The following is a 57671-nucleotide window of genomic DNA, read 5'->3' on the forward strand; positions in this document are numbered from 1 at the left end:
ATTTGAGATCCTTGTTTTTTGTTTTCTATTGTGTGGCAACAACAGAAATACTAAATTACAAGGATCTCTTCAAGTAAAAATTCAATCATTTCAGTACGTTTATTTTGCTTTGAAAAGCAAGAGCAACCCCGAAAGTCGAGTGATTAATATCCCAAACGATATTCGAAACAGCTATGAAAAATGCTGGACCATGAGTCAATCTCTGGGGGGGTGAGGCCCTTCTACTGTAAATAGCTGAGGTGTTATTTTGATTTTTGTCATAAATATCAGCATGACCTATCAGACCGGACAAGTTTGAAACGTTTTACGGAAAAGCTTGCCGCGAAACATTAACCAGTCAATTTGATACGGCAGGCGTCTCATGCCGTTTCGATTTTTTATAAACGTTGCCAAGTCGCTCGGGTGACAGAAAATCGGTCTGATTTGTCGGCATCCTCGTTTTCTTTACAAACAGGTCGCTCACCAAGATCAACCAGATCTGTTGGTATTCCCCATTCCTTCTTGTCCGAAGTTTCCAACGATCCCAATTTTCATGCTGTTGCCTCATCTGAAAAGGATAATATTGCTGAAGACCAGGTTGCCAATGCTGATTGGACACCGATTTTCAATGGTTTGAAGCATGAGACCTCAATCCGCTACTATTCTCCCAAAACATTGCGGTCTTACTTCAATTGGCTCGCCAGCTGCCCCCTGTGTCAGGGACGCTGTCTGCCCATTCTGAAATCCACCTGAGGGGCCAGAAGGAGACGGCAGTGGATATTCTACATAAATCCAGACAAAAGCCTCTTGGTTTTTAGAAGTCATCTTTTGCCTCGGCGTCATGTTTGTCTATCCGTTTGGGAAGCAGGGCCAGTTTGTCTTCCACCCGTTCCGTAAGCAGTCCCATGGGGATGGGGTCAACTTCAAAGAGTTTGACGCCCACAAGAACTGCGGCTTCAAAGACGAGTCCGATCTCGCATTTCAGGTCTCCTTGTTCGATCTTGCGAAGGGTGCCCACGGAGATGCCGGCGCGTTGGGCAAGTTCGGCCTGGGTCATCCTGCGTTCCTTGCGCCCGAGACGAATGAGGTTGCCCAGGAGCTGTCCTGCTTCACGAGTAGACCGCGAATAGGTTCGGCTGATTTGTTTTCGCATGCGTTGATCCGTAAGCTGAATTGTCCGTTGAAAGGAACTAAAAAAACATTATAATGAGTTTTATTGCGGACTAAAACCATTATAATAAGCTTTTTGACGGAAGTCGAGGTGGATTGTTCATTTTTCCGGTGAGATTTTCGTCCTCGCGGGGTTCGTTTTTCCGGGAAAGAACACCATGATCTGTTTGCTCTTCCCGAATTTGATTCGGGATCTTGCCGCGCTTGATTTTTTGCATCAAGAAACGACCGGTAACAGGGCCGGGAGTTCAGCCAAGGGCTGCGCCGGTTTGCGTGTTTCGCGTCATGGTATGATGATGGAAAGGGAAGAGGAATGGAGGGAGAAAACTGACTGTTCCCATTTGTCTTTTTGAAATGGATGATCCTGCAACAGTTTCGTGGAGACCCAGTCAGGCCAGGGTTGAATATGGAGAGTGCTTTTGGCTCCCTGGTCCTGGATATCAATCATGGGCTGACTGAGCTCTGATTGCAGTCCAGGTGGGATGGGGTGGATTATCATCCCAGGATGGTGGGGTTGAGTTGCCACAGGGCGTAATTGAGGAAGGCGGCAAACCCGACCCACAGCAGATAGGGAATGAGTAACGCTCCGGCAAGGGGACGCACGCGCCAGAACAGGACAAGGGTGACGGCGATGAGCAACCAGAGCAACACGATATCGGCAAAGGCCAGCAAACCGAGATGCCAGGTAAAAAAGATCCAGCTCCACAGTGCATTGGGCAGGAGTTGTCCCAGAAAAAACCAGAGGGCAACGCCCTGGACGCTAAATCCTCCGGAGCACCAGACCATCCATGCAGCAAGGGCCATCAATGCGTACAAAACAGTCCAGACCGGCCCGAAAAGCCATGAAGGCGGTGCCCACGCCGGTTGGATGAGTGGCGTGTAAAACGATCCGGCCTGCATGGTTGCCCATGCGCCGATTGCCGAAGCGGCAAAGCATACAGCGAGCCAGCCCACAAGTCCTATGAGTTGTTTTGTCCTGGAGGCTGGCTTCATGATGTATCTCCTTTTATGGGTTTGAAATATTGATCAATTTCATTGGCTGCCAGGTGTCATATATCGTATTGATGGCTGTTGTCTTGCCCTGTGCGGTTTTCTTGGCAGGCAACACCTTTGCCGGTCACAACATACTGTTTTATGAGCCAAATGGCGGTTGCTGGTAGATCCGGGCATTGAGCAGGGTGAGTTGGCGGTACAGGGTTTGGGTGCGCACAAGGTGAACCCCGTTACGCATGGCCGTGCGCACGGGTTCCCCATAGATGGATTCCACTTCCATGGCCCTGTTGTGACGCGCGTCAAGCATCATGCTGGGCATGTAGGAGACCATGGCGTCGGTAAAGGTCATCATCTCGTCAATATATTCGTCTGAAATATCCCTGCCCTGGGAGGCGGCTCCGGCCTGGACTTCCTGCATCAGATCAAAGGCCAGTTGTCTGGATTGGGGGCAGCCCATGATCTTGTCCGTGGGCGCATCCAGCAGGGCACAGGTGCCATTGAAGGGGATGTTCCACATCAGCTTTTTCCATCTGGCCAGAACCAGGTCTGGGGAAAGCTCAATGGGAATACCTGCCTTTTGCAAGGGGGCGGCAATGGCATGCATGGTCGGGGTGATGCCTGCCGGCTGGTCGTTCCTGTCATATTCGGCCAAAAGGATCTTGCCGTATTCCAGGTGGGTGATGTGGCCAGGGCCCAGCTTGTTGCAGCATACCAGGCACAGTCCGCCCAGGATGTGTTCGGCCCGGGTCTGTTCGGCCAGGAGACGTTCGCCGCCAAGACCGTTTTGCAGGAGAACAATGGCGGTATGGGGACCGACAACCGGATCAAGAAGGCTGGGCAACACGTGGTTCTGGGTGCTTTTGAGGGCTACCAGTACCACATCGCAGACGGGCATGTCCCGGGCCTGCCCATAGGCATTGACCTTTGGAAAAAACATATCTCCGTCCACGGAATCAACGCGCAGACCGTTTTTTTGTACGTGTTCGAAATCGCTGTGGAACAGAAAATGAACGTCATTTCCGGCCTGGATGAGTTTGGCTCCATAAAAGCATCCAATGGCACCGGATCCAATAATCCCGTATCGTATTCCCATGGTTTTTTTCTCCTTGTTTCGTATATGCAAAAGCATATACGAAACTGGCGGATAAGGGCAAGGGAGCGGAAATCCGGGGACTGGCACGTATTCCGGCTGGTTGGGACGTTTGCAGCAGCAGGAAGAATGTTTCTTGCTTTTTCTTGCTCGTGCGGCGGGTTTTCGAGCTGAGACAGTGGGCCGCAGTTGCACAGGTCCCATAAAGGAACCTGCCGGGAGCAGGCAGGGCATGATGCTGTTGCAGGCAGGAGACGCCAATATCCGGAGCAGGAGCCCGAGGCAGTGACCGAGGAGTTACACCGCAATTCCCCAGAACGAGCAGGCATTCTCCCGGATGAGTCTGGCATGTATGTCTGCGCTAATGCCGGGAAGAAAGGACATGGCAGTTTGATACAAGGGATCTGTTTTCAGTGCGGCATCGCTGTTGAGCATGATCCGGTGGGCAAGTTGCGGGTAGCGGTCAAGGATGTCTGCAAGTTTTTCGGGCGTCATCTTGCCTTGCTGCATGGTCATACCCATCATAAGACCTGTTTCCATGACCATTTCCAGATTTTCTTCATTCACGTGATCAATGACGATGCGTGGTTGAAGGGTCGGCACCTCTGCCACCAGTTTCAGAATCTGTCGGGTCATCCGAGCCTTGTCCTTGCGGGGGGTGTGGATACCGATCCTCTTGTCCTGGGGCAGCAAGGAGCTGGCCCAGCTGAGTTGTTCCTTCAACACGGCAACCTCGCCATCACTCCCTGTTTCAAGACCCAATTCCCCGAGCCCGAGACAGGAAGGACCAAGCACATGGGATTCAAGGCTCGACCAGAATGCATTGTCCATCCATCCTCTGGTTGGTGAGGGCAGTGAACGGGGATGCACTCCCACCAGGTAGTAGAGGCAGAATCCCTTGATTCCCGGGTTGCTGCACAGTTTTTCCAGAGAGTCAAAATACGGGGGAAAGCTCTCCCAGCCATCGGGTTCATACACAAATGACCAGGATATCCCGGCACCTGTCCCGGCATACGCGGCAAAATCCTTCGGACACACGTGATGCAGAATATCCGCATGTAGATGGGCGTCTACCAGGCTGACGTGCGCAGGGTTGATCTGTGAAGTTTGCATGGGTTTCATGTAGCAATGCATTCACGTGCCCGCAACCCAAACTCCTGGTGCGGGATGGATTGCAGGTGTTGTACCTTGATCAAGTCATGAGTCCATCGGCACTGTTTGTTCCTGATTTTTTTGTTGGACCCGGTGTGGCGAGGCTGCGAATCCGTTGAAGCCTGGTACGCACCGCATTTTTGAACCGACTGGAAAGAGATTGCCCTTGCCAGAGCCGGGGAAGTTTGAATAGGTATTACAGCCGTGGTCTTGCGTCGTTCTGCAATCCCTGGCTTGCGGTTGAGAACAGGGGGGATTGACAGGAGCTGTATCCCGGCAGGAAAGGACAGATCTTTCTGGTTTGTTTTTTCCGAAATATCAGAGTGTTATCCGTTTGATTTTGTATCGGATCGTCCAGGGTGCAGAGAGTTCGAGCCATGGGAACATTTGGACCACCAATGGTCAGGGAGTCCGTAGATTCTGCACAACAGCAAGGGGTGGGTGGTGAAAAACCTGAGTATTCGCTGGAAAATTATTGTGTTGGTTGTTCTGGGCATGTTTGCCATGGCCATCATTATGGGTGGCCTGCGTGTCAGTGACATCAAAAAAGGCGCGGTTGAGGGCATGGTCCGCAAAAGTCAGGCCATTGTGCTCATGGCCGAGGCCGGTCGCAATCAAATGGCCCATAAGCTTCAGGAGGGGGTTATCCGCCCCCTGGACGAGATTCCGACGGACAAGCTGCTGGAAGCCGTTCCCGTGGTTACGGCCATGCAGATGGCAGCTGAAAACGCGGCCAAGGCCGGATACCGGTTCAAGGCTCCCAAGATCAGCCCCCGTAATCCCGCCAACAAACCCACTGCTTTTGAGCGTACTGTTCTTGAAGAGCTGAAATCCGGAAAAATAAAGGAAAAGATCGTTGTTGAGGATGACAGGGTCCGCTATTTCAAACCGGTTCAGCTGACCCAGGACTGTCTGTTCTGTCATGGAGATCCCAAGGGAGGCAAAGACCCCCTGGGCGGTACCAAGGAAGGCTGGAAGGCCGGAGAGATCCACGGAGCCTTTGAAATCATCACCTCCCTGGAGCAGACCAACAAGGAGGTTTTTAACGCGGCCATAGGAGTCGGTCTGTGGTCGCTTCTGCTTTTTGTCGTGGTTATCGGGATTATTTATCTGTTCATGAATCAGGCCCTTTTCACTCCCCTTGCCCGGATCAAGGAGTATGCTCTGGCTGTTGCCGGCGGGGATCTGCAGGCAAGGCCTGACGGGGCATTTCATGCCGAACTGGCAGACGTTGAGCATTCCATCTCCACCATGGTGGGCAATCTCAAGGGCAAGATGCTGGAGGCCGAGGAAAAGAGCCAGGAGGCTGAAGCCCAGAAGCAAAGGGCCCAGGAGGCCCTTGAAGAGGCCAAGGTTCAGGAGGCCAAGGTTGTTCAGCTGCTGGACAAGATGACCCATGTGGCCACAGAGGCTGCGGATATTTCCGAACAGCTGGCCTCTGCTTCCGGCGAACTGGCCGCTCAAGTGGATGAAGTCAGTTCCGGAGCTGAAGTTCAGGATCAGCGCAGCACTGAAACGGCCACGGCCATGGAAGAAATGAACGCTGCGGTACTCGAAGTGGCCCGCAATTCCGGTTCGGCTGCCAACAGCGCCGACAACACCAGGGAAAAGGCCGCCATAGGGGCCGATATTGTGCAGCGTTCCGTGCAGGCCAATGACAGGGTCATGGCCCAGGCCCGGTCCCTCAAGAACAAGATGTCCACCCTTGGGGAAGAGGCCAGGGATATCGGGCGTATTCTGGATGTTATCAGTGATATTGCCGATCAGACCAATCTTCTTGCCCTGAATGCGGCCATAGAGGCCGCACGGGCCGGGGAGGCCGGCCGCGGGTTTGCCGTGGTGGCCGATGAGGTGCGCAAGCTGGCGGAAAAGACCATGCAGGCCACCAAGGAAGTCGGGGGGGCCATTAACGAGATCCAGACCGGCGCCAGTGAAAATATCCAGGTCGTTGATGGGGCTGTTGCAGCCGTACAGGAGGCCAATACCCTGGCCAAGGAATCCGGGGATGCCCTGAAACGGATTGTCCAGATGGCTGTTGAGACCTCGGATGAGGTGCGTTCCATTGCCACGGCAGCCGAGGAACAGAGCACGGTGAGTGAAGAGATCAACCGGGCCGTGGAGGAGATCAGTCGGATCACGGCCGAGACATCCTCCGGGATGCAACAGGCCGCCCAGGCGGTTAACGAACTGGCGCAGCTGGCCGAAAAGTTGCGCAGCCTGATCAACATGATGACGGAAAGCAAGTAGTCTTATTGAAGGGATTCACGCCCAAAAGCCCGGCTGGATTTTCCAGCCGGGCTTTTGGGAAGCCATTGTCTTACTCGTATGCCTTGTGAGTCCAATGTTGTATAACAAAACATTTCATGTCCCAATCGTTTATGTCAACTTAAGATGCACCACGATACGAGGTCGCAGAAACTTTTGGAAGATACGGAAGGCGTGGTTCTGAAGCGTTTTTCGGGGCAAACGTATCACCTGTTTTTCGTATAAAAAAGATTGACGGCGCTAATAATATTTATAATCATTACTAATAAGGGTCGCTAAGATTGATCGTCAGACAACGTGGGCGGTGTGCTATCCGAGATAATTCCTGATGGAACTGGAGTGATGAAATGGTTTGTCGCTCAAGATGTCGGTCCCGGAGGAATCAGAGCGATCCGAAACATTCGGGTCAGCACATTTCACCTCCAAAGGAAAGGAAAAGATATGATATGAGGACATTGCAAAAACTCGTCGTCTCCATCAAGGGGCGGATAATTCTCCTGGTGGTATTCATGGGAATCTTTGGTGGAGTTATTTTTGCGGGTATGTTGTATACAACCCAGGAAATTAAACAGATCGGTCTGGACGAGGTGCAAGCAGCCGTTCGCGTGGGGGAGAAATTAGAGCTCAAATCCGTGGTCCATTCCACAGCCATGGTCCTGGGGACGCTGCTTCGAGGCAAATCACGACAGGAACATGTCCAGCTTCTTAAGCAAGCCCTTGATCCCTTGCGGTTTGGTCCCGGCAATGAAGGGTATTTCTATGTTTATGACCTTTCCGGGATCAACGTGGCCCATCCCATGAAACCGGATCTGGTGGGCAAGAATCTTTGGGGGTTCAAGGACAAGGTCGGTACGCTCCTTATTCAGGATTCCATTCGTGTGGCTAAACAGGGCGGCGGTTTTGTGGAGTTTTTTTGGGACAAACCTGGCACGGACGTTTTGGCCAAAAAGCTTTCTTACGCCGAATCCATCCCTGGTACGGATTTATGGATCGGAACCGGCATTTATCTGGATGCCGAGGCCAGCACGGTTCAAGGGATGTCCGATCGCGTCGACCAAAGCTCTACCCGCAGCATCATGATCATTACCCTTTTGATCGCTGCTTTTTTTCTGTTTGTTGTTTTGCCCCTTGCCATTTTTATCTTCCGCTCCATAGCGCGTCCCCTGACCATCATGACGGAGCAGGTGGAGGCTGTTGCCGGAGGCGATCTCAACGTGCGTTTTGATCTTTCGGGCAGGGATGAATTGGCTGTGATGCGCCGTTCCGTGGCCCGCATGGTGGACATCCTCAAGGAGCGAATCGCTTTTTCCGATGGTGTCCTCGATGCCATTACCATGCCCTGTGCTGTTTATAACAAGGATAACCGGGTGATGTTTGCCAATGAGGCGGTTTGTCAGGCCATCGGTGTCACAGGGTCCGCTGAGAGTCAGATCGGGAAGACTTCCGGGGAGTTCATCTATGGAGATGCCTCGAAAAAAACGATCTCCGCAGAACCCTTGCGCACAGGTTTCCAGATTCATCAGGAAGTTTCTTTTGTGACCAGGCAGGGAGAAAAAAGAATTTTGGATGTTACGTCTACTCCCCTTGTAAACGAAAAAGGAGAAATCATCGCGGCTGTGGCCCTGTGGTTCGATCTGACCACCATAAGGGAACAGCAGAGTCTTATACAAAAAACAAACGAAGCCATTATTGCGGGTACGACCAAGGCCGCAGAGATATCCGACCGGGTCGCTTCCGCATCTGAGGAACTTTCAGCACAAATCGAACAATCCAGTCAGGGTGCCAAGGAGCAGCGAAACCGCTCTGCAGAGTCTGCTACAGCCATGGAAGAGATGAATGCCAGCATGATTGAGGTGGCTTCCAATGCTTCCAATGCTGCTCAACTGGCCGAGGAAACTCGGGATGCCGCTCAGCAGGGTATGGGAGTTGTGGACGAGGTCATTCAGGGAATCAAAAAAATAAGCAGCGATTTCAAAGAGGTAAACATTGCTTTTCAGGGACTCCATAAACAATCCGAGGCGATTACCCATATTGTCCAGGTGATCGATGACATAGCTGATCAGACTAATCTTTTGGCCCTGAACGCGGCCATTGAGGCTGCGCGTGCCGGCGATGCAGGAAGGGGGTTTGCCGTGGTAGCCGATGAGGTCCGCAAGTTGGCTGAAAAGACCATGGGTGCCACCAAGGAGGTAACCAGCTCCATCTCCGGGATGCAATCCATTGTTTCCAAGACGACTGAGGGCATGGCCCATGTGGAACCTCTCATTGAATCGGTTATTGTCCAATCGGGCACAGCGGACAAGACCCTTCACGGAATTGTTGGCAAGGTGGATCAAACATCCCAGCAGGTTGTGTCCATTGCCACTGCCAGCGAAGAACAGTCTGCAGTCAGCGAGCAAATCAATCACTCCGTTGAGGAAGTTAATCGGATCGCTGCGGAAACCGCTGATGCCATGGATCAATCGGCTCAGGCGGTGGCCGAGCTGGCCGAGCTGGCCCAGGACCTCAACCGGGTGATGGCTTCCATGCGTGAGGAGATTGGATGATTAGCCTTTATGCAAACGATGACCTTTCAGATCATGGCAGCATGACTTTGGTATTCCGGTTCATCATTGACTTGGATCTGTTCTAAGGTGAACTGGCGCAGCTGGCCGAAAAGTTGCGCAGCCTGATCAACATGATGACGGAAAGCAAGTAGTCTTATTGAGAGGGACTCACGCACAAAAGCCCGGCTGGATTGTTCCTGTCGGGTTTTTGGTTTGGGGGAAGAACCAAAAAAATGAACGCTGGCATGGTTGGGGCGGCATCCCCTGCTGCCCTGTGTTCTAACCGCTCAGGGAGATGTGGGCTGGTGCTCAACAGGGTATGTCTCTGGGTTTGGAAGAGGCCCCTGGGCATACGAATTCATTGGGCCAAAGCCTCGAGGATTGTTCGCATGAAGGCGGGCAGATCATCGGGCTTGCGGCTGGTGATCAGGTTGCCGTCCCTGACAACCGGTTCATCCGTCCAATGGGCTCCGGCATGGATCAGATCGTCCTTGATGGCGAAAAAAGAGGTAACCCGTCGGTTGGCAAGGATGTTGGCCGAAGCGAGCATCCATCCGGCATGGCAGATGGCCGCCACGATTTTGCCGGCATCATGGGCGTCCCGGACCAATTGAACCATGGCGGGGTGGCGACGCATGATATCCGGTGCATAGCCTCCCGGAATGACCACGCCGTCAAAATCGGCCATTTTCAGGTTGTTCACCTCTTCATCGGGTGTTACCGGTATGCCGAATTTGCTGGTGTACCGGGACTCTCCTGCGCCGACGACAACCACCTGGACTCCGGCTTCCTGCAGCCGGTAATACGGATACCAGAATTCGAATTCATTATACATGTTTTCAATCAGGATGATGATTCTTTTGCCCTTGAGTTCCATGGTGTCCTCCCTGTCTGGTTTGCGTGGTCATCTGTGCAATTGAAACACAATCCGCTCCGATTTTGACCCTGGCGGACGGATTGCCGTACATCTCACGGATCAATTTGTGGCCTTTTAGCACGATGTTTCGGTCATGACCAGTGAGCACGTCGTTGGTGTTGCTCATCCGGTGAGGTGGGATGGTAGCCATTCAACGGTGTTTGTTGGCAAAGCAGGAGGGTAGGGAAGGATGCGCAATCGGCCTACACCAGCGTCAATTCAGTCTTCAGGAGTCTCTGCTCATTTGAATCGACCTGGTTGATTGTCAGGATAGTGGCTTAACTCCGACTCCTCAAGTCTGTAGCAGGATCACGTTGTTTGAAATGTGCTCTGGTCCTGTTATCGACTTGATGCGTGACGCCAGGTTGGAAAAGGACTAACATGATGCAATTTCAAGTGCTCGGACAGGGAAAAATGCGGATGTGCGCCCTGTTCCGGAGATTCTCGAACCCGGGCTTCATGCATCAGTCCCTTGTATCCACCCCAAACCATATTCGTGAGCATCATGAAAACCAACACTATGGAAAAAGAAATCCACGAACCAGGGCATGATCTGTATCTGGGACACGAAGATCCCACCATCCGGCTGCTGCACAAAATCATACGCCTTGCGGTCAAGATGCTTGCTGTCCTGATGGTTTTTGTTATTGTCTGGGGCATCGGCGACGTCATCTATGTGCTCTATCAGCGTCTCACATCCCCGCCGTTTCTCCTGCTCCAGATCAATGACATCCTGGCAACCTTTGGAGCATTTCTGGCGGTGCTCATCGCCATTGAGATCTTTATCAACATCAGCATGTATCTGAGCGCCCATGTCATTCCGGTGCGTTTGGTCATTGCCACGGCATTGATGGCCATTGCCCGGAAGGTGATCATCTTTGATTTTGAAAGCATATCACCCCCGTACCTTTACGGGACAGCAGGTGTCATTCTGGCTCTGGGCATCACCTACTGGTTGATTACCAGGAAGACGACACCCGAACTGTGTGTCCGGACTGATCAGCGGTCTTCACAGGAAAAAGGCCCTGCAGGATGAGTTGAAAAGGAACACGGCTCATCGTATCGCGTATCGAACCACCTGCTGGTTCAATCTTCATGAATACGGCCCAGCCCCGCGTCCTTTCCCCTCCCCGGGAGCTGACTTTTTGTATGACAGCCCGGTCCCCCTCTTGACGTTTCATGGGTTCACGGGTAGCCGTTCAGATTCTGAACAAACACTGGATTTGCACTATGAACGATGCCACAAACTACAAAATCTACAAAATCCTTGAAGCCAATCCTGAAATCAGCCAGCGGGAACTGGCCCGCAAACTTGATGTTTCCCTGGGCAAGGCCAACTATTGCCTCAAGGGGTTGGTGGAAAAGGGGCTGATCAAGGTGAGCAGGTTCTCCAATGCCAAGAACAAGCTGGTCTACCTCTATTTGTTGACCCCCAAAGGCATTGAGCACAAGGCCAAAGTGACCCTGCGGTACCTCAAACGGCGCATGCAGGAGTATGATGAGCTCAAGGAAGAGATTGCCAGGCTGAGGGAAGAGGTTGCCTGTGAACCCGGTGAAATACGGAAAAAAGACTAGGATTGGGAATGGTTGAGATTGAAGGACCTTGGTGTTCGATCGCAACACATTTTCCTTGGTGGGTACGTTTTATGTTGTAGAGCATTATCCATCCGGATCGTTTGAACGGTCTGCGCATGGTTTGGCCAAGACAGATGTCTCCCTTTTGAGCTTGTCCGTATCTTCCCGGATGATCTTGTCGTGCTGGAGCTGTTCGGGATGCGGGGTTCATGGGGCTGCCTGATTTTCAACGGTTATTTTCTGCTGGTCTTCCATCGGACATAGGGATAGATGGCCGGTCTTTGAACGGCTGAGCCATGGCTGTTCTGCCTTTGTATTCCCACAATCTGTTCCGAGGAAGTCTATGCGCATGTCTCTTTCCCTTGCCCGACGTTGTGTGCAGGCGGGGTTTGTCCTGTTTTGTCTTTGGGTCGGCTGGCGGTTTTACGGGTTTTATCTCTGGCTCACCGGGGCGTTGGCCGTGATGGTTCCCAGACCCCCGTCAGTGGAGGCCTTTTTGCCCATCAGCGGGCTTCTGGGATTCAAGTCTTTTGTCCTGACGGGCGAGTTTGATCCCATCCATCCTGCGGGTCTTGTCATTCTTCTTGCTGCCGTGGGTTCTGCCCTTGTTTTTCGCCGGGCCTTTTGCGGATACGTCTGCCCCATTGGATGTCTGTTTGATGCGGTGCATCGTTTGTCTTCACGCTTTCTTCCCTGTCCGACCCTTCCTTCATGGCTGGATCTTGGGCTTCGCGGTCTCAAGTATCTTGTGCTGCTGTTTTTCCTGGGCACGATTTTCGGAGCCATGAGCCTGCAGGCGGTGCAGGGATTTCTCCATTCTCCTTACAACATGCTGGCCGATGTCAACATGCTGGAATTTTTTCTTGATCCCAGTTCCCTTTTCCTTGTGGTTCTGGGCATTCTGGTTGTGGCGTCCATGTTCATCCCCAGGTTCTGGTGCCGGTATCTCTGTCCCTACGGGGCCCTTGTGGAAGGGGTATCCTGGGCAAGCCCCCTGGCCGTGCACCGCAGGCCTGATCAATGCGTGCATTGCGGCCAATGCTCCCGGGTCTGTCCCGAGGCCATCAGGGTTGATATCAAGGAGCGGGTCTCTTCTCCCGCCTGCATGCTGTGCATGCGCTGTGTGGAGAGCTGTCCGGCACCAAACGCCCTGGATATTCGGGCCGTGTCTCGGTGGCGGGTGAGCGGTTACTGGATTCCCTTAGGCATGGTTGCGGTGTTTCTCCTTGCCTGGATCACTGCCCTGGCAAGCGGCCACTGGCATACTCAGGTGAGCCCTGACATGGTGCGCATGTTGGTGGAAAAAGGGTGATTGCGGGTATCTTTCCTGGCGTGTTACCGGATACACCAGCAGGAGTGCTGCAGGGTTGCGGTTGACCAAGACCGGTCCGGTGTCCGCTCTGATGCTGTCTCGCAACTCGACAGTTTGTATGGAAAAACAGGGAATTAATTCTATGTCGTTTATTGATCCTGACTCGCATCTGGCCATGATTCGTCACGGGGTGAAGACCGGGCTGGCTGCCGTGCTGGCCTGCACCATTGCATGGCTTTGTCATTTGGAATTCTCTTATTGGGCAGGCCTTTCGGCCGTGATTGTCATGCAGGTCAATGTGGCCGATTCCATCCGCATGTGTCTGTACCGCTTTTCCGGCACTGCCGTGGGGGCTTTTATCGGGATGGTGGCCATTGTACTTTTTCCGGAAAACCGGGTGATGACCATGGCGGCCCTGTTCTGCTCCGTGGGCTTTTGCGCGTACATGACCCGGTACAGTGCCAGGTATCGTATGGCGGCCATTACCGTGTGCATTGTGGTGCTGGCCAGTATTGGAGAGGAAAGCCGCCTTGTCTTTGGTATGCTTCGGGTGGTGGAGATCGGTGTGGGAGTTGTTGCCGCCTTTGTGGTGAGCGTCCTGCTGTGGCCGGTGCGCGCGGGCAATGCCCTTCGGGCACGGCTCAGGAATCGTTTCAACGAGTGCGCTGATGCCTATAAACAGCTGGTGAATGCATTTTTGTCCCTGCAGACCGAAGTGGATCCCCACCTGTTTGACGGGTTTCTCAGGGATGTTCGCCAGGATCGCAGCCTGTACCAGTCAATGGTCCGTCACGAACGGTGGATGTATCATGAAGATGTGGATGTGCTGGGACTCAGGGTGCGCACTCTGGAAACCTGCGGGACCCATCTGCAGACCATGCTCCATGCCCTCAACAGTGTGGAAGGACAGGGGTATGAGATTATCATGGAACAGGAGCTCCGGGATTTGGTGGCTGCCACCCTGGCCGTCATGGAGTCCATGGGCGCGGGCCATGTGCCTGATATGGACGACCTTGCCCGGGCCTTTGACCGGGCCGAAGCTCGCTTGCTGGAATTACGCGAAGGCGGTGCCACCCGGCGATTCCATTTGCAAAAGCTCATTCAGTTTTTTGCCTTTTACCACGGTACCCGGGCCATAGCCAAAACCATCCTCAATCATGGACGGGAGTTTTCAAGGCTTTCCGCTGCCCAATGATGGGTATCTGTCTGAAATGCCCCTGGGTGTACCCGGGAAAACAAAGTGGATGGCGGCACAAGGGCATCTTGGAATTATTCTTGCTTTTCCTCACTGATTTGCCTATGAGTTTGGCGCGTGACTGGAAAGGTTCAGGAACGGTTCAGCATGGCTGTTGAGCCGTTTTTTTATTGGAACCGTTGCGTCACAACGGCCAACAGCATGAACAGCCGTGCAAGCGTATCTCTGCAAGTGCGCAGAGTTCACATACAATCAAGGATAGTAGACAATGAATACTTTGAAACAGAATCAGCATATCCGCAATATCGCCATTATTGCCCATGTTGATCATGGCAAGACCACCCTGGTGGACAACATGTTCAAGCAAAGCGGTGTGTTCCGCGAGGGCCAGGACGTGGACGAACGGGTCATGGATTCCATGGATCTTGAGCGGGAACGGGGGATCACCATTGCGGCCAAGAACTGTGCGGTCCTGCACGACGGGGTCAAGATCAACATCATCGACACCCCTGGCCATGCCGACTTCGGTGGCGAGGTGGAGCGCTCCCTGTCCATGGCCGAGGGCGCCATCCTGTTGGTGGATGCGTCCGAAGGTCCCTTGCCCCAGACCCGATTTGTGCTGAAAAAAGCCTTGGAGGCCGGCCTGGCCATTATCGTGTGCATCAACAAGATCGACCGCAAGGACGCCCGGCCAAGCGAAGTTCTTGACGAGGTCTATGATCTGCTCATTGATCTGGATGCCTCGGAGGACCAGCTGGATTTTCCCCTTCTTTACACCATCGGCAAGCTCGGGGTGTCCAAGGCTGCACCCGAGGATGCCGACGGCGACTTGAGCCTGCTGTTCAAGACCATTGTCAAGGAAGTACCCCCGCCGAGTTATGACGAGCAGGAACCTTTTCAGATGCTGGTTTCAGATCTTGGCTATTCGGATTATCTGGGTCGCCTGGCCGTGGGCAAGGTGTTCAACGGGGTGGTCAAGTCCAATGAATCCCTGGTCTGCCTGAACGATGCCGGAGAGGCTGTTCCCCTGAAGGTTTCCAAACTTCAGGTATACGAAGGCATGGGGTATCAGGAGGTCAAAGAGGTTGGTCCCGGTGATATTGTCGTGCTTTCGGGGATTGAGGATGTGAAGATCGGCGATACCATCTGCACCAAAGAGCATCCCAAACCGCTGCCCAGGATCACCGTGGACGAGCCCACGGTTTCCATGCGTTTTGGCATCAATACCTCGCCCTTTGCCGGACGGGAAGGCAAGCTGGTGCAATCACGGGTTATCCGGGACCGTCTGCTCAAGGAAACCCTGCTCAATGTGGCCATCAAGGTGGAGGAGACCGAGGAAAAAGACTCCTTTGTGGTCAAGGGCCGGGGGGAATTTCAGATGGCCATTCTCATCGAGACCATGCGCCGGGAAGGATTTGAGCTGACCATTGGTCGGCCCGAGGTCATTTTCAAGACCAAGGACGGCAAGCGACAGGAACCCATGGAAAAGGTGTTCATTGACTGCGAGGAAACCTTCATGGGCGTGGTCACGGAAAAACTGTCCATGCGCAAGGGCAAAATGCTCAACCTGGTCAACAACGGCAAGGGGCGCGTCAGAATGGAGTTTTCCATTCCTTCCCGAGGCCTTATCGGGTACAGGGATGAGTTTTTGACCGACACCAAGGGGACCGGGATCATGAATTCCCTGTATGCAGGATATGGAGACTATTGCGGTGATATTCCGGGACGGTTTTCCGGCGCTCTTGTGGCCGACAGGCAGGGTGTTGCTGTTGCCTATGCCCTGTTCAACCTGGAACCTCGCGGCCGTCTTTTCTGTGTTCCCGGGGATCCGGTTTATGAAGGAATGATTGTGGGTGAGAACAATCGGGACAACGATATTGACGTGAATCCGTGCAAGACCAAGAAGCTGACCAATATGCGGGCCTCGGGCAAGGACGATGCCGTGGTACTCACTCCGGTTCTGCCCATGACCCTGGAAAAGGCCATTCATTTCATCAAGGAAGATGAATGTGTGGAAGTAACCCCCCAGAGCATCCGCCTGCGCAAGGCCGTGCTCTCGGCTCGGGACAGGCATTCCATGGCCGGGGCGGCCAAGAAAAAGAAGCAGATGTCCTGACAGCAGTTGTGGAAAGCCCCTTTGTTCATCACAGATGGGGCCGGCGGTTCGACAGGACAAGCCATATATGCCAGCAAGGGCCGGGGATGTTCACATCCCCGGCCCTTGTTATTGGTTTATCCGTTGTTCTGGCTATTTGCCGGCTCTGCCGTCATCGCACGGACCATTGTTCTTGGTGGGCCGGGCGTGTTCGGCAGTTGAGGTGACTTCGCAGTGTTGCCCATTCTCCTCCGAAGGGGTTTTCACGGGCACATCTGCTGGCTCAGGTTGTTCGCAAGGCGTTTCTTCGGCCAACCTCTTCAGGGTTTCGTACCGTTTCAGGTAATCGACCTCAATGGCCGAACGCAGTTTTTTGGATTCTTCCGGAAAGGTTCGTTCCAGCAAGCCGTACCGGTTTTCACCGGACAGGAATTCCTGCAGGGTGCCATCGGGCTCCTTGGAGTCCAGGATGAACGGATTCTTTCCTTCATCGGCCAGCTGGGGATTGTATCGGTACAGGGGCCAGTACCCGGCACTGACTGCCAGCAGTTCCTCATGCTGGGTTTTGCCCATGCCCTTTTTGATCCCCTGATTGATGCACGGGGCGTAGCAGATGATCAGGGACGGTCCGGGGTAGCTTTCAGCTTCAGTAAAGGCCTTGAGCAGCTGCTGCTTGTTGGCACCCATGGCCACGGAAGCGACATACACATATCCGTAGGTCATGGCCATGCGACCCAGATCCTTTTTGCCGGTTTTCTTGCCCGAAGCCGCGAATTTGGCAATGGACCCCAGGGGCGTGGCCTTGGATGCCTGACCGCCGGTATTGGAGTAGACCTCGGTATCCATGACCAGCACGTTGATGTCTTCGCCCGAGGCCAGTACGTGGTCCAGACCGCCGTAGCCGATGTCATAGGCCCAGCCGTCACCGCCAAAGACCCAATAGGATTTCTTGGTAAAGAGGTCTTCCATGGACAGGATTTCCTGGAGCAGGTCGTTGGCCGGGGCCTGTTTGAGCAGGGTCCGGAGCCTGTCTCCATGCTCCCTGGAGGCGTCGGCATCGTCCTTGCCGGCAAGCCATGCCTGCATGGTTTCCTTGAGCTCGGCAGGCAGATCGGTTTCCAATGCCTGGGTGATTTTGGTCACCAGGGTATTTCTGCGCTGGTTCATTCCCAAGGAAATACCATAGCCGAACTCGGCCGCATCTTCGAACAGTGAGTTGCCCCAGGCAGGACCATGACCGTTCTTGTTGGTGCAATAGGGCATGGACGGCGCTGAAGCCCCCCAGATGGACGAACACCCTGTTGCGTTGGCAATGATCATCCGGTCGCCAAAGAGCTGGGTGAGCAGTTTGACATAAGGGGTTTCCCCGCATCCGGCACAGGCTCCGGAAAACTCCAGCAAAGGCTGCTGGAACTGGCTGCCCTTGAGGGAAGCCCGCTTCATGAGGTCGTCCTTGATAGGAATGGTCTGGGCAAAGTCGAAAAGAGGTACCTGTTCCTCGCGTTGGGAGTCCAGGGGTTTCATGACCAGGGCCTTTTCCTTGGCCGGGCAGATATCCGCGCAGTTGCCGCATCCCAGGCAGTCCAGTGTGTTCACCTGGATGCGGAAATGCATGCCCTTGACATCCTTGCCCATGGCCGGTTTGGTCGTAAATCCGGCCGGTGCCTTGGCCAGTTCTTCGTCCGTGAGCAGAACCGGACGGATGGCCGCATGGGGGCAGACCATGGAGCATTGGTTGCATTGGATGCAGTTGTCCACGATCCATTGGGGGACATTGATGGCCACCCCGCGTTTTTCGTATTTGCTCGTGCCCAGAGGGAAGATGCCGTCGGGGGCGAACGCGCTCACCGGCAGTTTGTCACCCTGCTGGGCGATGATGGGCCGCATGACGTTTTTGATGAAATCGGGTTCGTCGTGCTGGGGAGCTGGTTCGTCCACAGCGTCCTTCCAGGATTCGGGCACGTTGACCTTGATGAGGTTGTCCACGGACTGGTCCACGGCAGCGATGTTCATGTTGACGATCTTGTCGCCCTTTTTCCCGTAGGTGGTCTTGATGGATTCCTTGAGCAGGGCCACAGCTTTGTCAAAGGGGATGACCTCGGAGAGCTTGAAAAAGGCGGTCTGCATGATCATGTTGATCCGGCCGCCCAGGCCGACACTTCCCGCGATTTTCACGGCATCAATGATGTACATCTTGAGGTTTTTCTCGGCAATGGTCCTGCGCATGCTGGCAGGCAGTTCCTTGTCCAGCTCCTGGGGAGACCAGTGGCAGTTGAGGACAAAGGTTCCCCCTTCCTGGATATTTTCCAGAATGTCGTAAAGATGCACGTAACTGGGGTTGTGGCAGGCAATGTAATTGGCCGACTCCACCAGATAGGTGGACTTGATGGGTTGCTGGCCAAAACGGAGATGAGAGATGGTCAACCCGCCGGATTTCTTGGAATCATAGGCAAAATAGCCCTGGGCGTAGAGATCGGTATTATCCCCGATGATTTTGATGGCGCTCTTGTTGGCTCCGACAGTGCCATCGGAACCAAGGCCCCAGAACATGCACTGGACCGTGCCTTCGGGGGCAGTGGAAAAGGCCGAGGGAATCTCCAGGGAGGTGTCCGTGACATCGTCCACAATACCCACGGTAAAATGGTTTTTGGGGGTGTTGCCGAGCATGTTGTCAAAGACCGCCTTGACCATGGCGGGGGTGAATTCCTTGGATCCCATGCCGTAGCGGCCGCCCGTGACAAGGGGCATTTCTCCCTGTTCCATGAATGCGGTGCACACGTCCTGGTACAGGGGATCACCCAGGGCGCCGGGTTCCTTGGTCCTGTCCAGAACCGTGATCCGTTGGGCCGTGGCCGGCAGGACGCGCAGGAAGGCCTCGGAGACAAAGGGACGGTACAACCGTACCTTGACCAGACCGACCCGTTCTCCCGCCTTGTTCATGGTATCCACCACCTCTTCAATGGTTTCGCAGGACGAGCCCATGGACACGATGACCCGCTCGGCTTCGGGATGACCCACATAATCAAAGAGTTTGTAGTTGCGTCCGGTCAGGGCGGAGACCTGGCGCATGGAGTTGATCACGATTTTCGGCAAAGCCTGGTAATAGGCATTGGCAGCTTCGCGGCCCTGGAAATAAATGTCCGGATTCTGGGCCGTGCCCCGGATGTGGGGATGTTCCGGATTCATGGCCCGGGCCCTGAATTCCCGGATCTTGTCGTGGTTGGCCAGTCGGGCCATGTCCTCGTAATCAATGATTTCGATCTTCTGGATTTCGTGGGACGTCCTGAATCCGTCAAAAAAATGCACAAAGGGCACAGAGGATTCAATGGCCGCCAGGTGGGCGACCAGTGCCAGGTCCATGACTTCCTGGACCGAGGCCGAGGCGAGCATGGCAAATCCGGTCTGCCGAGCGGCCATGACATCGGCATGGTCGCCGAAAATGGACAGGGCGTGTCCGGCAATGGCCCGTGCCGTGACATGGAAGACCCCGGGCAAAAGTTCCCCGGAAATCTTGTACATGTTGGGGATCATGAGCAGGAGGCCCTGGGAGGCCGTGAACGTGGTTGTCAGGGCACCTGCAGCCAGGGAACCGTGTACTGCGGCCGCTGCTCCTGATTCAGCCTGCATCTCCCGAATGGTCAGGGTGTTGCCGAAAATATTCTTGCGTCCCTTGGACGCCCATTCGTCCGCGATTTCACCCATGGGAGAAGACGGGGTGATGGGATAGATGGCTGCGGCGTCACTCATTGCATAGGCCACGTGTGCGGCAGCAGTGTTGCCGTCCATTGTTTTCATTGTCTTGGCCATGAAGTTACTCCTTGGGTGTTGAGGATGTCTCAAAAAGATGTAGTATAGTTGTTTTTGGTCAGGGAATGCGCAAAACGGCCATGCTCCCGGATATGGTTTGGGTTACATGGAGATTGGAGCAGGGCCTCGTATCGTTGCAGGAGCGTCATCCGGGTACCTGGATTGCATGGGTCGCAGGATCGCAGGAACAGGTGAGCAGGGGAGGATGTTGGCACGATATCCATGGCCCATGGCCACGCGAAAGCCCTGTTGTGCAGGGACGCTTGCGGTTGATCATGTCCCTGCTTCTTACAGAAAAACCGGTGCACGGACAAGAGCAAAGCAGGAATTCTTATGCTAATGGCCGATTTTGTTTATTAAATGGCAATATGTCCAATGTTGTGAAGCAAAGAGGTCAGTGGAAGGCGTTCAGGGAGAAAATGAACCTTTTGCGGGCGGGAGATGCCGCTTACGGGGCTGGGGGCAATGGCGTCAGCACGCCGGAGGAGAGCATCTGCATCCCGGTTTCCTTCCCTGGCCTTTGTCTTCTGAACAGGGATGAGGCCGATAGTTCACCCTACCTTGTGCGGGCGGGTTTTTCAAGGACATTTGATTCTTTTTCGGGTTGGTGGATGCGGGGTGGTTGCCGGCATCGGTTCAACCCGGCGGCACAGCATGCGTCTCAGAGTTGTCTGGGCGCCAGAAACAGCCTGTTGCCGGGTGCCCCTGGTGGTGTGTTTCATCATGGTCAGATCCTGTTTATCCGGTTGAGGATGGCGTCGAGAACCGTGGTCACGTTGATCTCCCGCATGCAGGCAATATCACGTGAACAGTTTCCCTTGCCGTGCAGCGAACAGGGGGAACAGGGGGTGTTCATGGAGATGACCTTGTCTCTGGGTCCTGACGGATAAAAGCCCCATTGACGACAGGTCGGTCCAAACAAGGCCACTACAGGGGTGCCCACTGCCGTACCCAGGTGCATGGGACCGGAATCGCCGGAAACCAGGACCTGGACCTGCTTGAGGATGGCCGAGGTCTGGGCGAGATTGGTTTCATTGGTCAGATCCAGATCGGGAAGAGCCGGGGTTGGTTCGCAAGGGTCTGAATCTGGCCGGACAAAGGGAACCTCGCTTTGGCCTATGATCAGGGTTTTGATGCCTTTGGCATGCAATCTGGACACAAGCTCGCACCAGTGTTCCCGGGGCCATTGCTTGGCCTTGTGAGTGGCATACGGGTGAAGGGCAACCAGGGGGTGATCCCCCAGGGGGGCAAGAACCTTCCTGGCCCATGTTTGGTCCTGATCCCGCAAAAAGATGCGTGGGACCAGCTCCCTGGAGGAGGGAGCTACAGGTTCCCGGGCCAGGCTGTACCGCTGGGGGACATTGATTGCATCCAGTCGTTTTCTGGAAGGTTCATGCCGGAAATATTGATACAAACGGCGGGATCCTCGCAGTTTGGGGTATCGGAATACCCGGGATGGCCACATGGCCCCGAGCATGCTCGAACGCAGGGTGCCATGCAGATCAATCAGGGGAATGTTGCCGTACCGTTTCCGAAGAAATCCGCAAAAGCGGAGCCATGGCCAGAAAGGCTTTTCCGCCTGGGTCACGGAAATGACATCAATGATGGCAGGATGCTCAAGAAGGATGGGCAGCATGGACTGGGTGGTGACAAAGTAAAAGGTCCACCCGTGCTTGCGGTGCCAGTAATCGAGCACACCCGTGGTCAGGACAATATCGCCGAGATGGCTCAAGCGGATGACAAGAAAAGATGTGTCGGTCATGGAAGGATGGGTCTATCCGTGGGCTGAAAGGGTTTGTAAGGTTGGATTGCAGGTGGTTGAATCATAACAATCAGATGACTGCTCGTCGTATCAGGAGATTCAGGAAATAACGAGATCTTTGGTGTCGTGGTGCTGTGTTCAGGGGAGCAGGGAAGTGTAGACGTTCATCATGTTTTTGGCAACCTGGTGCTCATGAAAATGCAAGGCATGCTCATATCCTTTATCCCGCATGGTTGCCGCCAGGTTGGAATCGTCCAGAACCCGCGCAATGGCCTGGCTGAGTTCATCCACATCGCCCGGAGTGGTGTACAGGCAATGGGGGCCTCCGGCTTCCCGGAAACAGGAACCCGTGGAGGTAATCACCGGGGTTTTGCTGAACAGGGCTTCCAGGATGGGAATGCCGAAACCTTCAAACAGGGACGGGTACACAAACAGATCGGCCATCTGATAGATGCCCGGAAGATCCTTGCCAGGGACCTGGCCCAGCCAGGTGACTTCCTGGTCCAGATGTTCCTGGGCAATGGCCGCATGCAGTCGGGTCATGTACCCTCTGTTGCCAGTTCCCACAAGGACCAGGTGTGGTCTGGATTCCCGGGGAATCCGTCCCAGGGCGTGAATCAGGGTGATCACATTCTTGCGTTCGGCCAGGGAGCCCACATACAGGATGTAGCGCGAGGGCAGGTCGTGTTTTTTTCGGATTGTCTGCCGCGTGTCATCACCAATCCGGTCATAGAATCGCTTGTCACAGGATTGGTAGACCACCTTGATCTTGTGCTCATCCATGTTGAAAAACTCGATCAGGTCGCGTTTGGTCTGCTGGCTGATGGCGATGATCGTGTCGGACCGGGAACAGCTTGACCGGTATTTGGCTGTATACACGGCCACATCAAGCCGGTTGTACAGTTCCGGATGCCTCAGAAAAATGAGATCGTGCATGGTGACCACTTTTTTGGTGGTCTGGGGCAGACCATAGGGGATTTCATGGGAAAGCCCGTGAAAAATGTCCAGGGCGTCCCGGGTTGTTTCCCGACCAAGGAGAAAGGTCCGCCACAAGGGCGCGAGCATCCGGCCTGTGGGAAGCCCTGGAGTGCGCACATGGACATGTTCGCCCGGCTGGAGAATCCCTGAACGGTCCGATGTACGTGGAGTGTACAGATAGTAGTCGTTTTCCGGAAAATAGGTATGCAAAAGCCGCACGGTGGTCCGGCTGTAATTGCCAAGACCCGTGGCGTTGAGAAAATATCGTTTGGCGTCGAATCCGATATGCATGAGGCGTGATCCATGGGGTGCACCGGGCAGGCCAGGCAATATCCTGTACCTGCACCCGGAGGGGAAGATTCCCTCTAATAGTTGAAGGGACAAACAGCAAGTCAAAGGCGTAGAGGCGCTTGGAGGAGATGGATCACTCGGATAAGTGCGCTGCGTGAGGGGCCCTGTTGGTTGAGTCCCTGATTTGGATAGCGAAAATACAAAGAGGATCGAGTTGGACCATCCGGGCCGCACCCTGGCACAGGGTGCGGGCCCGGGGGATGGCGAGTCGGTGGCCTGGAGGCATCCTGCATCATGATGTCTCCAGGCTACGCGGTTGTCAGGCGATACGGGTCATTTCGTGAAGCACAAAATCAGCAACAGCTTCTTGGGTTGCGGCCATGAACTTCTGGAGAGGGGGGCTGTCCATGTGGGCCTGCCAGAGTTCCCGGGATTCCCATATTTCGTAGAAAACGAAGATTTCCGGTTTGTTGTTGTCCTGGTGGAGGTCGTACTGGACGCATCCTTCCTGGTTGCGGGTGATGTCGATGAGTTGAAGAAGTTGGGATTTGACCAGATCCTCGTGTTCTTTGTTGGCCTGGATACGTGCGACGATGATCAATGGTGTGCTCATGTGGGTATTCCTTTGCAAAGAGATATGATCATTGTTTACACAAACCTGACGATTTCATCCACGCCTTTTCGGGGCGTTGCCGCGGGATGCTGGCCGTCTTCATAGCCGTAGACAATGAGGGCGGCCACGGTCTCTTCCTCGGGCAGCCCAACGATCTGGGAGATGGATGCCTCGTCAATGACACCGAAAATGCAGGTTCCCACTCCCTTGGCATGGGCTGCCAGGCAGAATGTTTGGCAGGCTATGCCCGCATCGAATACTTCCCAGACATTGGCCTTGGAAGTTGCATACTCGTCCTTGTCCACATTGAGCTTGCCGCTTTTCCCCTTGACAAAGCTCAATACGGCAACGCCCTGGGCATTCTCAAGGGTCTTGATATTGTACACAAAACCCTTGACCCCGTCTGTTGCCAGTTTTTTGATGATTTCATCAGAGTCCACCAAGGTGTATCGGGCAATCTGATAATTTGCCCATGAAGGTGCCCAGCGAGCAATCTCGATAATTTCCTTCATGGTTTCCCTAGCCACTTTTGTAGGCTTGTATTTGCGAACACTTCGACGTTCCTTGATCATTTCGATTGCATCCATTGTACATACTCCCTTGTTTAGCGTTATGGTATGGTTTGATCATTCCAGGTTCGGGCCACCCTGCATCTCCCGAGAGAGATCGAGGCGTGGTGTCCAGGCAGTCACGTAAGGTTTGATCAGCGATGAGTACAACGAGTAATTGGAATCGAAACTATGAGCAAAACAAATTGATTATTGTTTCATCAAGCTCGATCAACATGTCGGGCATTGTTCTTTCTAGCAGACATAAACGGTTTCGTACAATAAAAATACAAAGAGGAGCCATGAGCATGACCAATCGATCACCGTTCAAGCTGGACACAGACCTGATAACCCTTCGTTCCCTTGTGGCGGTGGTCGAGGAAGGGGGATTTTCCGCTGCCACAAAGCGCGTGCATCGCACGCAGTCCGCCATCAGTCTACAGATGGCCAAGCTGGAGGAACGGCTGCATGTCAAACTTCTGGACCGTACCAGCCGAAGCGTGTCGCTGACCCCTTCCGGAGAGACGTTTGTCAGCTATGCCCGGCGGATTCTCGAACTGGCCGACGAAGCCGTTTTGGCAGTCACCGCACCCGATGAACAAGAGCTCCTGCGGGTGGGATTTGCGGAATATCTTGCTCCCCAGCATCTGCATTCCCTGCTGGCCAGATTCCGCAGGTCCCATCCCCATTGTGATCTGAGCCTGGTTCTCGGATCGGGAACCGCCATGATCAAGGCGCTGGAACACGGAGAACTCGACATGGTCTTTGCCGGTCCCGAAGGGGAAAACGGACAACTTCTCTGGGAAGAACCCCTGGTCTGGACCGGGATGAAGGAATCCGTGGATCATGATGGAGCACCCCTTGAGCTTGTCCTGATGCCTCCTCCCTGCTGGTATCGTCAAAAGACCTTTGATGCACTGGCCAGGGCGTCCAGACCATGGAAACTTTCTGTGGAAGCCAATTCCGTACAGGCGGTTCAGTCTGCCGTTCGTGCCGGTCTTGGGGTGAGTGTCCTGCCCCTTTCAGCAGTGCAAAGCGACATGTTGCTTGCTTCAGACAGTCTGCCGGCATTACCCGACACTTCGGTCATGATCTATGTTCAACAGGATTCATATCAACCTTATGCCAGAAGGCTCATTGATTTTCTTCTTGCGGGAATCGAAGAGAACCTTGAAAACCGCACGGTCATGCTCATGCAGGCCACAAGCACCAGGGTACATGGGAATTGATCCCCGGGTTCATGGTTGGGTCTGTTTGTGTTCCGGACGGGTTGTTGGCGAAAACGAGGGATAGTGGGCGTGAGGTGGCGGGCAAAAAGGGCGGTGAGTCTCATGTTGTGTCACAGGCCCAGTGGGAAGCGTCCCGAGAAAGGGTCGGGATAAACCTTGCAAGCCCTGTTGTCGTTTTTGGGTAAGAATCACTGTTCTCTGGAGGGGGGTGGGGGAGAGGGTTCCCTGGGGCAAGCAGGAGGCAGAAAGCGGTTTTTGAACAGGATGGCAGCCACAAGGGCCGTGGAAATCCAGGCAGAACAACGCAGCAGCACGTGGAGGTCGTGGCCGAAAAGGGTTATCTGGGCGGCCCAGATGCGGCAGAAAAAGGAGAGGGCCAGGAGGGAAAAGGTCAGGGAAGCAAACAAATGGTGTGTTTTCCTTTGTTTGCAATACAAAAAGGAAAACACGAGAAAATGCGTTATGAAAATGGCCAGCAGGGTTTTGAGCCAGAAAAGAGACATGAAGGGTCCTCAAGACAGGGGTCAGGGAAGAGGGGACAACTCGCCCGGCCATGCAGGCTTGCCGGCGTATTGGTGAAAGGGCTCGGGAGTTGATTTGTCCGGTCAGGATCGGGGAATCAGAATTTTCCTGCGGCCAAGGGCCATGATTCCGCTGACCATGCCCAGGACAAGAACAAGTCCGAGATGGAGCCAGTCCACCCACATGGTTGTTGTGGGGCTGAAGTGCATGCCTGGCTGGTTTTTCATCACCCGCATGATCCCGGTCACAACAATGCCCGACCAGAGTCCCAGACTGAACAGGCCGCAGCGGGTGATTTGCCAGCGCGAGCGCCACACCGTGGCATAGACAATGATCACATAGGTGAAAAAGGCCAGAAGCAGGGCGGCCAGCAGGTAATGGATCCGGTGATTCAGGTAGTAATCAGCGGTCCAGGCAAATCCCGGGACATCAGCCAGATAGTAGCGCTTGAAAATGGGCATCTGGGCAAATCCCGTAAACGCAAGGCCGAACACCACCAGGTGATACATGTGCCTCACCATCCGTGCAGGGCGATCACTTCTTGGCATGGTCATCCCCCTTGTGATCATCCTGTTGCAGGGCCCGAACCGTATGCAGAATGCCGGCAGCCACCCCGGCTGCCGGGGCAAAGATCAACGCACGCAACAGCTTGTCCTCCGGGGCCATGGCATTATCCACCGGCTGGAATCCCGGTCTGCCAGGCCCCTTGTCAATGACCTTGTCAATCTCTTCAAAGGGCACCGGAGAGACATACAAGGTGTTGGTGCCGCCGTTTTCGGTTTCTCCGTAAATGAAACCGTTGGTTTTTTCCGCCAGTTCATGGGCCATGGCAAGGATCTCGGACCGCGGACCAATGGTCTGGACGTTTTCCGGGCAGGCCGTGATGCACGCCGGCACTTCCCCCTTGTTGATCCGGTCATAGCACCGGTCGCATTTGTACATGACCCCGTTTCCGGCAAAGGACGGGGCCAGCTGGAGATACAGACCCACGCCGGTTTGGCGCTCCGGAATATGCCAGGGGCAGACCGATTTGCATTTGGAACCGCCCAGACAGATTGTGTCGTTGATTCTGACGATGCCGTTGTCCTGTTTCAGGGCTGCCCCCCAGGGGCACAGGTTGGCGCAGGGCGGGTTGGTGCAATGCAGGCACCTGCGGGGAATGGTCAGCTCGTACTCCCGGCCCTGCCATGTGACATCGGCGTACTGGATGTACAGCCAGTTGTACGGGGTGAGCCGGTCATCGACATCCTGCCTTTCCGACCAGTCGGCAACCTTGACCCGATCCGGATACATTTTGGGAAAGGGCTTCTGGGGGTTGGGATATTTGTGCTGGTTGGCCTCGCGACAGGCGGCCACGCACTCCCCGCATCCAATGCACTTGCCAATGTCGAGAAGCGTAGCCAGTTCTTCGCCCCGGGCCACGGCACCGGCCGTGGAGGGAAGAACCGAACCCAGTCCGGTGAGGGCAAGACTCTGGAGAAAACGGCGTCGGGAAATGGACATGCGTACTCCTGCAGGTTGGCAACTGGAAGATCGATGGCAGAAGGAACGTGTGTCGTCAAGTTGGTGCACGTTGTTTACAGGGATGACGCGGACATCCGGGCAGCCACCCGGACCCGCGGGCGGGCGATGGAGACAGCCCCGGATGCCCGCCTGACATGGGGCCTAGCCGCGGATTTTGGCGTTGGTCTTTTCGTTGTTCTTTGCCAGATGAATGTATCGATTGACTGCAGCCTGGGCGAACCGTTCAAGAACCCTGTCCAGGTCGGAATCGTTCATGGCATGGGCAAAGGCGGGTTGCGAGGTCAATGCTTCCGCAATGTGCAGACACGGAGTCTCTCCGGGAGCGAGCACGATGTGTTCCCTTTCAAAGTTGATTTCATCGCCGAATATTTTGTCGAAGAGATCACGCAGGGTCTGGAAAAAGAATTTTTTGACGTCCTCGGTGGATTCGGCCTTGCCGAGTTTCATTCTGAACGTGGGGAATGCCTGGTTTTCAAATCGGGTGAATGAAGTCTGTTCGCTCATGGCCATGTCTCCTGCTGGGTTGGTGATCTGATTGGCGTATGGTTACGCCCCTGGATCGTGGGGGAAAGAGACTTGTCGCCTTGCATAGGATGTTTTCCCAAAAAAGGCAACGACACGCGAAATTCTACGTGGTGATTGCACTTTTTTACGGGTTCGGCCCGTTTTCTGACGATTGCGGTTCGTTGCGACCTGTCGTAGGCAGACAGGAAGTCAAGGAGCACGTTTTGAAACATGGACACAATCTCAAGAACCGTTACGATGTTGTCATTGTGGGGGCTGGCCCGGCCGGATTGGCCTGTGGCATGGGGTTGCGGGATACTAGGCTCTCGGTCCTCATTCTCGAGCGCAAGGATGTCATCGGTCCCAAGACCTGTGCCGGCGGATTGACCCATTTGGCCCAGAGCTTTCCCGTATCCCTGCAACAGGCACGGACGTTTCCCCTGCAACGGATCGTGGCGGGAAGACACCGTTTTTTCCTCCGGCTGGCCCACCCCCTCAAGACCATGACCCGGGAAGACCTGGCCGCGGCCCAGCTGAAAGAGCTCCGAAACCGGTCAAACATCCACATCCGAACCGGGGTCAGGGCTGTTGGCATGGATGGCGACAGACTGCGAACTTCCCATGGGGATGTCAGCTATCGCTATCTTGTGGGCGCTGACGGGGCCACCTCCTTTATCCGCAAGGAGCTTGGGCTGTCGTCACGCATCTGCATGGGGCAGTGCTACACCTCGCCGCGCATCACGGATCATCCCGTCTGGCATCTGGATCCCGACAACCTGCCCCTGGGGTATGTTTGGGAATTCCCCCATCGTGATCATACCAATGTCGGTGTGTACTATGATCCTCAATGCATATCGTCCGGTCGGGCCCGGTCGTATCTCGAACGATATATCGAACAACAGGGAATGGAGATCGACAAGGGGTCGTTTCAGGCAGGTGTGGTGAATCATGGCTACACGGGACACATGTTCGGCAACCGTTTCCTGGTGGGTGATGCGGCCGGCCTGGCTTCCCGGGCAACAGGAGAGGGGATTTCGTTTGCCATGACCAGCGGTCTGGAGACCGCTCGCAAGATTCTCGATCCGGCCTACCCCATGCCCGAACTCCGCCGCCTTGTCCGCCACAAGCGTATTCAGGAATCCTTTTTACAGGTCATGGATGTGTGTCCCTGGGTCAAACGACCGTTGTTCGCCCTTTTCATGCGTATGATCCGCTACCCCTGGGTACAAGAAACCGTTTTTGGATGAGCCGTGGAATATACTGACGCCATGCGTAGTTATCAGGTCCGTCGGGTTACCTGGGCGGGTCTGGTCGTCAACCTGGGACTGGCCCTGTTCAAGGGCCTTGCCGGATATTTTGGGGCCAGTCAGGCTGTCCTGGCCGACGGCGTGCACAGCCTGTCCGACTGTGTGACCGACATTGCCGTTCTCATCGGCTCCCATTACTGGTCCAGGCCGCCTGATGCCGAACACCCCTATGGACACGGGCGGTTTGAAACCGTGGTGACCATCATCATCGGGCTGGCCCTGTTCGGAGCGGCCCTGGGTATTGGCTGGGAGGCCGTGCAGGTCATCAAGGCGCCTACCCACACGATTCCCGGCTGGATAGCGGTGCTGGCGGCTGCGGTTTCCGTGTTCGTCAACGAGGCCCTGTACCGCTGGTCAGCGTACTGGGGACGGGAAGTCAAGAGTACTGCGGTGCTGGCCAATGCCTGGCATCACCGCCTGGATGCCATCAGTTCCATCCCGGCCTTCCTGGCCGTTGCCGGGGCCATTCTCATCCCTTCCTGGACCATGCTGGACAAGCTCGGAGCCCTGCTTGTGGCCCTGCTCATCGTCCAGGCCGCCTTGAGGATCATCTGGCCCGCCCTCAAGGAACTCATGGACTGGGGGGCTCCTCTGGAAATTTGCGACAAAATTCTCGAGGTGGCCCAGGGTCATCCCGAAATCATTGATGTCCACAGGATCAGAACCCGCTACCAGAGCGGGTCCATTTTCGCGGACATGCATATCGTGGTCGACGGGAGCATACCGGTGAATGACGGCCATATCATTGCCGAGTATGTGCGCAAGACCGTGATCCGGGAGATTCCCGAGGTGGTTGACGTGATAGTCCATGTGGATCCCCATCAGGCCTCGTCAATGCCCATTGAAGAGCCCTGTGCCAGAAAGTGACAACTCTTTTTTGATTATCCTTTCCTGTCTGCTCGCCATCCATATTCGCCGATCAGGGGCACAAAGGCCACGCCAAGGAGCTGATCCGTCCTGAATGTTTCGCGGGAGATGCGGGTCTGGCGGACAATGCGCTGTCCCTGTCCACGACTCCCCACCGGCATGACCAAGGTTCCGTGAAGCCCCAGTTGGGATGACAGGGGCGCTGGAATCCGTGGCCCAGAAGCGGTCACCATAATGGCGTCAAAAGGGCTCTTTTCCTCCCATCCCAGGCTGCCGTCCCCCTCACGGACTTGGATGTTGGTGATCCCCAGCTCGTCAAGCGTGGCCATGGCCTTGCGGGCCAGTTGGGGAATGCGCTCCACCGTATAGACCCGGGCGGCGATTCGGCTCAAAATGGCGGCCTGATATCCACTGCCGCATCCTATCTCCAGAACAGTCTCCTGACCATGAAGTCCCAATGCCTGGGTCATGTAGGCAACAATGTACGGCTGGGAAATGGTCTGCTCCCACCCGATGGGCAGGGGCGTGTCATCATGGGCCCTTTTCTGCATATCTCCGGGAACGAACAGGTGTCGGGGGACCTCTCGCATGGCCTTTACAACCAGCGGGTCACGGATTCCCCTGGATTCGATCTGGCTGGCAACCATGGCCAGCCGATCGGCGCGGGTCGCAGGCGTATCTCTGTCCTTCATGACCATTCCCCCTTTCAATCTCTTGATTTTCAGGATAGCATTTTAGTATGTTTGCAGGTACCCCTTTTCGTCTCTTTCAGGATACATCAGACGCAACTCTTTTCCAAGGAGGATCGATGAAAACAGAACAAGGCGCATGGAATCCGTATGTGGCTGGAGCTTTGAGCGGGCTCCTTGGGGTGTTTTCCGTTGTTGTTGCTGGCAAGTTCATGGGAGCCTCGACCACCTTTGTGCGGGCATCCGGGATGATTGAAAAGATGTTTGTACCGGAAACAGTCGCCAACACGGCCTACTACATGTCCAAGGGGCTTCAGTTCGATTGGCAGTTTCTTTTTGTCATCGGTATCTGTATCGGTTCCCTGATCGCTTCCCTGACATCGAAAACCTTTGTCTGGCAGGCCGTGCCAACGATGTGGGAGAACAGGCATGGCGGGAGTGTGGCTCGGCGGGGAGTGGTCGCTTTTGTGGGAGGCATGGTGGCCATGTACGGGGCGCGACTGGCAGGAGGGTGCCCCAGCGGTCACGGTCTGAGCGGCCTGACCCAGCTTTCGGTGAGCGGGTTCATTGCAGCGGCCTGTTTTTTTGCAGGAGGCATGCTCATGGCTGCCCTGGTTTTTCCCCGGAGCCGTCAAGAAAGACATGGCTGATTGATGAAGGATTGGGAGAATCACACAACCGGATCAAGGATATCCCACAGCATGACAAGGAGACTGGCATGGCGCTTATTTATGGATTGATAACAGGGATCGTGTTCGGCTTTCTGCTCCAGAAGGCTCGTGTCATCAGGTACGACAAGCAACTCGGAGCCTTGCGGCTCAAGGATATGACCATTGTCAAATTCATGCTTTCGAACATCATCGTGGGCATGGTCGGCATCTATATTCTGAACGATATGGGTATGGTCAGGCTTTCGGTCAAGGCGACATCCATTGGGGCCAATGCCCTTGGAGGGATTGTGTTCGGTCTTGGCTGGGGCCTTCTGGGCTATTGTCCGGGGACCGCGGCCGGGGCCCTGGGAGAGGGCCGCTGGGACGCGTTGTGGGGGATTGGCGGAATGCTTGTGGGGGCTTCGCTCTTTGCCCACACCTATCCGGTGCTCAAGTCCACCGTGTACACATGGGGAAATCTGGGAAAGATAACCCTGCCCCAGATGCTGGGCATCAGTCACTGGCCCGTGATCATCGGTCTGGTGATTCTCTATGTACTGGTGCTGGGGTGGTTCGAGAAGAAAGGACTGTGATAGGGCAGGGGTAACTGCCTGGACATGGATTGCAAGGGGGAAAATCCTTAACGTACAACGTTACAAGGCGCGACAAGCAGGTTGTTCACTCGCTTGTCGCGCCTTGAATTCCGGTCTTTTATCTTTCCTGGGGGCGTTCCAGACTGATGTGACCGATGACCCCGTTTTTGAGCTCCCTGAGGAAGAGCTCTGCAGCCTTGTGCAGATCCACCTCTCCCCCACGGACCAGGCATCCCCGTTTGCGGCCTATGGCCTCGAGCAGGGCCAGACCGTCGGCAGGAAGCTCCTTGAGCTTGTACCGTTGCATGAGCAGATCCGGGTAACGGCCCAAAAGGTGGTTGCCCGTGTACATGGCCACCTCGGGATAGCTCATGGCCGTATCCCTGATGGCGCCTGACGCGGCCAGCAGGAAGGCGCCGTGTTTGTCCTGGAGCTTGGGCCACAGGATGCCCGGCGTGTCCGAAAGGACAACCCCGTTTTTCAGATCAATGTGTTTGGGCTTGCGGGTGATGGCCGCCTGGTTGGCCGCCTTGGTGATTTCCCTGCCCACGATGGTGTTGATGAGGGTGGATTTGCCCACATTGGGAATCCCGGCCATCATCACCCGGACGGGCTTGAACAGATAATCCCGCTTGGGGGTCATTTTTTTGCAGAGGCCGATGATTTTCATGGCCTCTTTTTTGTTCTTGGCGCACATGGCCAGGGCCTTGACCCCTTTTTCGCGTTGGAAATACCCAATCCATTCGGTGGTTATCCGGGGATCGGCCATGTCGGCCTTGTTCAGGACGCGGATACACGGTCTGTCCCCCTTGAGTTCATGCAAGAGGGGGTTCTGACTGGAAAGGGGCAGTCGGGCATCAAGCACCTCCACGACCACGTCAATGGACGGCATGACCCGGGCAATGGCCTGCCTGGCCTTGTGCATATGTCCTGGGAACCAGTTGATATCCATTATGGTTTGTCCTTTATTTTTTTGATGACGTATCCTCCGATGGTATTCCGATTCTCGGACAGATATCCGTCAGATCGCATGCCGTGCACAAGGGACCCCTGGCCTTGCAAACCTTCCGGCCAAACAGCACCAGGCAGTGGTTGATATTCCCCCAATGCTGCCGGGGAACAAGAGGCATGAGATCCTTTTCCACCCGGATCGGATTGGTGGATTCGGTCAGCCCAAGACGCAGGGCAATTCTTTTCACATGCGTGTCAACGGCTATGCCCTCATGAATGCCAAAGGCGTTGGAAAGGATGATGTTGGCGGTCTTTCGGGCAACTCCTCCCAGGGTGATCAGTTCTGCCATGCTCTGGGGGACCTGGCCAGCGAACGTGTTCATAATGGTTCGGGCCGCATGAATCAGATTTTTGGCCTTGTTCTTGTAAAATCCCGTGGAATAGATGACTTTTTCAACCTCCCTGGGATCGGCCTGGGCCATGGATGCAACGTCCGGCCACCGGGCAAAGAGCACAGGGGTGACCATGTTCACCCGTTTGTCCGTGCATTGGGCTGAAAGGGCCGTGGCCACGAGGAGTTCCCACGGGGTCGACCAGTTCAGGGCAGAAGTGGGCCGGGGATATCGTTTCAAAAGACGATCCAGAACGATTGCCGCCCTGGCCTGTACCTCGGTGGGTTGTTGATTGTTCTGTTTATGGGACGAGTTCAATCTTTTCCCCCGGTTGCATGATGATCGGGCAGGTGGATGGCGCCAGTTGCCGGATTTGTTGGGAGAATTGTTCGGGATCGGCATCCAGGCTGGGAAAGGTCCCCCAGTGCATGGGTACGGCCTGACGACATTTGAGCAGGGAACAGGCCTTGGCGGCCTGGCGGGCGTCCATGGTAAAGACGCCGCCTGTGGGGAGCATTGCCAGGTCAAGGGAATACAGTTCGCCCCAGATGCTCATGTCTCCAAAGATTCCCGTGTCTCCGGCGTGATACAGGGTGAACCCGTTGTCCAGCTCGATGATGAATCCTACCGGGGTTCCTGCTTCGCAGGAATGAAAGGCCTGGGTCATGGTGATGCGGGTACCCTGAACCTCCACGGTTCCCCCGATGTTGTAGCCGATCCCGTTGACAACCAGATCCTGATCCAGCCCCTTTTTGAGCAGGGAGCCTGCCAGTTCCACCTGGGCAACAAGCTGGGCCCGGGTGCGCATGCATAGATCAAGGGCGTCGCCCAGATGGTCGTCATGATCATGGGTGAGCAGAACCAGATCGGCCTTGGTCACCTGCTGGGCGGTCATATCCGCTTTGGGATTGCCGGAAAACCAGGGATCAATGAAAATGGTCTGTTGGGGCGTGGTTATTTCGAAATTCGCATGACCATGCCAGGTGAGGAAATATGCCATGAACAACCTCCTTGATTGCGGGAGAATTTGAATGCACATCCTTGTTTGCCCTGCATGCCGAATCAACGGTTGCATTCACCGGTTATGTAGAAATTTTTATACGGATTGGCAACGGACAAATGAGCACGCATCCACCGTTTACAACCAGCACATGGCTGGTATGGCTTTTCCTGCATTGCACGAACGGTCTCCCGCATACCTTCCGAGTGCATGGATGACGAATAATGCCGACAGATGTCGCCTGCCTGCAACATGCAGACAGCTCGTTCATATTCATGAATCTTTTTTGACATGAGTGTCTGGTCCCTGTACACACCAAACGTTGCTCAAACAGTATGGGGACTGAACAATGAAAGACAAAGTAGGACTGATCATACAAACATTTACGGATGCGGTCGTTTCCGTTGTGGAGACCATGGCCGGAGTCAAGACGGAACCGGGCAGGGCTTTCATGAAAAACGCCCCAACAGCCAAGGGAGACATCTCCGGGGTGATCGGAATGTCCAGCAGCAATGGGTGCGGTCGGGGGTCCATGTCCCTGACATTTACCAATGAGTCGGCTTTGGGTATTGTAGGGAGAATGATCGGGGAAGATTTCGTGGAGGTAAACAAGGATGTCGTGGACGCGGTGGGCGAGATGACCAACATGGTCTGCGGCCAGGGCCGCAAGGGTATGGCCGAATTCGGGATCGTCTATTCGGGAGCCATTCCTACCGTGATTTCCGGGGCCGGGCATACTATCCGCCACGTATCCGCGTCATCGGTTCTGGCCGTTCCTTTCCAGACGGAGTTTGGTCCGGTTACCGTGGAGATATGTTTCGGGTAGATTCCCAAGACCACGTTTCTCGTGAGGGAAGCGTACAAGAGGGTTGTGGAGAATATGATGCAAAACAGGGTGTACTATATCGAAGGTGACGGCGTAGGGCCTGAAATCTGGTCAGCGGCCCGACCGATCATCAACGCTGCCGTGGAAAAATCATATGCTGATGGGCGAACCATTGAATGGGTGGAGCTTCTGGCCGGTGAAAAGGCCATGCAGGAGCAAGGGGAATACCTGCCCGAAGCAACCCTGACCGCCCTTGGGCAGGCCCGTTTTGCCATGAAGGGTCCCTTGACCACCCCGGTGGGGTCGGGGTTCCGCAGCCTGAACGTGACCATGCGGCAGAGTCTTGATCTGTACGCCTGCATTCGGCCGGTGCGCTACTTCCAGGGCATTGCATCCCCGGTCAAGCATCCCGAACGTGTGGACATGGTCATTTTCCGGGAAAACACCGAGGACGTGTACGCTGGAATCGAATGGGAATCCGGCAGTGATGAAGTCAAAAAACTGATCGCATTTTTGCGGGAAACCATGGGCGTGGCCCTGGATGCCACCTGCGGCGTGGGTATCAAGCCCATGACCCCCAAAGGCTCCAAGCGGCTTGTGCGTCGGGCCATCCGTTTTGCCCTGGATCAGGGAAGAAAGAGTGTCACCCTGGTGCACAAGGGCAATATCATGAAGTATACCGAAGGAGCCTTTCGCAAATGGGGCTATGAATTGGCCGCAGATGAATTCGGGGATGTGACCTTTGGGGAAGGCGAGGCCCAGGAAGGCAGGCCCCTGGAAATCAGGGACAGGATCGCCGACGCCATGTTTCAGGAAGTGCTCATGCGCCCGGAGCAGTACGATGTCATTGCCACGACCAATCTGAACGGCGACTATCTTTCCGATGCCCTGGCCGCTCAGGTGGGAGGGCTTGGTCTGGCCCCGGGTGTAAACATGGGCGATACCCTGGCCCTGTTCGAACCGACCCACGGCACGGCTCCCACCATTGCGGGCAAGGACATGGCCAATCCCGGCAGTCTCATTCTTTCGGGTGCCATGCTTCTGGATCATATGGGGTGGTACGAGGCGGGTGAACGGATCCGAAAGGCCGTTGAAACGGTCATTACCCAAAAACAGGTCACCGTGGACCTGGCCGGACAGATTCCAGGGGCAACCCGGATTTCCTGCTCGGCTTTTGGCGACCTGGTGGGTCAGGCCCTGTAACCATCCCCGTGGCCATAACCAAACAAGGATCGTGCATGCAGAACGCAAACATCAAAGCCATCAAGCCCAAGGCCGAAATTTTCAAGGCCCTGGGGCATCCTGCACGGCTTCTCATGGTGGATGAACTTTCCCATGGGAACAGGTGCGTCTGCGAATTGCAACGCCTGGTGGGATCGGATATTTCCACGGTGTCCAAGCATTTACGCATTTTGCGCAATTTGGGAATTGTCAGAACCCACAAACAGGGTACCCAGGTGATTTACGAGTTGCAATTGAATTGCTTGGGCACCTTCATGCAATGTGTGGAACATTTTCTAGATACCCGTTTCGACCATGAGATTCGCCCCAAATCTCATGGTTCTCCCTCCATCTGACGGACCTTTTTTTGCCCCCTTACTGCCGGGTTGATGATTGTTTGATGGCCATTTCCAAGGCCTTGGGAATGGCGTTGATGATTTCAATGACTTGAGTTTCCGGAGTGGGGTGACACACCTGTCCGGCCAGGCGGTTGGTCAGGGCGGCCAGGAAACAGGCCTGGGGCAGGGGATGTTTCGCGTTGATCAAGGTTGCACAGATGCCGGTGAGGGTGTCACCGGTTCCGCCCATGGCTTCCATGGCCTCGGATGAGGGCGAGTCCAGTTGCCAATGGCATTTTGTGTTGGTGGCAAACATGTCCGTGTTTCCCTTGACCAGAAGATGGGCAGCCGCATTGTCGTGGGCATAGGCCCGTTGGATCAGGGCGGGAGCGTCGGAATTGTTGTGCAGGATGAATCCCCGGGTATAAAAGGGATGGGGCGCTGTTTCATCGGCCAGAAAGGCCAGTTCGCCCATGTCCGGGGTAAAGAGATCATAGGAAGAGGCAAAGCCGCTCATCTTGGCGGCGTACATGAAACCCGCATCTGCAATGAGTTGGGGGCGTGGTCGGCAAAGCTCGTCAATGGCCATGAGTATGCGGTTGTGCCAGTCCACATCGGGTTGCAGATAATGAAAAACCAGGGTTGCGGGTTCTGGTTCGTGGATGTGTTCCACCAAGTGGGCGTAAAGTTTCCGGCTTCCATGTCCCAACCCCTCGTCACCGATCAAAAAGACATGGGGCATGGGATGCCCCAGGGTGCGGGCCGTTTCCACGGCAGCACCAATGAGGGCCGGGGTTCCCCGGTGCATGGCAAAGGCGTGACCGTCCACAAAAATCTGGTCGTTTCGGCGTTCCACCTGACCGCAAACCAGGGGAAAGTGGGGATCGGGTATGGTTCCGATTATGACAAGCATTGGCGTGTGAGTTCCTCGTAAGCGAGTTGCAGGGCGTAACCGCACAAGGTGTGTCCTGTTTCGCGGGGGGGGATGGCCTCGGGGAGTTTCTGTCCGGTGAGCTGTTCGGCCAGATAGGGGACATCCGGACATCCACCTCCGGAAATGTTGACAATGGTCAGGTCCTGTTTGCGCACAGTCATTTTCATGTTGGCCGCCCGGACCATGAGATAGTCGCCAAAATCCTTGGTGTGGAAAAGATCTACCGGGGTGAGCAACGGGCTGGTCACGGGAACCACGTCAGTGGGCGTAACGCCTTCGGCGGCCAGAAGACGCAGGATGTTCATCTGTTCAATCAGGGGAAATTCGATAACCAGGTCGCACCCCTTCTGGATTTCCGCAGGAGGTCCCATGACCCGGATCTGCCAGCCCGCTTTCCTGATCAGCTCTTCGGCCCAGATGACATCGGATGTGTGGGCAAAAATCATGATTCCCTTGTCCTGTCTTGATGGCGGGGCAGGGGATTTTTTTTTGCCAAAGAGGTTTGCAAACAGCATGTGCGCTCCGGTGCTGATGATGTGAGCCGTGAAAAAAGGGTTTGCACCGGCACGGACCGCTTACTCGATCCGTGTCGGTGCAGGATCATGGATCATGATTTGGTCAGGGTCAACGAATACTCCCCGTCATTTTCCTCAAGGTTGCTAACCCTCCAGCCCTTGCCCTGGACGGCTCGGGTCACGTTTTCCTTGGAAGCCTCGGTATCCACGAGCACGGTGATGGTGTTGTCACGGGTGGTCTGGATGGCGGTCAGGGTATCCAAAACAGGTTGCGGGCAGGAAAGCCCGCGTGCATCAACTGTGGTACTCATATATATGCTCCTTGTGAATGATCGTGATCAAGAATGCTTTTTGCTGAATGCATGGAAACAGGCCCGGTCGAGGTACAAAAGGATTCAGACTGTTTTAATGCTTTCAGTCTTCCTGTGTTACGCCCGCTGTTTGCGCATGAACCAGCCGATTCCCAGACAGACAATCAGGCCGATGATCACAGCGGCAATACCGTGAGGCCCAACGCCCTTGGGGGAACTGGCCAGTCCGAAATTGTGGGCAAATCCAGCGCCAACGATCATGCCAAAGACGAACACGGCCGCGTCACCATCGCCTTCACCGGCCAGGAAGAGCTGGCGTCCCGGACACCCGCCGGCCAAGGCAAAGGCAAGACCCGCCAGGACCATGCCCATGAAGTTCCAGACACCCTGGGTATGGGCAACGGGCTGACCGGCAAAACCGGCGTGGAACTGACCCATGGCCAGGTTGGCCAGAAATGCGGCCACAATAAGGGCAACAACCCCGCCGAAGAGATGGGTCTGTTTAAACAGAATCAGGTCCCTGAACGCACCCATGGTGCAAAAGCGGCTCCGCTGGGCCAGAATGCCCACGCCAAGACCAATGGCCAGGGAGATGACAAACGGCGCGTGCATGGCACCGGGGCCCTTGAGGCTGTAAAAGAGAATATCGTTTTTGGGCTGACCTTCAATCTGGGGATAGATAAGGGCCAGGGCCAGAAATCCGAGCATGATCAGGGAAATGAGCAGGCCGGCGGCAGGATGTGTCTTTTTGGCCGGGCCAAGGTTGTAGCCGTTTTTGAGAAACAGGGTTCCCACGTACACCCCGGCGATGAGCCCGAGAAGACCGAAGATGGCGTTCATGTCACCCCCGGCAAGGCGGAGCATGGCTCTCCACGGGCACCCCAGAAAGACAAGGGCACCGATCATGGCAAAGATGCCCAACACGAAACGAACAAAGGGTGCCGAACCCGTACGGGGGCGAAAATCCCTGAAGGCCAGGGCTGCTCCGCACGATCCCAGCACAAACCCCACGATTTCCGGGCGCAGGTACTGGACGACGCCTGCCCTGTGCAAGCCGAAGGCTCCGGCTATGTCCCGCTCAAAGCAGGCCACGCAGATGCCCATGTTGCCTGGATTGCCAAGTTTCTGGAGCAAAGCCGCCAGGACTCCGATGGCCGCCCCAACCCCGATGATACCCCATTTGGAAGCGAAATGATTTTTCATTGTCCGTGATTCTCCCTGGATAGAGGTTGATGAGAACGGGGGCATCCTGTTGTGTGTTTCTTACATGTCCCCAAAATATCAACCCATTACTATGACCAGAAATGAAACAATGACAAATACAAAGAGGTGATGAAGTGATGTGATACGTATTGATCAAGTCTATGGTTTGCCCGCTTGAGCCAAGGCCTTGCCGAATCCCGGGGAAAGGGACAGGCAGACGACAAAAATTCTGAAGGTGAAGTCACAGGAGAGCGTCTGATCGGAATCGGGAAAGGGGGCCGAAGATCATTGCCAGGATTTGGCGGTTGAGGCGCCTGCATCAAGGTTTCAGGCTCTCCGCCTGGCAACCGGTTCAGGCTGGTCCAGCCTGCCTGATCCACGGTGGCCTTTTTTTTCCATATTGCTTTTTCAATCGAGTCAAGTTAGAGGCGTCCAATATTCTTTCATGACTATTCGAGGATGCACATGAAAATACCCATGCGCCAACTACGAGTGAACCAGAAGGCCCGTATTGTATCCGTGGCCGCCCGGGGAGAACTGGGGCGGCGGATTCGGGATATGGGCCTGGTCCCCGGTACCGAGATAACCATTGTCGGGCAGGCTCCCCTCAAAGACCCCGTGGCCCTCAGACTCAAGGGATTCACCATGAGTCTGCGCAACAGCGAAGCCGATCATATCGTCGTGGAAACGGACGAACAGGAAGGATGATGGATCGAACAATACGTGTCGCCCTGGCTGGCAATCCCAATTGCGGCAAGAGTACCACCTTCAACGCCATTACCGGGTCCAAGGAGCGGGTGGGCAATTATCCCGGCATCACCGTGGAGCGCAAGGAAGGTTGTTCCTGTGTACACGGAGCCACCTTGCGCATCATTGATCTGCCCGGAACCTATTCTCTGACGGCCTATTCCATGGAAGAACTCGTTGCCAGGCAGGTGCTGGTGGATGAGAAACCGGAATTGGCCATTGATGTGGTTGATGCCACGGCCCTGGAAAGGAGCCTGTATCTGGCGGTCCAGCTCATGGAACTGGGCGTGCCTGTTGTTCTGTCCATGAACATGATGGACGAGGTGCGCCAGAAGGGTATCCATATTCATACCCGTGAGCTGTCCGCGCGTTTGGGGGTTCCTGTTGTCGAGACCGTGGCCAAAAGCGGCAAGGGTATTGGCAAGCTTTTGAAGACCGTGGTTGATTATGCCCAAAGCGAGGCCATCAAGGAGTTTGCGCCCCTGCATATTCCCTATGGTCCTGATCTGGATGGCGTCATCCAGCGCATGGTTGACCGGATCGAAGAAGAACAGTTCCTTACCGAGCGGTATCCTGCCCGATTCATTGCGGTCAAATATCTGGAAAACGATGAAAGCCTGATAAAACGGGGGCGCAGCCAGGGTGAGCTGGGACTGGAACTGGAGGCCATGGCCAAAGAGGCCGAGGCCATGTGCGAGCGTGATTCGGAAACCTATCCCGAAGCGGTTATTGCCGACTACAGGTACGCGTTCATCAATGATATCCTCAAGGACGGGGTTCTGGAAATCGAACCCACCACCAATGCCCATACCCGTTCGGACAGGATTGATGCGGTTTTGACCCACCAGATCTTGGGGCCCGCTCTCATGCTGGGCATTTTGTATCTCATGTTCACGGTGACCATCGAATGGGGAGCCTATCCCCAGGAGCTGCTCATTGCCGGGTTCGAGTGGTTCGGGGATGTGTGCACCCGGATTCTCCCCGATGGGCTGCTGCAGTCCTTGGTTGTGTCGGGCATTGTCGACGGGGTGGGCGGGGTGCTCAGTTTCGTGCCCCTGATACTGATCATGTTCTTCATGCTCACTTTTCTGGAAGATCTTGGATACATGGCCCGCATGGCCTACATGATGGACCGCGTTTTTCGCTTTTTCGGCCTGCACGGCAGTTCGGTCATGCCCTTTATCATTTCGGGGGGCATTCCGGGAGGGTGCGCGGTTCCGGGCATCATGTCCGCCAGAACCCTGCGCAGTCCCAAGGAGCGCCTGGCCACGCTGGTGGTCTCGCCGTTCATGATGTGCGGTGCCAAATTGCCCCTGTTCATCATGATGACCGCAGCCTTTTTCCCCGGCAGTGCCGCACGGGTCATGCTTCTGTTTTCCCTCGGGGCGTGGGCCGTGGCCCTACTTACGGCCCGAATCCTTCGCTGGGCTGTCATCAGGGGGGAACCAACTCCCTTTGTCATGGAGCTCCCTCCGTACAGAATGCCCGCCTTAAGCGGCCTATGGATGCATACCTGGGAAAGAACCTGGCAGTATATCAAGAAGGCCGGCACGGTCATCCTGGCCATTTCCATTCTTATCTGGGCGGCCATGACCTTTCCCCGGCTTCCGGCCGAGAAGATTCAGTCCTTTGATGCCCGGGTGGCCGCTGTCATGCAGGATCAGCAGCTTTCTCCGCAAGAACAGGAGATGAAGATCAATGTCATTCGCGGAGAACAGGCGGAAATGGCCTTGCGCAATACGGTTGCCGGCCGTATCGGCGATGCCTTGCTGCCCGCGACCTCGCTTGCCGGCTTCAACTGGAAGATGAACATTGCCGTGCTGGGCGGTTTTGCGGCCAAGGAAGTCATTGTTTCCACCTTGGGGACGGCCTATTCCATGGCCGAAGTTGATCCCGAAAATCCCGCAGCCCTGGGGGAACGTCTCAAAAGCGACCCCCACTGGACCATTCCTGCGGTCATCGGATGCATGACCTTTATTCTCCTGTATGCCCCCTGTTTTGTCACGGTGATTGCCATGGCTCGGGAATCCAGCTGGAAATGGGCTGTTTTTGCGGTTGTTTTCAATACCTTGCTTGCCTACATCCTGGCCGTGATTATTTATCAGGCCGGATCGGCCATGAGTGGATAATCCTGGGGCAGACATGATTTTCTTTGACCTCTCAAAAGAAATTCGTTACTCCTAACTTTCATCAGGGTGTACTTCATGACCATGGCGGGGTAGGGAATATGTTTTCAGGCAAACGGTGCAGACGACGGGGAATACGGCGACACGGCAAGTGCTCGGGTTGCAGTTTGAGGGCCCAATGTCCTCTTTCCAAGCTTCAAAGAGGTGAAAAGCGATTGGTGGCCTGCATGAAATCGAACCGACAGTTGATTGGTCATTTGGCGGCCATGGGCATCCTGCCTGGAACCGAGATCAATGTAGTCAGCAATAACGACAGCTCGCTGGTCGTTGGAGTCCGGGGCGGACGCGTGACCTTGTCCCGGGAAATCGCGGACACGATCATGGTTGCCTGATCATCCGCGTCCAAAAGGGTTCAACGTTCGGGGATTGTTCATGTTGCAGCAATCCCGAGATACAAAGACGAGGTTGACCATGTCCTGGGACAGTATTTTTGTTTATGTGATCATCATCATCGCCGCCGTGTACATCATCAGTCGGTTCGTGCGCAGGAAAGGACTCGGCTGTTCGGGCTGCCCGGGAAATTGTTCGGGAACCGAGGACGGCGAGGCCTGCAGAGCCTGTCCCATGGCCCAGCACACCCTCAGGGACAAGGACGAGACGTCTTCCAGTGACAAGGATGCGTCCTCGTAAGTGATGGCTGCCTTGCCTGTAATCAGAAAAGCACACATGATACGCGCGTATCATGTGTGCTTTTCTGATTACAGGAGCAGATAAAGAGGATAAAACGTATAAAAAATAGCCATGGCAACGCGCGTGGTGTATAAAAATCGACCAGGTGCAACATGGGTCGAAAAACGATAAATTTTTTTATTGTTATATTAAGTGGTTAGTAATTTCTAAAATATGGTTTGATTTTTGCTTGGGCTTTGTTCCTGGAGCCGGGTACCCCAGGGGCATATGAGGGTTCCTGACTGCCGTGTCCCGGTGTTGCCAAGGCCGGGTCATTGATTGTATGCAGGATCGTCTTGGCATGTGAGAATTGAACTTTTCCAGCAAGTTGCGTCATACCTTTATTTCATCATCGAGTCATCCGGGCTCTTGTTACCTAAGGACCTCTCATGCGGTTGTCGCTTTGTTTGTCATTTGTCATCATTCTGGTTGTCGTGACGGGTTGTGCTCCCTTTGCACCCCGATCAGCGGACATCGCCCTGCCGGATCTTCCTGCCAGGTATTCGCTGTATGTCGAGAATGCTACCCTGAGCATGCCCTGGTGGCAGGAGTTCGGGAGCAGCGAACTGGATCGGTTGATGGATATTGCCCTCAGTCAGGGGTTTTCCATCCGTCAGGCCCGGGCCCGTCTCGACCAGGCCCGGGCTTCAGCCCTCAAGGCCGGGGCTTCCCTTGTTCCCTCGGTTTCCCTGGAGGCGGGATCGTCTCATACCCGGCAGAAGTGGAAAAATGGTTCCAGCAGCGGGCAGACATACACGACCACCAAGGAGCATTCCCTGGGGCTGGCCGCCCAGTATGAACTGGATCTCTGGGACCGGATCGGGTCCACGCGTGAGGCCGAGCGCCTTGAAGCCCAGGCCACCCAGGAAGATGTGCACACCGCCTTCATGACCCTGTCCGGTCAGATTGTCGAAAACTGGGTCGAGATTCTCCAGGTGCGCGGGGAGCAGGCCCTGGTCAAGGAGCAGATTCAAACCAATGAGCGGTATCTTGAGGTTCTGGAACTGCGATTCGACAATTCTCTTTCCACCGCATTGGATGTTTTGCAGCAACGCGAGGCACTGGCCCGTTCCCGGGCCATGCTTCCCACACTTGAAGCCCGGGAACGGGTGCTCATGCATGAAACTGCGGTCCTCATGGGCAAATCGCCTGATTTTGATCTCGGTCTGACCGGCCATGGTCTGCCCGAGCCCCTGCCTCTGCCCGGCACAGGCATTCCGGCCGATCTTTTGGCCAGCCGTCCCGATGTGCGGGCCGCCGGGCTGCGTCTCAAGTCTTCCCAGTGGGAAATCGCCAGTGCCCGGGCTGATCGACTTCCCGCCATCACCATAACGGGCAGGGCTGAATATTCCAGTGATCAGTTCAACACCCTGTTTGACAATTGGCTGGCCAATCTGGCCGCAGGGCTGACTGGGCCGATTTTTGACGGCAATCGTCGATCGGCCGAAGTGGACAGAACCCGGGCTGTGGCTCGTGAACGTCTGGCCGCGTATCAGCAGACTGTCATGGAAGCGGTCCGGGACGTGGAAAACGCCCTGGTGAACATTGACAAGCAGCAGGCCTATCTTGCGGCCACCCAGAAGCAACTGGACATCGCCCGGATGACCTTGCAGCAGGCCAGGCAGCGCTATGAAAACGGGGTGGTCACCTATTTGACTGTACTGACCAGCCTCCTGAACGTGCAGTCGTTGGAACGAACCCTGGTCCAGGGCCAGGCCGATCTGCTTTTGTATCAGGTGGGCCTGCATCGGGCACTGGGGGGAACATGGTATCGCAAGCTGGAAGAGCAGGCGCAGACATCGATCCATGACAAAGCGGTCACGCCGACCATGGACACCACGCATACCAGTGAACAAGGACAATCATGACGGAATCAAACAGCATACGCAGACAGTGGTGCAGGAAGATCTTCGGTTTTCTCCTGCCTGTGGTCATTGTCGTTCTGGGGGCCTTGGGAGCCAAGTATTTTCTCGACTCAAGGCCCAAGCCCACGAAAAAGGCCCGGATCACCCTGGCACCCTTGGTGACGGTGCAGAAGGCCGCCTTCGGCAAGGAACAGGTCGTTATCCAGGCCATGGGAACGGTTGTGCCCGCGCGGGAGACCGTGCTCAGCCCCCAGGTGGCGGGCCGCATTGTCCATCTGGCCCGGGGATTCGAGCCGGGCGGGATCCTGGCTCAGGGAACCCGTGTGGCGGGCATTGATCCCAAGGATTTTGAGTTGAACGTGCAACAGAAACAAATGGCCCTGGTGCAGGCCAAGGCGGCCCTGGCCCTGGAACAGGGGCAGCAGGCCGTGGCCCGGAAAGAGTGGGAGCTGTTGCGTGGGAATCGGAACATGTCGTCGGAAGAGGCGACCCTTGCTCTGCGCAAGCCTCAATTGGAGCAGGCCCAGGCCGATGTGACCAAGGCCCGTCTGGATCTTCAGCAGGCCGAACTTGATCTTGCAAGGACATCGGTGGTTGCCCCGTTCAATTGTCTTGTTCTGGAAAAGAACGTTGATCTGGGTGCCCAGGTGTCCACGCAAACAACGATTGCAACCCTTGTGGGCACGGATGCCTATTGGGTGGAGACCTCCATCCCTCGTGACCGGCTGTCATGGATCAAGGTGCCCAAGGGGGCAGCGGGTACCGGCAGCACGGCCCGCATCCGTTCGGCCGTGACAGACAACGCGCGAACCGGTCAGGTCATCCGGCTTCTCGGGGATATCGAATCCCAGGGACGCATGGCCAGGGTGCTTGTGCGGGTGGATGACCCCCTTTTTCTCAAGGAGAACGATCCTTCCCAGGTGCCCCTTTTGCTGGGAGAATATGTACATGTGGACATTTTGGGCCGGGTTCTCGAACATGTGGTTGCCATACCCAGGGATGCCCTGCGTGATGGCAATACCATCTGGATAGCCACCCGGAAGAACACCCTGGACATCCGTTCTGTGGAGATTGTCTGGCGTGATGCCCATGTGGTCTATCTTGCCGGAGGCGTGCAGGATGGAGAGCAGATCATTCTTTCGGATATCGCCGCTCCGGTTCAGGGCATGGAAGTACGGATCGCGGATGAGGTATCCGGGGCCGCCACAGGTACCATCAAGGGGAGCGCGAAGAACTCATGAGCACGTTTTCCACCTCCTCCAAGGGTCCCATTGCATGGATGGCTGGCAATTCCGTTGCCGCCAATCTGATCATGATCGTCTGTCTCATCGGCGGGTTGATCGTAGGCAGTCATATCAAGCAGGAGGTCTTTCCCGATTTCGATCTGGATATGGTCAGCGTGACCGTTGCCTATCCCGGAGCCAGTCCCGAAGAGGTTGAAAAAGGGATCATCCTGCCCATTGAGGAGGCCGTTCAGGGCCTCGACGGTGTGGATGACGTCACATCTTCGGCAAGCGAGGGCTCGGGATCGGTTATCGTTGAGATCGTTGAAGGAGAAAATATCCAGCGTCTTGCCCAGGACATCCAGAGCGAAGTGGACAGGATCACCTCGTTTCCTGATGACGCCGAAGAACCCAGCGTGACCATCGTGTCCCGCAAGCGCGAAGTCGTGTCCCTTGCCCTGCATGGTGCTCAATCCGACTGGGTGCTGCGGGAAACGGCAGAAGATTTGCGGGACCGCTTGATCCAGGACCCGAACATCACCCAAGTGGAGCTTCACGGCGTGCGCGATTACGAAATCAGCGTGGAGGTCCCCCAGGAAAACCTGCGCCGGTACAATCTGACCATTGCCGAAGTGGCTGCCCGTATTGACAAGGCCTCGGTTGACCTTCCCGGTGGCGGGATCAAAACCAGTGGTGGAGAAATTCTTGTCCGGGTCAAGGAACGCAAGGATTACGGACGGGAGTTCGGCAAAATTCCCATCATCACCGGCAATGACGGAACCAGTGTCCTGCTGGAGGATATCGCCGAGATCAATGACGGGTTTGAGGACAGTGACATCTTTGCCTCGTTTGACGGGCAGCCGGCCGTCCTCATTGATGTCTATAGAATTGGTGACCAGACACCCATTGATGTGGCCGACGCTGTCAAACGCAATGTCGAGACCTTCAGGCAGATCCTTCCCCAGGGACTTTCCCTGAACATCTTGAAGGATCGTTCCAATGTCTACAAGCAGCGTCTCGAACTGTTGCTCACCAACGGTTACATGGGGCTTGGACTGGTGTTTCTGTGCCTGGCCCTGTTTCTCGAGGCCCGCCTTGCGTTCTGGGTAAGCATGGGCATTCCCATCTCCTTTCTGGGCTCGCTGCTGCTTTTGCCCGGGTTTGGGGTGACCATCAACATGATCTCCCTGTTCGCCTTCATCATTACCCTGGGTATTGTGGTGGACGATGCCATTGTGGTGGGCGAAAACGTGTACAATTACCACCAGAAGGGCATGTCCTTTCTGGACGCTGCCATCCAGGGGGCCCGGGAAATCGCCATGCCCGTGACTTTCAGCGTGCTGACCAATGTGGTGACCTTCATGCCCATGTATTTTGTGCCCGGGGTCATGGGAAAGGTTTTCAGACAGATTCCCCTGGTGGTTGTCAGCGTGTTTGCCGTTTCCCTGGTGGAAAGTCTGCTCGTGCTTCCGGCCCATCTGGGGCATCAGCGTGACCGGCGCCGCAGCGGGATCACCGGCTGGATGCACGGCATGCAACAGCGCTTCAGCAAGTGGTTCATTCATGTGGTCAAGACCAAGTACGGTCCGTTTCTGGATCTGACCCTCAAGTACAGGTATCTGACCATGTCGGTGGGCGTGGCCATCCTGCTGGTGACCGTCGGATACGTGCAAAGCGGTCGCATGGGCTTGACCCTGTTCCCCAAGATCGAGGCCGACTATGCCAAGGTGACTGCCGTGCTTCCCTATGGAACGGCCGTGGAAAAGACCAAGGAGATCCAGAAAATCCTGGTGGATGCCGGCAGGGAAGTGGGAGAAGAAAATGGCGGGGACCAATTGGTCACCGGTATTTTTGCCCGCATCATGGACGGGGGCTCCACCTCCGAGGTTCGGGTCTATCTCACCGATCCCGAGGTTCGGCCCGTGAGCACGGCCGATTTCACCCGCATGTGGCGCGAACGTGTTGGCGATCTGGTGGGTCTGGAATACATTACCTATGAATCGGATTCCGGAGGGCCGGGTTCGGGCAAGTCCCTGACCGTGGAGCTCAGCCACCGGGACATCAATGTTCTGGAAAAGGCCAGTGCAGAACTGGCCCGTGAGCTGGAAGTCTATCCCAACGTCAAGGACATTGATGACGGATTTTCTCCGGGCAAACGGCAGTATGATTTCAAAATTCGCGACTCCGCCCGGGGGCTGGGACTTCGGGCCGAAGATGTGGCCAGACAGGTGAGGTATGCCTTTTACGGGGCCGAGGCCCTGCGCCAGCAGCGGGGCAGAAACGAGGTCAAGGTCATGGTCCGGCTGCCCAAATCCGAACGGGTTCTGGAGCACAATATCGAAGAACTCATTCTCCGGACGCCTTCGGGAGTGGAGATCCCCCTGCGCGAGGCCGTGACCATGACACCGGGCCGGGCGTATACCACCATTGACAGGCATAACGGGCGAAGGACCGTGGAGGTGACTGCCAATGTCATTCCCCAGAGCAAGGCCAACGAAATCCTCAATGCCCTGATGGCCGAGAGCCTGCCCTGGCTGGTTGAGAAGTATCCCGGCCTTTCCTACGGGTTCGAGGGCAAGCAGGCCGACATGCGCGAGTCCATGTCCAGCCTTGTGGAAGGATTGCTTCTGGCCTTGCTTGTCATCTACGGGCTCCTGGCCGTGCCCTTCCGCAGTTATGCCCAGCCGTTGATCATCATGGTCAGCATCCCCTTCGGCATTGTGGGTGCGGTCCTCGGTCATCTGCTCATGGGATATTCCCTGAGCCTCATGAGCCTGTTCGGTATTGTTGCCCTGTCCGGGGTGGTGGTCAACGATTCCCTGGTGCTCATCAATTTTGCCAACCGCAAGCGTCAGGAAAACGGGATGAATGCCCATGATGCGGTCCTTTCTGCCGGTGTTGCCCGGTTTCGGCCGATCATTCTGACTACATTGACCACCTTTGGCGGTCTGGCTCCCATGATTTTCGAGACTTCCAGGCAGGCCCGATTTCTCATCCCCATGGCCATCTCCCTGGGATTCGGCATCGTCTTTGCCACCCTGATCACCCTGGTTCTGGTGCCCTCCCTGTACATGGTCATTGTTGATGCCATTGAGATACTGCGTTGCAGGGGCAAATGAACACAGCATGAATTCTACCCATACGAAAAAAGCCGGGAACATTGTTCCCGGCTTTTTTCGTTATAGTGTCAGATTTGATCTGTCCGTCACACCCTTTTGAAGGAGCCAACACGCCTGTTTCTTGTGCTCAAGTGTTCCCCTTTGCTTGGCAGTACGCACTTTGTAAAGCCGTTTCGTAAAACCGCCTTGGGTTTCAAAATCCTGCGCGAGGTTTGGTTTCTTTGGGAAAAGGTCAATTGTCCCCTGGAGATGGTTTCAGGAAGATGGCGCCCGAAGATATTCAGCTTGCCCAGCAAGTGGTTTAATCGGGTCTTCACTAAACTGTTGCAGGATCAGGATCAGAATTTCCCCTCCCCATCTCCGGAAAACAAATCCAAGCGGTCTTATTGCGATATTTTCTGAAAGAATATTCGGGTAATATGCTTGCGGGGTTCCCGGGTCTTCATGCTGACCACGACAAAGGCGATGAGGGAGATGGCCAGGGTGGGCACGATGACATGCATGCCCATGAATCGTTTGACCCAGATGACCATGGCAAAATAGGTGGCAAGGCCCGCCATCATGGAGCAGAGGGCGCCCTGGGCATTGGCCCGTTTCCAGTACAACCCCAGAACAACGGGCCAGAGAAAGGTGGCCTGCATCCCTCCAAAGGCAAACAGGTTGATCCACACGATCAGGTCGGGCGGCCGCAACGAGGCCATGAATACGATGATTCCCAAAAGGGCTGTGCAGTAGAAGCTCAGTTTGTGCAGTCTGGAGTCGTCAGCCGGTTGCTGCATGGGGATGTGTTTGACGGCCAGGTCGCGGATCAGGGTGGCGGACGCCAGAATGAGCTGGGAATCAATGGTGGACATGATGGCGGCCAGGGGACCGGCCAGGAAGATTCCGGCCACCACGGGCGGGAGAATGGCCAGGCTCAGGGCGGGCATGATCTTGTCGCCCACGGTCAGATCCGGAATGATGGCCCTGCCCAGGGCGCCGCACAAATGCATGCCCAGAACAAGGAAGCCGAGAACAAAGGTGCTGACCACGATGGCCGTGTGCATGGACCGGCTGTCCCTGTAGCTGAAACAGCGCACGGCCGTGTGCGGCAGGCCGATGACTCCGAAGCAGACCAGGACCCAGAAGGAGAGAATGAATGGTTTGGCCAGAAAGGCCTTGGGGCCAAAAGGCGTGATCAGACCGGGATCAATGGCCTGCATCTTCTGGACAATGGCGGTCATGCCGCCGCCCACGTTCACAATGCCGACAAAAAGGGCTGCCGTACCCAGGAGCATGACAATGCCCTGGACCACATCCGTGAGCACAACCGCCCTGAAGCCCCCAAGAGTCGTGTACAAAATCACGGTGACGGCAAAGATGGTCAACCCGACATGATAGGGAAGACCCGTGGCTGTCTCGAAAAGCCGGGCCCCGCCAATGAACTGGGCGACCATGGCGGCGATAAAGAAGATGACCAGACTCAGGGTGGCCAGGATGACCACGGCCCGGTTCTCATAGCGCGCCCACAGAAAGTCGTTGATGGTCACCGCGTCGATACGCCGGGCCACAATGGCGAATTTTTTGCCCAGCACTCCCAGGGTCAGCCAGGCCGTGGGCACCTGGATCATGGCCAGGAGCACCCATCCCAGCCCCATTTTGTAGGCCACGCCCGGGCCGCCCACGAAACTGCTGGCGCTGATATAGGTGGCCACCAGTGTCATGGCCAGCATGATGCCGTTCATGGACCGGCTGCCAATGAAGTATTCCTGCAGAAAATTGCCCGAACGGGAAAGTACCCGGTTGGCGTAGACAGCCAGCAGATAGACAAAGATCAGATAGATTCCCAGGGGGATGAGCACTTCCAGATTGACTGTCATTGATGCGTCCTTGGGTCTTCGGAAGATTCGGGATCAAGGGGCATGTCGGTGAAGGCGAATCTGACCATGATCCAGGCCAGGATGCCAAACAGGGGAAATCCGGCCACACAGCTCATGAAAAACCAGGCCGGAAGGCCGAGGATGAAGGTGAAGGATTCAGCCGGGCCACTGCCCAGTCCATAGGCGAAACCGTACCACCACACGAAGTTGGCCAGGGTCAAAAGGATGCACCAAAGGGCTTCCCTGGATGCGATGCGAAATCGTCGGTCCTGTTGCATGGAACAATCCTTGGGGTTGGATGAAGGGGCGGATGATCAATCGTTTTGGGTGACCTGATCAATCCATTGCAGATACGTCCTGGAGCCGCCAATGACCGGCAGGGCCAGGATCTCCGGAACATCATAGGGGTGAACACGCTGGATGAAGTTTTCCACCCGGGTGTAGAGGGAATTTTTCGTCTTGATCCAGACCTGGGTTTCCTGTTCGCTGGTTACCCTGCCCTGCCAGGTGTAGGTGCTGGTAATGGCCGAGCATTGGACGCAGGCTGCCAGCCCGCATTCCACAAGGCCGGCTGCCAGTTGTTTCGCCTCTTTTGGAGACGGGCAGGTGGTGAGAACAATGATGTGGGTTGGTTCTTTCATGGCGGTATCCCCTGGCAAGGGTATGCGGGTCATTCATTGCCCGAGGACGTGAGGGCGTTGGCAATGGTTTGCATGAGTTGATCCGGGGAGTAGGGTTTTTGAATCAGCCAGCCTTTTTCCGTGAGGAGTGTTGTTTCCCGGAGCTCATTGAAACTGTATCCGCTGCAGAAAATGGTGGGAATGTCCGGGCGTAGTTCGTGGATTTTTTTCCAGGCCTGGTGCCCGGTCATCTCGGGCATGATCACGTCCAGAAGAAGCAGATCGATCATATCCTGGTTGCGTTTGAAAAGCTCTACAGCCTCCGCTCCATTGGTGGCCTCCAGAAGGGTGTACCCGGCATCTGTCAGCACTTCCAGGGTCAGGGATCGGACCATATCGTCATCTTCGGCCACAAGGATAGTGGCGGATCGGATCGCAGAAACGCTGGTTATCTTGTATTCGGTTGTCTGGTGTTGGTTATTGGCACTGGTGGCAGGCAGGAAGATTTGAAAGGTGGTGCCCTGTCCGGGGTGCGACTTCACGTGGATCATGCCATTGTGGCTCTTGACGATGCCGTAGACCGTGGCCAGCCCGAGTCCCGTGCCCTTGCCTGTTTCCTTGGTGGTGAAAAAGGGTTCAAAGATGTGTTCCCGGGTTTCGGGCTGCATGCCTGTGCCCGAATCACCAACCTCAATGCACACGAAATCGCCCGGTCTGGACCACGGGTGATCCCTGACAAATGCCGCATCCGGGCTGACGAGGGCGGTTGTGATGTTAATGGTCCCCCCTTGGGGCATGGCATCACGGGCATTGACGCACAGGTTCATGATGATCTGGTGGATCTGGTTCGTATCGGCCTTGATCAGGGGCACGGATGGTGTCGGGGTAAAGTTGATGGTGATTTGTTCCCCAATGGTTCGTTTGAGCAGACCGAGTACGTCCTGAATGGTCTTGTTGGCATCAATGGGGTGCCGGGCAATCATTTCCCGCCGGCTGAAAATGAGGAGCTGTTTGATAAGGTGGGCGGCCTTTTGGGATGCATCAGTAATTTTTTCCAGCCTGGACCGGTTGTCGGCCACTGTGCCGTGATTATTGATGATTTTGCTCGTATAACCCAAAATGACCTGGAGCAGGTTGTTGAAGTCATGGGCGATGCCGCCGGCAAGCTGGCCAACAGCTTCCATTTTCTGTGCCTGTCTGAGCTGGACCTCCAGCTTGATCTCCCTGGTAATGTCCCGATGGCTGAAAATATAACATGTGGTTTTGCCGTGGGCATCCTTGATGGGCGATGCCTTGACTTCCAGGTCGCATGGGGCGTTGTCCCGGGTGTGCTTGGTGCGTCCCCGCCAGTGTTTATCCTTGTTCAGGTTGTCCCACATGGGTTCCAAATTGAACAGGGGGGCAATGTCCCGAATGGAGGTGGAACGCACATGTTCCGGGACAACCTGATGGAAATCGGCAAAGGTCTGGTTGATGAAGAAAATCATGCCCCGGGTATCGCAGATGGCCATGGCCTCTTCGGATTGTTCCAGGGCGGCCACCAAACGTTGTTGTGCCTGTTCACCTTTTTTGCGGGGAGTGATATCTCTCAGGGTACCGGTGATCTGGCGTGGTGCACCCGTATGATCCCTGGCCATGATTCTGCCGCGGACAATGAGCCAGCACCATGTCATGTCTGCCCTACGAACCCTGAATTCTTGCTCATAATAGGGACTTTTTCCCTGGAGATGATTCTTTCTGGTGGTCTCCAGCAGCGGGATGTCTTCGGGATGAACATGCTGGTGCCACTGTTCAAGGGTGAGGGATCCAAGTTCCCGTGGATACCCGAGAATATCTTTCCAAAAGTATTTGAAGGCAATGGTGTCGTCCCCAACGTCCCAATGAAACAGTGCCTGTTCCGTTCCCTTGATGGCCAGATCCAGGCGCTGGTTGGTTTCCAAAACCTCCTGTTGGGCCTTTTTGAGATGCCGCCGGTTCAGGGCAAACAGGACAATGAGCAGGGTTTCAAGGGAGATGAATACAATGGTTATCCATATCCAGACTTTATAGGTGTCATAAAAGCTGAAAGGTTTGTTGATGATGACGCTGCCTGCGGGAAGTTGGGAAAGATCAATGCCGAAACGTTGCAGGCCATGGTAGTCAAAAATTTTGGTGTCCAGGGGCATTGCGTGGTCTATGGGTGTCTTCAGGGAATGGTCAAACAGGGAGGCCTTGATGATGTTGCCCAAGGTCTTCCCCTGATGGTAGCCGCTGATCACATGTCCCCCAACAACACCTGGGACCACGCTGAAATCCGAGACCGTGAAAATGGGCTTGTCAGTAATGGCCTTAATGGCCGCTGCACCCTGTTTGTAGGAATACCACTTGTTATCTTCGGTCCTGAACAGATGCACGAACAAGATGATGGTATTGAGGGGAAGAGCGGCCAGGCTTTGCTGGATATGGGCGATGTTTTTGGTGGGGATGAAGACGAATTCTACTTCGGGGGCATAGGAGGTTGCCAGTTGATGTATTCGGTGGGCTCCGGCCTTTCCCGTGGCGGTTTGGTCGGCTATGACCGCAACGGTCCTTGTTTGGGGAAAGAGTTTCAGGGCCAGGTCTATAGTTTCCTTGTCCCGCCACTCTTCGTAAATGCCCTGCATGCCCATGTGGACGGCTTTGCCCATGGTGTGAGCATCATTGATGCCACAAAAGAAAACAGGCGTTCCCGGAAAGAGGTCGTTCTTGTAGCGGAGCAGGAAGTTGACGGCGTTGTCGTCGCAGGCGGCAATGAGGTCAAAGTGGAGATCGTGATATTTGTGGTAATACAGGGAGCGGAGTTTCTCAAAGTAGATGTCACTGTTATGGTGCTTGGTGTCCATGTACTCAAGATATATGTTCAGCTTGTCTTCGTTCGGCTCCAGGCTGCTGAAGAGGCCGTCCATGATGCTGTCTGACCATGCGTAGCCGGGATGATAGGAATTGAGGACCAAAAGTCGTTGTCGGACAGGATGGTCTGCTCCCATGGCATGACAGGGAGTAATGGTAACGAGCAGGATAATCAGGAAGCAGAGGTGACGCACTTGGTGATCCGTGGTTCTTGAGGTTAGGCTACCTTGACGATCAGCAACCGGTCATCCCGTGTGCAAGAGACGGATGCGGGCCAGGCTCTCGATTTCTTCGGTCAGGGCCAATGCCTGGACCAGGGTTGGGGCCCACACCACAAGGCCGTGATTTTCCATGAAAATGCAGGAGTGGGCCCGGGATACGTGGCCCACGGCCTGACCCAGTTCAGTCGTGCCCGGTGCCAGGGCTGGGACCGTGGTCAGCCTGTCCGCGAATACCTTGCCTTCGAACAGGGGAAGATCAAGGAGGCTGCCCGTATGACAGGACAGGGAAAGGGCCAGCAGATGGGGCGGGTGGGTGTGAACAATGGCCGAGGCCCGGGGTTGGTGGTCATAGATGGAGAGATGCACCGGGGTTTCGGAAGACGGCAGGGGACCGGACACGGTTTCGCTGGTCTCCAGATCCATGCAGGTCAGGTCCCTGGTGGCCAGATGCCCTTTGGCGCTCCCGGTTCCCGTGATCAGCATGTGCCGGCCCGAGCGCAGGCTGATGTTGCCGTTCATGCCGTTGAACAATCCCCGCATCCAGCCGTCCCGGCCCGTGCGGATGATGGCCTGTGCCATTGCCGGATCAGGCAGGGCCGTATCCGGATGACTCCCCGGCAGCAGAACCGGCTTGATATCCAGAACCGGGGTCGTGTCCAGAACCTCCATGGGATGGACCACAAGGACGTTGTCCCGGATATCCCGTATGGTTACCTGGTGGTGACCGATGGGGTTGGGCCGGTCGGGAGAACGGGTTGCAAATACACCGTGCATGGCCCGTTGGGGATCGCCCTTGGGGTGGCATTGGAACACGTTGCGGTCACCCTGATCCAGCCAGGTCAGAACAATGATCTCCTGTCCGATTTCCAGGCGGTGCAGGGCCGGCATGTATTTTGGGGCTATTTCAATACGCGAGGCAGGGTCGCTGCTGGAGGCCTGCTTGGGGCACTCCCTGCGGTTCCTGTAGGGAGACCGGACCTGTCCGATGGGTACGAGGTGCATGGAGGAGCACATGGTCATTCCGGATAGATGGTTTGCCAGTGTTTGTAAAACATTTCGTATCGGCCTTCAAAGATGGCCTTCCGGGCCTTTTTGACCAGGTCCAGGAGAAAATGCAGGTTGTGGATGGAGTTCAGCCGGTAGGAGAGCAGTTCCCTGGAAACATAGAGATGGCGCAAATAGGCCTTGGAAAAGTTCCGGCAGGTGTAGCACGAGCAATGGGGATCAAGAGGGCTGTCGTCTTCCCGGTACTGGGCCCGCTTGATATTCACTTTGCCAAGGGAGGTGAACAGGGTCCCGTTGCGGGCGTTGCGGGTGGGCAGCACGCAATCGAACATGTCCACGCCGTTTCTGATGCCGTTGACCAGATCCATGGGAGCACCCACGCCCATGAGATATCTGGGCTTTTCACTGGGTAAAAGCGGGGTGGTGTGTTCGAGCATGTCCAGCATTTCCCTTTTGGATTCGCCCACGCTCAATCCGCCAATGGCGTACCCTTCAAAGGGAATGGCCGTGATCTCCCGGGCACTTTGGGTCCGCAGGTCCTTGAAAAATCCCCCCTGGACGATCCCGAACATGAGCTGGTTGCCGGTTTCCCCCCGGGTATAGGCGGCACGGCACCGTTTGGCCCATGCCGTGGTCTTTTTGAGGGATTTGGCCGTGTAGTCGTGATCCGCCCCATAGGGCACGCATTCGTCCAGGACCATCATGATGTCCGACCCCAAGTTGGTCTGGATGGCAATGACCTTTTCCGGGGAAAAGAAGTGCTTGGACCCGTCAATGTGGGAGGAGAATTCCACGCCATCGTCGGTAATGGTTCTCAGACCCGCCAGACTGAAGACCTGGAATCCGCCGCTGTCCGTGAGGATGGGCTTGTCCCAGCGCATGAACTTGTGCAGTCCGCCCCTTCGGGCGATCATTTCGTCGCCCGGACGCAGATAGAGATGGTAGGTATTGCCCAGGATGATCTGGGCACCCATGGCATACAGATCATGGGGGTCAAGGCTTTTGACCGTTCCCAGGGTTCCCACGGGCATGAAGATGGGTGTCTGTATGACTCCGTGCGGGGTGATGAGGGTGCCGGCGCGTGCCGAACCGTCTGTGGCCTGGCAGGTGAAAAGAGAGGCATGGGCGTTCAAGAAAGATGCTCCGCAACATGGCTTGTTAAAGGGTGATCAAGGGCAGGGAGTACATGGCCCAGGTGCAAGATGGAGTGACTACGCAAACTTTGCCCAACCTTCAAGTGCCGGCAGGTCCTTGAGGCTGGCCTGGCCCTGCTGTCTTGCCCGGCGGGGTGCCATGATCCCGGCAAAAGAAAGCTGGACCATGGCAGGCGCACCTGGTTGCCGGGATACGTTGTGTGCTGGGGAATCAATGCCCGTTGGCTGCCGAGAGAATTTCCCATGCCTCGGTGGCTGTTTCCACGTATTGG

The 57671-nt window shown here is 55.5% G+C and carries 52 protein-coding genes (1 of these 52 running past the window's edge); 23 read left to right on the plus strand and 29 right to left on the minus strand.

Going from position 1 to position 57671, the window contains the following annotated elements:
- On the plus strand, window positions 1–214 hold a 214-nt coding region (locus tag DPF_RS14195; protein WP_218069951.1), incomplete at its 5' end, for a hypothetical protein.
- A gap of 579 nt (window positions 215–793) precedes the next feature.
- Here DPF_RS14195 and DPF_RS01670 read toward each other — a convergent pair.
- From DPF_RS01670 to DPF_RS01685, 4 genes are all read right to left on the minus strand, one after another.
- Entirely contained in the window at window positions 794–1132 is a 339-nt protein-coding gene (locus DPF_RS01670) for a helix-turn-helix transcriptional regulator (protein WP_069857139.1), read from the minus strand.
- Between the two features lie 512 nt (window positions 1133–1644).
- A complete protein-coding gene (locus DPF_RS01675; protein WP_069857140.1) occupies window positions 1645–2142 on the minus strand; it encodes a TspO/MBR family protein in 498 nt (165 codons plus the stop codon).
- A gap of 139 nt (window positions 2143–2281) precedes the next feature.
- Window positions 2282–3235, minus strand: a complete 954-nt coding sequence (locus DPF_RS01680; RefSeq protein WP_069857141.1) for a putative 2-dehydropantoate 2-reductase — start codon at window positions 3233–3235, stop codon at window positions 2282–2284.
- 294 nt (window positions 3236–3529) lie between these two features.
- Window positions 3530–4345: an amidohydrolase family protein gene (locus tag DPF_RS01685; protein WP_176724136.1), complete on the minus strand. Its 816-nt coding sequence runs from the start codon at window positions 4343–4345 to the stop codon at window positions 3530–3532.
- Between the two features lie 483 nt (window positions 4346–4828).
- Between DPF_RS01685 and DPF_RS01690 the strand changes: the two genes are divergently transcribed.
- Both DPF_RS01690 and DPF_RS01695 read left to right on the plus strand, forming a co-directional pair.
- Complete coding sequence (locus DPF_RS01690) at window positions 4829–6631, plus strand: methyl-accepting chemotaxis protein (RefSeq protein WP_369689575.1); 1803 nt, start codon at window positions 4829–4831, stop codon at window positions 6629–6631.
- 464 nt (window positions 6632–7095) lie between these two features.
- Window positions 7096–9195 carry a methyl-accepting chemotaxis protein gene (locus tag DPF_RS01695; protein ID WP_069857144.1) on the plus strand — a complete coding sequence of 700 codons (2100 nt, stop codon included), beginning with the start codon at window positions 7096–7098 and terminating at the stop codon, window positions 9193–9195.
- Between the two features lie 358 nt (window positions 9196–9553).
- Here DPF_RS01695 and DPF_RS01700 read toward each other — a convergent pair whose 3' ends face one another.
- The gene (locus tag DPF_RS01700) at window positions 9554–10072 is read right to left on the minus strand and encodes a type 1 glutamine amidotransferase domain-containing protein (protein ID WP_069857145.1); all 519 of its coding nucleotides are present in this window, start codon (window positions 10070–10072) and stop codon (window positions 9554–9556) included.
- Between the two features lie 544 nt (window positions 10073–10616).
- Here DPF_RS01700 and DPF_RS01705 point away from each other — a divergent pair.
- The 5 genes from DPF_RS01705 to typA all read left to right on the plus strand — a co-directional run bounded on the left by DPF_RS01705 (window position 10617) and on the right by typA (window position 16309).
- Window positions 10617–11147, plus strand: coding sequence for a phosphate-starvation-inducible PsiE family protein (locus tag DPF_RS01705; protein ID WP_083254408.1), 531 nt, complete (start codon window positions 10617–10619; stop codon window positions 11145–11147).
- Window positions 11148–11341: 194 nt separating this feature from the next.
- Entirely contained in the window at window positions 11342–11686 is a 345-nt protein-coding gene (locus tag DPF_RS01710; RefSeq protein ID WP_069857146.1) for a MarR family EPS-associated transcriptional regulator, read from the plus strand.
- Window positions 11687–12035: 349 nt separating this feature from the next.
- Window positions 12036–12998 (plus strand): 4Fe-4S binding protein, encoded by a 963-nt coding sequence (locus DPF_RS01715; protein WP_176724137.1) that lies wholly within the window; start codon window positions 12036–12038, stop codon window positions 12996–12998.
- Between the two features lie 142 nt (window positions 12999–13140).
- Window positions 13141–14193, plus strand: coding sequence for an FUSC family protein (locus DPF_RS01720; RefSeq protein WP_083254398.1), 1053 nt, complete (start codon window positions 13141–13143; stop codon window positions 14191–14193).
- 268 nt (window positions 14194–14461) lie between these two features.
- On the plus strand, window positions 14462–16309 hold the full coding sequence (gene typA / locus DPF_RS01725) for a translational GTPase TypA (RefSeq protein ID WP_069857148.1): 1848 nt from the start codon (window positions 14462–14464) through the stop codon (window positions 16307–16309).
- A 132-nt stretch (window positions 16310–16441) separates the two neighbouring features.
- Here typA and nifJ read toward each other — a convergent pair whose 3' ends face one another.
- The 5 genes from nifJ to DPF_RS01750 form a co-directional block, all read right to left on the minus strand.
- A complete protein-coding gene (gene nifJ, locus DPF_RS01730) occupies window positions 16442–20095 on the minus strand; it encodes a pyruvate:ferredoxin (flavodoxin) oxidoreductase (RefSeq protein WP_069857149.1) in 3654 nt (1217 codons plus the stop codon).
- 727 nt (window positions 20096–20822) lie between these two features.
- Window positions 20823–21857 (minus strand): glycosyltransferase family 9 protein, encoded by a 1035-nt coding sequence (locus tag DPF_RS01735; RefSeq protein ID WP_069857150.1) that lies wholly within the window; start codon window positions 21855–21857, stop codon window positions 20823–20825.
- Window positions 21858–21995: 138 nt separating this feature from the next.
- Complete coding sequence (locus tag DPF_RS01740; RefSeq protein WP_069857151.1) at window positions 21996–23126, minus strand: glycosyltransferase family 4 protein; 1131 nt, start codon at window positions 23124–23126, stop codon at window positions 21996–21998.
- Window positions 23127–23445: 319 nt separating this feature from the next.
- Window positions 23446–23739 (minus strand): putative quinol monooxygenase, encoded by a 294-nt coding sequence (locus DPF_RS01745; protein WP_069857152.1) that lies wholly within the window; start codon window positions 23737–23739, stop codon window positions 23446–23448.
- Between the two features lie 35 nt (window positions 23740–23774).
- Complete coding sequence (locus tag DPF_RS01750; RefSeq protein WP_069857153.1) at window positions 23775–24326, minus strand: nitroreductase family protein; 552 nt, start codon at window positions 24324–24326, stop codon at window positions 23775–23777.
- A 269-nt stretch (window positions 24327–24595) separates the two neighbouring features.
- On the opposite strand from DPF_RS01750, the gene DPF_RS01755 reads away from it, so the two are divergent.
- Window positions 24596–25516 carry a LysR family transcriptional regulator gene (locus DPF_RS01755; RefSeq protein ID WP_176724138.1) on the plus strand — a complete coding sequence of 307 codons (921 nt, stop codon included), beginning with the start codon at window positions 24596–24598 and terminating at the stop codon, window positions 25514–25516.
- A gap of 188 nt (window positions 25517–25704) precedes the next feature.
- On the opposite strand, the gene DPF_RS01760 is transcribed toward DPF_RS01755, so the two are convergent.
- The 4 genes from DPF_RS01760 to DPF_RS01775 all read right to left on the minus strand — a co-directional run bounded on the left by DPF_RS01760 (window position 25705) and on the right by DPF_RS01775 (window position 28066).
- Entirely contained in the window at window positions 25705–26019 is a 315-nt protein-coding gene (locus DPF_RS01760; RefSeq protein WP_069857155.1) for a hypothetical protein, read from the minus strand.
- A 102-nt stretch (window positions 26020–26121) separates the two neighbouring features.
- Entirely contained in the window at window positions 26122–26586 is a 465-nt protein-coding gene (locus tag DPF_RS01765; RefSeq protein WP_141721034.1) for a hypothetical protein, read from the minus strand.
- Window positions 26573–27541, minus strand: coding sequence for a 4Fe-4S dicluster domain-containing protein (locus DPF_RS01770; protein ID WP_069857157.1), 969 nt, complete (start codon window positions 27539–27541; stop codon window positions 26573–26575). Before DPF_RS01770 ends, DPF_RS01765 begins: the two co-directional genes overlap by 14 nt.
- A gap of 162 nt (window positions 27542–27703) precedes the next feature.
- Window positions 27704–28066: a hypothetical protein gene (locus tag DPF_RS01775; RefSeq protein ID WP_069857222.1), complete on the minus strand. Its 363-nt coding sequence runs from the start codon at window positions 28064–28066 to the stop codon at window positions 27704–27706.
- Between the two features lie 224 nt (window positions 28067–28290).
- On the opposite strand from DPF_RS01775, the gene DPF_RS01780 reads away from it, so the two are divergent.
- A complete protein-coding gene (locus DPF_RS01780) occupies window positions 28291–29313 on the plus strand; it encodes an FAD-dependent oxidoreductase (protein WP_069857158.1) in 1023 nt (340 codons plus the stop codon).
- Between the two features lie 3 nt (window positions 29314–29316).
- A complete protein-coding gene (locus DPF_RS01785; RefSeq protein ID WP_141721036.1) occupies window positions 29317–30240 on the plus strand; it encodes a cation diffusion facilitator family transporter in 924 nt (307 codons plus the stop codon).
- A 14-nt stretch (window positions 30241–30254) separates the two neighbouring features.
- Here DPF_RS01785 and DPF_RS01790 read toward each other — a convergent pair whose 3' ends face one another.
- Complete coding sequence (locus tag DPF_RS01790; RefSeq protein WP_069857160.1) at window positions 30255–30932, minus strand: protein-L-isoaspartate(D-aspartate) O-methyltransferase; 678 nt, start codon at window positions 30930–30932, stop codon at window positions 30255–30257.
- Between the two features lie 116 nt (window positions 30933–31048).
- Here DPF_RS01790 and DPF_RS01795 point away from each other — a divergent pair, with 116 nt between their 5' ends.
- Entirely contained in the window at window positions 31049–31579 is a 531-nt protein-coding gene (locus DPF_RS01795) for a YeeE/YedE thiosulfate transporter family protein (protein WP_069857161.1), read from the plus strand.
- A gap of 68 nt (window positions 31580–31647) precedes the next feature.
- The gene (locus tag DPF_RS01800; RefSeq protein ID WP_069857162.1) at window positions 31648–32172 is read left to right on the plus strand and encodes a DUF6691 family protein; all 525 of its coding nucleotides are present in this window, start codon (window positions 31648–31650) and stop codon (window positions 32170–32172) included.
- A 118-nt stretch (window positions 32173–32290) separates the two neighbouring features.
- On the opposite strand, the gene ylqF is transcribed toward DPF_RS01800, so the two are convergent.
- Genes ylqF through DPF_RS01815 form a run of 3 tightly spaced genes read right to left on the minus strand, consistent with a single transcriptional unit; the run spans window position 32291 to window position 34515 of the window.
- Entirely contained in the window at window positions 32291–33124 is an 834-nt protein-coding gene (gene ylqF, locus DPF_RS01805; RefSeq protein ID WP_069857163.1) for a ribosome biogenesis GTPase YlqF, read from the minus strand.
- A gap of 13 nt (window positions 33125–33137) precedes the next feature.
- Window positions 33138–33833: an endonuclease III gene (gene nth, locus DPF_RS01810; protein ID WP_069857164.1), complete on the minus strand. Its 696-nt coding sequence runs from the start codon at window positions 33831–33833 to the stop codon at window positions 33138–33140.
- Complete coding sequence (locus DPF_RS01815; RefSeq protein ID WP_069857165.1) at window positions 33817–34515, minus strand: metal-dependent hydrolase; 699 nt, start codon at window positions 34513–34515, stop codon at window positions 33817–33819. The genes nth and DPF_RS01815 overlap by 17 nt, the downstream gene beginning before the upstream one ends.
- 349 nt (window positions 34516–34864) lie before the next feature.
- On the opposite strand from DPF_RS01815, the gene DPF_RS01820 reads away from it, so the two are divergent.
- The 3 genes from DPF_RS01820 to DPF_RS01830 are packed head-to-tail and all read left to right on the plus strand — an operon-like array spanning window position 34865 to window position 36918.
- Entirely contained in the window at window positions 34865–35341 is a 477-nt protein-coding gene (locus DPF_RS01820; RefSeq protein WP_069857166.1) for a chemotaxis protein CheX, read from the plus strand.
- Between the two features lie 57 nt (window positions 35342–35398).
- Entirely contained in the window at window positions 35399–36544 is a 1146-nt protein-coding gene (gene icd, locus DPF_RS01825) for an NADP-dependent isocitrate dehydrogenase (protein WP_069857167.1), read from the plus strand.
- A gap of 35 nt (window positions 36545–36579) precedes the next feature.
- Complete coding sequence (locus DPF_RS01830; protein ID WP_069857168.1) at window positions 36580–36918, plus strand: ArsR/SmtB family transcription factor; 339 nt, start codon at window positions 36580–36582, stop codon at window positions 36916–36918.
- A gap of 19 nt (window positions 36919–36937) precedes the next feature.
- On the opposite strand, the gene DPF_RS01835 is transcribed toward DPF_RS01830, so the two are convergent.
- From DPF_RS01835 to yedE, 4 genes are all read right to left on the minus strand, one after another.
- The gene (locus tag DPF_RS01835) at window positions 36938–37813 is read right to left on the minus strand and encodes an NAD(P)H-hydrate dehydratase (RefSeq protein WP_069857169.1); all 876 of its coding nucleotides are present in this window, start codon (window positions 37811–37813) and stop codon (window positions 36938–36940) included.
- Window positions 37801–38349 (minus strand): putative Se/S carrier protein, encoded by a 549-nt coding sequence (locus tag DPF_RS01840; protein WP_069857170.1) that lies wholly within the window; start codon window positions 38347–38349, stop codon window positions 37801–37803. Before DPF_RS01840 ends, DPF_RS01835 begins: the two co-directional genes overlap by 13 nt.
- Before the next feature lie 92 nt (window positions 38350–38441).
- Window positions 38442–38660, minus strand: a complete 219-nt coding sequence (locus DPF_RS01845; RefSeq protein ID WP_069857171.1) for a sulfurtransferase TusA family protein — start codon at window positions 38658–38660, stop codon at window positions 38442–38444.
- Window positions 38661–38777: 117 nt separating this feature from the next.
- The gene (gene yedE, locus DPF_RS01850) at window positions 38778–39863 is read right to left on the minus strand and encodes a YedE family putative selenium transporter (RefSeq protein WP_069857172.1); all 1086 of its coding nucleotides are present in this window, start codon (window positions 39861–39863) and stop codon (window positions 38778–38780) included.
- A 459-nt stretch (window positions 39864–40322) separates the two neighbouring features.
- On the opposite strand from yedE, the gene DPF_RS01855 reads away from it, so the two are divergent.
- The 7 genes from DPF_RS01855 to DPF_RS01880 all read left to right on the plus strand — a co-directional run bounded on the left by DPF_RS01855 (window position 40323) and on the right by DPF_RS01880 (window position 49672).
- The gene (locus DPF_RS01855) at window positions 40323–40571 is read left to right on the plus strand and encodes a FeoA family protein (RefSeq protein ID WP_069857173.1); all 249 of its coding nucleotides are present in this window, start codon (window positions 40323–40325) and stop codon (window positions 40569–40571) included.
- Window positions 40571–42739, plus strand: a complete 2169-nt coding sequence (gene feoB / locus DPF_RS01860; protein ID WP_069857174.1) for a ferrous iron transport protein B — start codon at window positions 40571–40573, stop codon at window positions 42737–42739. The genes DPF_RS01855 and feoB overlap by 1 nt, the downstream gene beginning before the upstream one ends.
- A gap of 98 nt (window positions 42740–42837) precedes the next feature.
- The gene (locus tag DPF_RS14360) at window positions 42838–43128 is read left to right on the plus strand and encodes a FeoA family protein (RefSeq protein WP_083254403.1); all 291 of its coding nucleotides are present in this window, start codon (window positions 42838–42840) and stop codon (window positions 43126–43128) included.
- A 79-nt stretch (window positions 43129–43207) separates the two neighbouring features.
- The gene (locus DPF_RS01865) at window positions 43208–43426 is read left to right on the plus strand and encodes a FeoB-associated Cys-rich membrane protein (protein ID WP_069857175.1); all 219 of its coding nucleotides are present in this window, start codon (window positions 43208–43210) and stop codon (window positions 43424–43426) included.
- Window positions 43427–43854: 428 nt separating this feature from the next.
- Entirely contained in the window at window positions 43855–45333 is a 1479-nt protein-coding gene (locus DPF_RS01870) for an efflux transporter outer membrane subunit (protein ID WP_069857176.1), read from the plus strand.
- Window positions 45330–46571: an efflux RND transporter periplasmic adaptor subunit gene (locus DPF_RS01875; protein ID WP_069857177.1), complete on the plus strand. Its 1242-nt coding sequence runs from the start codon at window positions 45330–45332 to the stop codon at window positions 46569–46571. The genes DPF_RS01870 and DPF_RS01875 overlap by 4 nt, the downstream gene beginning before the upstream one ends.
- Entirely contained in the window at window positions 46568–49672 is a 3105-nt protein-coding gene (locus DPF_RS01880; protein ID WP_069857178.1) for an efflux RND transporter permease subunit, read from the plus strand. The genes DPF_RS01875 and DPF_RS01880 overlap by 4 nt, the downstream gene beginning before the upstream one ends.
- A 383-nt stretch (window positions 49673–50055) precedes the next feature.
- On the opposite strand, the gene panF is transcribed toward DPF_RS01880, so the two are convergent.
- The 7 genes from panF to DPF_RS01920 all read right to left on the minus strand — a co-directional run.
- A complete protein-coding gene (gene panF / locus DPF_RS01890; RefSeq protein ID WP_069857180.1) occupies window positions 50056–51531 on the minus strand; it encodes a sodium/pantothenate symporter in 1476 nt (491 codons plus the stop codon).
- Window positions 51528–51809 carry a YhdT family protein gene (locus tag DPF_RS01895; RefSeq protein ID WP_069857181.1) on the minus strand — a complete coding sequence of 94 codons (282 nt, stop codon included), beginning with the start codon at window positions 51807–51809 and terminating at the stop codon, window positions 51528–51530. The genes panF and DPF_RS01895 overlap by 4 nt, the downstream gene beginning before the upstream one ends.
- A gap of 36 nt (window positions 51810–51845) precedes the next feature.
- Entirely contained in the window at window positions 51846–52172 is a 327-nt protein-coding gene (cutA, locus tag DPF_RS01900; RefSeq protein ID WP_069857182.1) for a divalent-cation tolerance protein CutA, read from the minus strand.
- 29 nt (window positions 52173–52201) lie between these two features.
- A complete protein-coding gene (locus tag DPF_RS01905) occupies window positions 52202–55213 on the minus strand; it encodes a hybrid sensor histidine kinase/response regulator (protein ID WP_069857183.1) in 3012 nt (1003 codons plus the stop codon).
- 51 nt (window positions 55214–55264) lie between these two features.
- The gene (tsaA, locus tag DPF_RS01910) at window positions 55265–56242 is read right to left on the minus strand and encodes a tRNA (N6-threonylcarbamoyladenosine(37)-N6)-methyltransferase TrmO (RefSeq protein ID WP_069857223.1); all 978 of its coding nucleotides are present in this window, start codon (window positions 56240–56242) and stop codon (window positions 55265–55267) included.
- Window positions 56243–56256: 14 nt separating this feature from the next.
- On the minus strand, window positions 56257–57378 hold the full coding sequence (gene tgt, locus DPF_RS01915; protein WP_069857184.1) for a tRNA guanosine(34) transglycosylase Tgt: 1122 nt from the start codon (window positions 57376–57378) through the stop codon (window positions 56257–56259).
- Window positions 57379–57610: 232 nt separating this feature from the next.
- A protein-coding gene (locus tag DPF_RS01920) for an LOG family protein (protein ID WP_069857185.1) crosses the window boundary here: on the minus strand, window positions 57611–57671 show its end. 815 nt of this gene lie beyond the right edge of the window; only the last 61 of its 876 coding nucleotides appear in the window; its start codon lies beyond the right edge, outside the window — the gene reads right to left on this strand; the stop codon is at window positions 57611–57613.

Origin of the sequence: Desulfoplanes formicivorans (genome assembly GCF_001748225.1) — a bacterium.
Classification (GTDB): domain Bacteria; phylum Desulfobacterota; class Desulfovibrionia; order Desulfovibrionales; family Desulfomicrobiaceae; genus Desulfoplanes; species Desulfoplanes formicivorans.

Bases quoted from the DNA above. Each gene is read 5' to 3' on its own strand.
- DPF_RS01670 (WP_069857139.1), bottom strand. From the start codon at position 1,132: ATGCGAAAACAAATCAGCCGAACCTATTCGCGGTCTACTCGTGAAGCA.
- DPF_RS01675 (WP_069857140.1), bottom strand. From the start codon at position 2,142: ATGAAGCCAGCCTCCAGGACAAAACAACTCATAGGACTTGTGGGCTGG.
- DPF_RS01680 (WP_069857141.1), bottom strand. From the start codon at position 3,235: ATGGGAATACGATACGGGATTATTGGATCCGGTGCCATTGGATGCTTT.
- DPF_RS01685 (WP_176724136.1), bottom strand. From the start codon at position 4,345: ATGCAAACTTCACAGATCAACCCTGCGCACGTCAGCCTGGTAGACGCC.
- DPF_RS01695 (WP_069857144.1), top strand. From the start codon at position 7,096: ATGAGGACATTGCAAAAACTCGTCGTCTCCATCAAGGGGCGGATAATT.
- DPF_RS01700 (WP_069857145.1), bottom strand. From the start codon at position 10,072: ATGGAACTCAAGGGCAAAAGAATCATCATCCTGATTGAAAACATGTAT.
- DPF_RS01705 (WP_083254408.1), top strand. From the start codon at position 10,617: ATGAAAACCAACACTATGGAAAAAGAAATCCACGAACCAGGGCATGAT.
- DPF_RS01710 (WP_069857146.1), top strand. From the start codon at position 11,342: ATGAACGATGCCACAAACTACAAAATCTACAAAATCCTTGAAGCCAAT.
- DPF_RS01715 (WP_176724137.1), top strand. From the start codon at position 12,036: ATGTCTCTTTCCCTTGCCCGACGTTGTGTGCAGGCGGGGTTTGTCCTG.
- DPF_RS01720 (WP_083254398.1), top strand. From the start codon at position 13,141: ATGTCGTTTATTGATCCTGACTCGCATCTGGCCATGATTCGTCACGGG.
- typA (WP_069857148.1), top strand. From the start codon at position 14,462: ATGAATACTTTGAAACAGAATCAGCATATCCGCAATATCGCCATTATT.
- nifJ (WP_069857149.1), bottom strand. From the start codon at position 20,095: ATGGCCAAGACAATGAAAACAATGGACGGCAACACTGCTGCCGCACAC.
- DPF_RS01735 (WP_069857150.1), bottom strand. From the start codon at position 21,857: ATGACCGACACATCTTTTCTTGTCATCCGCTTGAGCCATCTCGGCGAT.
- DPF_RS01740 (WP_069857151.1), bottom strand. From the start codon at position 23,126: ATGCATATCGGATTCGACGCCAAACGATATTTTCTCAACGCCACGGGT.
- DPF_RS01745 (WP_069857152.1), bottom strand. From the start codon at position 23,739: ATGAGCACACCATTGATCATCGTCGCACGTATCCAGGCCAACAAAGAA.
- DPF_RS01750 (WP_069857153.1), bottom strand. From the start codon at position 24,326: ATGGATGCAATCGAAATGATCAAGGAACGTCGAAGTGTTCGCAAATAC.
- DPF_RS01755 (WP_176724138.1), top strand. From the start codon at position 24,596: ATGACCAATCGATCACCGTTCAAGCTGGACACAGACCTGATAACCCTT.
- DPF_RS01760 (WP_069857155.1), bottom strand. From the start codon at position 26,019: ATGTCTCTTTTCTGGCTCAAAACCCTGCTGGCCATTTTCATAACGCAT.
- DPF_RS01765 (WP_141721034.1), bottom strand. From the start codon at position 26,586: ATGCCAAGAAGTGATCGCCCTGCACGGATGGTGAGGCACATGTATCAC.
- DPF_RS01770 (WP_069857157.1), bottom strand. From the start codon at position 27,541: ATGTCCATTTCCCGACGCCGTTTTCTCCAGAGTCTTGCCCTCACCGGA.
- DPF_RS01775 (WP_069857222.1), bottom strand. From the start codon at position 28,066: ATGAGCGAACAGACTTCATTCACCCGATTTGAAAACCAGGCATTCCCC.
- DPF_RS01790 (WP_069857160.1), bottom strand. From the start codon at position 30,932: ATGAAGGACAGAGATACGCCTGCGACCCGCGCCGATCGGCTGGCCATG.
- DPF_RS01795 (WP_069857161.1), top strand. From the start codon at position 31,049: ATGAAAACAGAACAAGGCGCATGGAATCCGTATGTGGCTGGAGCTTTG.
- DPF_RS01800 (WP_069857162.1), top strand. From the start codon at position 31,648: ATGGCGCTTATTTATGGATTGATAACAGGGATCGTGTTCGGCTTTCTG.
- ylqF (WP_069857163.1), bottom strand. From the start codon at position 33,124: ATGGATATCAACTGGTTCCCAGGACATATGCACAAGGCCAGGCAGGCC.
- DPF_RS01815 (WP_069857165.1), bottom strand. From the start codon at position 34,515: ATGGCATATTTCCTCACCTGGCATGGTCATGCGAATTTCGAAATAACC.
- DPF_RS01820 (WP_069857166.1), top strand. From the start codon at position 34,865: ATGAAAGACAAAGTAGGACTGATCATACAAACATTTACGGATGCGGTC.
- icd (WP_069857167.1), top strand. From the start codon at position 35,399: ATGCAAAACAGGGTGTACTATATCGAAGGTGACGGCGTAGGGCCTGAA.
- DPF_RS01830 (WP_069857168.1), top strand. From the start codon at position 36,580: ATGCAGAACGCAAACATCAAAGCCATCAAGCCCAAGGCCGAAATTTTC.
- DPF_RS01835 (WP_069857169.1), bottom strand. From the start codon at position 37,813: ATGCTTGTCATAATCGGAACCATACCCGATCCCCACTTTCCCCTGGTT.
- DPF_RS01840 (WP_069857170.1), bottom strand. From the start codon at position 38,349: ATGCTGTTTGCAAACCTCTTTGGCAAAAAAAAATCCCCTGCCCCGCCA.
- DPF_RS01845 (WP_069857171.1), bottom strand. From the start codon at position 38,660: ATGAGTACCACAGTTGATGCACGCGGGCTTTCCTGCCCGCAACCTGTT.
- yedE (WP_069857172.1), bottom strand. From the start codon at position 39,863: ATGAAAAATCATTTCGCTTCCAAATGGGGTATCATCGGGGTTGGGGCG.
- DPF_RS01855 (WP_069857173.1), top strand. From the start codon at position 40,323: ATGCACATGAAAATACCCATGCGCCAACTACGAGTGAACCAGAAGGCC.
- feoB (WP_069857174.1), top strand. From the start codon at position 40,571: ATGGATCGAACAATACGTGTCGCCCTGGCTGGCAATCCCAATTGCGGC.
- DPF_RS14360 (WP_083254403.1), top strand. From the start codon at position 42,838: ATGTTTTCAGGCAAACGGTGCAGACGACGGGGAATACGGCGACACGGC.
- DPF_RS01865 (WP_069857175.1), top strand. From the start codon at position 43,208: ATGTCCTGGGACAGTATTTTTGTTTATGTGATCATCATCATCGCCGCC.
- DPF_RS01870 (WP_069857176.1), top strand. From the start codon at position 43,855: ATGCGGTTGTCGCTTTGTTTGTCATTTGTCATCATTCTGGTTGTCGTG.
- DPF_RS01875 (WP_069857177.1), top strand. From the start codon at position 45,330: ATGACGGAATCAAACAGCATACGCAGACAGTGGTGCAGGAAGATCTTC.
- DPF_RS01880 (WP_069857178.1), top strand. From the start codon at position 46,568: ATGAGCACGTTTTCCACCTCCTCCAAGGGTCCCATTGCATGGATGGCT.
- panF (WP_069857180.1), bottom strand. From the start codon at position 51,531: ATGACAGTCAATCTGGAAGTGCTCATCCCCCTGGGAATCTATCTGATC.
- DPF_RS01895 (WP_069857181.1), bottom strand. From the start codon at position 51,809: ATGCAACAGGACCGACGATTTCGCATCGCATCCAGGGAAGCCCTTTGG.
- cutA (WP_069857182.1), bottom strand. From the start codon at position 52,172: ATGAAAGAACCAACCCACATCATTGTTCTCACCACCTGCCCGTCTCCA.
- tsaA (WP_069857223.1), bottom strand. From the start codon at position 56,242: ATGCACCTCGTACCCATCGGACAGGTCCGGTCTCCCTACAGGAACCGC.